The following is a 56,637-nucleotide window of genomic DNA, read 5'->3' as shown; positions in this document are numbered from 1 at the left end:
CAGGGCCCGGGCCAACAGCACACGCTGCATTTCACCACCGGAAATGCTCTGCACCGGGCTGTCGATGACCTGTTCGGCGCCCACTTCATTGAGTGCCGCCAAGGCCCGCCCGCGATCCACGCCGGGCACCAGGCGCAGGAAGCGCAACACCGACAGCGGCAAGGTCGGGTCGACATGCAGCTTCTGCGGCATATAGCCGACCCGCAGCTTGGGCTTGCGCCAGACACTGCCGCTGTCCGGCTTGAGCAACCCCAGCACGGCGCGCACCAGGGTGGTCTTGCCGGCGCCGTTGGGGCCGATCAGGGTGACGATCTGTCCTGGTTCGACGCTCAGATGGATATTGTCCAGCACGCTCTGCCCGGCGAACGTCACGGCCACCTGCTCGAGGCGGATCAACGCGTTGCTCATCAGGCCTCCCGGCAACCGGAGCAGAGGCCGACCACTTCGACGGTCTGGCCATCGACCTGGAAGCCGACTTCCTCGGCGCTGGCCACGATGGCATCGCTGATGGACTTCTGCTCCAGCTCGATGGCGGTGTGACATTCGCGGCAGATCAGGAACTGGCCTTGGTGGGCGTGCTCCGGATGGTTGCAACCGATAAAGGCATTCAAGGAGGAGATGCGATGCACCAGGCCGTTTTCCAAGAGGAAATCCAGGGCTCGGTAAACCGTGGGTGGCGCGGCGCGACGGCCGTCCTGCTCGCTGAGTACCGCCAGGATGTCATAGGCACCCAGCGGCTTGTGGCTTTGCCAGACCAGTTCCAGCACGCGCCGACGCAAGGCGGTCAGGCGCAACCCTTGGCGTGCGCAGATGGCGTCGGCCTCGGACAGCGCGCTGTGCACGCAATGAGAGTGATCGTGGGGGCGACTGGCGAGGGGTGTAATAGGCATGGGCAGCGACGAGTTTAGTGAGAGACGTTATTATGTTACCCGTTCTCGCCTCATTGAGTGGTCATCGTGTCCCGACTTTTTTCGATCTTTGTCGCTTTTGTCGCAAGTTTTCTGCTGATCGGTCCAGCCCAGGCCGAAGTGAAAGTCCTTGCCAGCATCAAGCCGCTGCAGCTGATTGCCGCCGCGGTGCAGGACGGCGTGGCCGTCCCGGAGGTGCTGCTGCCGCCCGGTGCATCGCCCCACCACTACGCCTTGCGCCCATCCGACGTACGGAAAGTGCAATCAGTAGACCTGCTCTACTGGATCGGCCCGGACATGGAAGGTTTCCTGCCCCGTGTGCTGAACGGTCGCACGCTGCCCTCCGTGGCGGTGCAGGAACTGCCGGGCCTCAAGCTTCGGCACTTCGGCGAAGACAGCCATTCCCACGCCGAAGGCGATCATGACGACGAGCACGACCACGACCATCGCCCCGGCACGATCGATGCTCACTTGTGGCTTTCGCCGACCAATGCGCGGGTGATCGCCGCCAGGATGGCGGCGGACCTGAGCAGTGCCGATCCTGCCAATGCCGCCCGCTACCAGAGCAATCTCAAGGGATTCAACCAGCGTCTCGACGCCTTGGACGCCCGCCTGAAGTCGCGTCTGGCCGGTATCGCGGACAAGCCATATTTCGTCTTCCACGAAGCGTTCGACTATTTCGAGGACACTTACGGCCTCAAGCACGCCGGAGTCTTCGCCGTGGCCGCCGAGGTGCAGCCGGGGGCCCAGCATGTGGCGGCGATGCGCACGCGATTGCAGGCCGTGGGCAAGACCTGCGTGTTCAGCGAACCGCCTTTGCGCCCGCGCCTGGCTGAAACCCTGGTGGCAGGCTTGCCGGTGAAGTTGGCAGAACTGGACGCACTTGGCGGTTATACCCCGGCGACGGCACAGGGATACGAGCAACTGCTGGAGAAATTGGGGAATGATCTGGCGGGGTGCCTGGAGTCGCTATAACGTCTTCGATGCACAAACCTGTGACGAGGGGGGTTTATCCCCGTTGGGCTGCGAAGCAGCCCATGCTTTCGATCTGAGGGACCGTGGCGGAAGATATTTCTTGGGGGCCGCTGCGCGCCCCAACGTGGATAAATCCCCTCGCCACAAGAGAAACCAGTTCGGCCTGCCTGCTGCTACAGGGCGAAGGGCAGCAACGTGCTGACCTTCTGCCGCTGCGCCAGGCGCTGCTGGAATTCCATCGGGTCGTGAATCAACACATCCTGCCCGGCAAACGATTCGGCGGCGATCAGTCGCGACAGCCAGAACCGCACGCACGCCACGCGCAGCATGGTCGGCCATAGCTGCGCCTCGGCGGCGGTGAAGGGCCGCAGAGCCGCGTAGGCCCCCAGTAGCGCACGCGCCCGAGGGCCATCGAGCACGCCGTCGTCATCCGAGCACCAGTCATTCAAGGCAATGGCAACGTCATACAACATCGGCCCGGAGCAGGCGTTGTAGAAGTCGATCAGGCCAGTCAGGTGGGTGCCTTCGAACATTGCGTTGTCGCGGAACAGGTCCGCGTGGATGTTGGCCCTCGGCAATGCCAGGATGCCTGTTTTCTGCGCTGAAATTTCCGCCAGTGCTGCCTCAAGCAACCGACGCGGCTGCGCATCGAGATGTGACAGCAGTTTCGTGCCCTCTTCCTGCATCCAGTCCAGGCCACGATCGGTCTTGCGCTTGATCATGTTGTCCTTCGTGGCCACGTGCAGGTGCGCCAGCAGCTCGCCGACCTGGGCACAGTGCTGTGCGTTGGCCTGCTTGATGTGCTTGCCTGCCAGGCGGGGCTGCAGCAGCGCCGGCTTGCCGGCCAGCTCGCGCAGGGCGATGCCGTCGCTGGTGCGCAAGGCGTAGGGCACGGGCAGGTCGGCTTCGTGCAAAACGTCCAGCAGTTCGATGAAGAACGGCATCTCCTGCACCGGACCGCGCTCGACCAGGGTCAGGACGAATTCGCCCTGCTCCAGGCTGATGAAGAAATTGGTGTTTTCGCTGCCGGCGGCGATCCCCTGGAAATCAAGCAGGCGGCCGAGCCCATAAGGGGCGAGAAAGGTTTCCAGCTCGGGCCGAGCCAGGGGCGTGAACACAGACATGGTTAAAAACTGCCAGTACGGGCGCCCTTCAGTGGGCGCCGGTTGTTGAAGTCGGGAGCGGCATCACCACTCGAAGATTTTCCACGACGGAATCAGCATATCCGGCTGATCCGAGCGGATGAAGTTTGCATCACTGCCATCGGCACGCACCAGGAAATAAGGCTTGCCGTTCTTGGGCGTGACCTTGATCGCGTACAGAAAGCCGTTTTGCCGATACTCCTGGATCGTCTTGTCGCCTTCCGTGCGAATGGTCACGTCCGGGTCCGCCGAAGGTGCTTCGTCCGCCGCCATGATGGCCAGCGGTGTCATTGCAAACAAGCCAGCCAGTAACAGGCGATTTAGTGTACGCATGATAACCTTGTCCCTTTGTCGTCAACGGTCCCGCTATTCTAGCCCCGGACCCGCCGAAAAGGTTGATCCTGCTCATGAGCCAAGCCCCCCTCGTCCTGGTGGACGGTTCTTCTTATCTGTACCGCGCCTTTCATGCGCTGCCACCGCTGACCACGTCCAAAGGCCTGCCGACTGGTGCGGTCAAGGGCGTGTTGAACATGCTCAAGAGCCTGCGCAAGCAGTATCCGGACAGCCCGTTCGCCGTGGTGTTCGACGCCAAGGGTGGGACTTTTCGCGATGCGCTGTACGCCGAATACAAGGCTAACCGCCCGAGCATGCCCGACGACATGCGCGTGCAGATCGAGCCGCTGCATGCCAGCGTCAAGGCCCTGGGTTTCCCGCTGCTGTGCGTGGACAACGTCGAGGCCGATGACGTAATCGGTACCCTGGCCCGCAGCAGCGCCGCGGCCGATCGCCCGGTGGTGATCTCCACTGGCGACAAGGACATGGCGCAGTTGGTCGACGGGCACATTACCTTGGTCAATACCATGACCGGTAGCTCGCTGGACGTGGCTGGCGTGAAGGAGAAATTTGGTGTCGCTCCGGAGCAGATCATCGATTACCTGGCGTTGATGGGCGATTCCTCCGACAACATCCCCGGCGTGCCGGGTATCGGTCCGAAGACCGCGGCCGGCTTGCTGGTGGGCGTCAACGGCGGCCTCACCGAGCTGTATGCGCAACTGGATATCGTGCCCACGCTGCCGATACGAGGCGCCAAGACCCTGCCGGCCAAGCTCGAAGAGCACAAGGAAATGGCGTTTCTTTCCTACGAACTGGCCACCATCAAGACCGATGTCCCGCTGGATATCGGCCTCGACGACCTGCAGATGGGCGCACCGGATCACGAGAAGCTGGCTGAGCTGTATACGCTGCTGGAGTTCAAGAGCTGGTTCGAGGAAAACCAGCGTGACGCCAAGCGCGCCGGCCAGGAGATCGTCGAAATCGCTGACGAACAGCCCGCTGGCGCCGAAGCGAAGTACGAGGTCATTCTCGACCAGGCGCGTTTCGATGCCTGGCTGGCCAAGCTCGAACAGGCGCCGCTGTTCGCTTTCGTCACGCAAACCAATGGCGGCGACGCCCAGCAGGCGCAACTGGTGGGGCTGTCGTTTTCCGTCGCAGCCTTCGAAGCCGCCTACATCCCGCTGACCCACTCCTACATGGGCGTGCCCGAGCAACTGGACCGCGACACAGTGCTCAAGGCTCTCAAGCCGCTGTTGGAAAACCCGGACAAACCCAAGGTCGGCCAGCACGCCAAGTTCGAGACCAACATCCTGGCCAACTGTGCAATCGGTGGAGATCAGGGCAACGGCATCATGGTGCAGGGCATCGCGTTCGACACCATGCTCGAATCCTATGTGCTGGATTCCACGGCGACCCGTCACGATATGGACAGCCTGGCGCTCAAGTACCTGGGGCAGAGCAAGACCGATCTCCAGGACATTGCCGGCAAAGGGGTCAAGCAGCTGAGCTTCGACCAGATCGCCCTGGAACTGGCCGGTCCCTACGCGGCCGAAGACGCGGACGTGACGTTCCGCCTGCATCAGGCCTTGCAGGAAAGACTGGTGGCGATCCCGAGCCTGAACAAGGTGCTCACTGAAATTGAAATGCCGCTGATGCCGGTCCTGGCGCGTATCGAACGTCAGGGGGCGCTGGTCGACGCCAACCTGCTGGGGGTGCAAAGCGTCGAACTGGGCGAGAAGCTGGTGGCCCTTGAGCGTGAGGCCTTTGCCATCGCTGGCGAGGAATTCAACCTGGGCTCGCCCAAGCAACTGGGCGTGATCCTGTACGAAAAACTCGGCTTGCCGGTGCTCAGCAAGACCGCCAAGGGCCAGGCGTCCACCGCCGAAGCGGTGCTGGCCGAGCTGGCGGAGCAGGATTATCCACTGCCCAAGGTGCTGATGCAGTACCGCTCCCTCAGCAAGCTAAAGAGCACCTACACCGATCGCCTGCCGGAGCAGATCAACAGTCGCACAGGCCGGGTCCATACCAATTATCAGCAGGCCGTCGCCGCGACCGGTCGTCTGTCGTCCATCGATCCGAACCTGCAGAACATCCCGATTCGCACGGCCGAAGGCCGACGCATCCGCCAGGCGTTCGTCGCGCCGAAAGGCTACAAGCTGCTGGCGGCGGACTATTCGCAAATCGAACTGCGGATCATGGCGCACCTGGCCAAGGACGAAGGGTTGCTTCACGCGTTTCGTAATGATCTGGACGTGCACCGGGCCACGGCCGCCGAGGTGTTCGGCGTCGACTTGGACGCGGTTACCCATGACCAGCGCCGTAGCGCCAAGGCGATCAACTTCGGCTTGATCTACGGCATGAGCGCGTTTGGCCTGGCCAAGCAGATCGGCGTCGATCGCAAGCAATCCCAGGCCTACATCGATCGTTATTTCGCCCGCTACCCAGGCGTACTGGCCTACATGGAGCGCACCCGCACCCAGGCCGCCGAGCAAGGCTTCGTCGAAACCATCTTCGGCCGCCGGCTGTACCTGCCGGACATCAACGCGAAGAACCCCGCGCTGCGCAAGGGCGCCGAGCGCACGGCGATCAACGCGCCGATGCAAGGCACGGCGGCCGATATCATCAAGAAAGCGATGGTGGCCGTGGATCGCTGGCTGACTGCCTCGGGGCTGGATGCCAAGGTCATCCTGCAGGTTCACGACGAACTGGTACTGGAGGTGCGCGAGGATCTGGTGGATCAAGTGCGCGAGGACATCCGCCGGCACATGAGTGCCGCCGCCACACTGGACGTACCGCTGCTGGTGGAAGTGGGCGTGGGGAACAACTGGGACGAGGCGCACTGAGCCCGGCAATCAACCCCGTGGCGAGGAGATTGATCTCCATTGGGCGCAGCGGCCCAAAATCAGTGTTCCGCCACCGCCGGGCATGTCCCGCAGGCACCTGGGCTGCTCTGCAGCCCAACGGGATAAATCCCCTCGCCACGGGAGAATCCGGGTTAGTTCGGAAAATTCCTAAGGTTATTTCCAAAAATAATCTGAACTAAACCCGTGAATTGCTACTCAGAGATTCTGAATGGCTGGTGAAGCCCTTCAATGCTCCTATGTTGTGTTAAGTGTTGGCAGATATCTGGACCCCGCCCTAGCGGTCCGGAACTTGGACCCCGAACTTCCCCCTCCCCATACGAAGTCCGGGGTTTTTTTTGCCTGCGATTCGGCTATTCGGCCGTTTCGCTGCCCTTGTCCGCCAGTTCCATCCAGTTGGCCAGAACGCCGTAGGCTTCTTCCAGGCCCATGCGCTTGGGCGCCGAGAACAATTGGATCGTGATCGCCTCGCCCCAGCCCTTGCGGATCTGCGACTGCACCTTGAGCAAGGTGTTCTTTGCCGCGCCGTAGGTGAGTTTGTCGGCCTTGGTCAGCAGGATGTGCATCGGCATGCCGCTGGCAACAGCCCAATCGAGCATCAGGGTATCGAAGTCAGTCATCGGATGGCGGATATCCATCATCAGAATCAGGCCTTTGAGGCTCTCGCGGCTGCCCAGGTAGGCTTCCAGGTGGCGCTGCCAATGCTGCTTGAGGGGAATCGGTACTTTGGCATAGCCGTAGCCAGGCAGGTCGACCAAACGGCGTTCATCGTCTAGCTTGAAGAAGTTCAATAGCTGCGTGCGACCCGGCGTCTTGGAGGTTCGCGCCAGGCTGGCATGGGTCAGGGTGTTCAGCGCGCTGGATTTGCCAGCGTTGGAACGCCCGGCAAAAGCCACCTCGTAGCCTTCGTCGTCAGGGCATTGATCGACTTTGGCGGCGCTGAGCATGAAGGTGGACTGTTGGCACAGGCCAAGGATGGGGTTCTTCAGTTGCATGGGATTTCCGATGTGAGCGGCGTCGGGAATGGACGCGGCAAGCTGTGTCGTTTCCGTTTCAGTGACGCCAGTATATAATGCCGCAGATTTTGTGTGCGCTTTGTCCCAGCGTAGGATGAGGCTCACGAGAGCGATAGACCGAAGTTGCGCATCAGAACGCAGCTCGCTCTCAACCCTGAAAAGGTCGTTTTATGACGAAATGGCTGCTAGCTGCCGGTGTCCTGATACCGCTTTACAGCGCTCAGGCTACACAGGATCCGGAAGCTGTGTACAACCGTGTTTGTGGTGCCTGTCATTCCGGCCAACTCCCCATGGCACCCCGCAAGGGTGATCAGGAAGCTTGGACGCCGAGGTTGGCGAAAGGTATGGAGACGCTGGTGCAACACGTGACCCAGGGTTTCAAGGCGATGCCGCCGCGTGGTTTGTGCATGGACTGCAGTGCCGAGGATTACCGAGCCATCATCCAGTGGATGAGCGAGTGAACCCGGTCCATAACTCTTCAACCCTTAGCCGTAGTTGGATTAGCTGATGAACAAACTGATCGTGAGTCTGCTGTTGACCTTGGGGATATCCGGTATAGCCCATGCCGCTGGCGATGCCGCCGCCGGCCAGGCGAAAGCCGCCGTATGCGGAGCCTGCCATGGCCCGGATGGCAACAGCATGGCGCCTAACTTTCCGAAACTGGCGGGCCAGGGCGAGCGTTACCTGACCAAGCAGTTGAAGGACATCAAGGACGGCAAGCGTGTCGTGCTGGAAATGACCGGCCTGCTGAACAACCTGAGCGATCAGGACCTGGCGGACATCGCGGCTTATTTCGCCAGCCAGAAAGGTAGCGTGGGTGCTGCCGATCCAAAGCTCGTGGCACGGGGTGAAGCGCTGTTCCGTGGTGGCAACCTGAGCAAAGGTCTGCCAGCCTGCACTGGCTGCCACTCCCCTGACGGCAAGGGCAACGCCGCTGCTGGCTTCCCGCACCTGGGCGGCCAGCATGCCCAGTACGTGACCAAGCAATTGACCGATTTCCGAAAGGAAGAAGGCGGCCGCGCCAACGACGGCGATGCGATGACCATGCGCACCATCGCCCGCAAACTGAGCGACGAAGACATCGCGGCAGTAGCCAGCTACATCCAGGGCCTGCACTGAGTGCATTGTCCTGCGTTGCGAGGGCGCCTGGCCCTTGCAACGTTAACGCTCGATTAATCTGTCGATGCAAACATCAAAAGGGTGGCTTTGGCCGCCCTTTTTTGTGGCCGCTGCCGTTACACTACGAACTTGAACCCGCCACGGCCTGTCTGAAAAACACGCCTCGCGAGGCCACTTATTGTCCAGGAGTAAAGCATGCGTAATCTGATCATCAGCGCCGCGCTCGTCGTCGCCAGCCTGTTCGGCATGACTGCCCAAGCGGCTGAAAAGCCAGCCGCACCTTATGTCGAACTGGCCAACCCCGTTCCGGTGGCGGCGCCTGGCAAGATCGAAGTGGTGGAGCTGTTCTGGTATGGCTGCCCGCATTGCTACGCTTTCGAACCGGTGATCAACCCATGGGTCGAGAAACTGCCGTCTGACGTCAACTTCGTGCGTATCCCTGCCATGTTCGGCGGCCCCTGGGATGCCCACGGCCAGATGTTCCTGACCCTGGAATCCATGGGCGTCGAGCACAAGGTTCACGCCGCAGTGTTCAATGCGATCCAGAATGAAAAAAAGCGCCTGACCAATCCTGAGGAAATGGCCGAGTTCCTTGCCACACAAGGCGTCGACAAGGACAAGTTCCTGGCGACCTTCAATTCATTCGCCATCAAGGGTCAGATCGTCAAGGCCAAGGATCTGGCGAAGAAGTACGAGATCACCGGCGTACCGACCATGATCGTCAACGGCAAGTACCGCTTTGATATCGGCTCCGCTGGCGGTGCCGAACAAGCACTGCAACTGGCCGACCAACTGATCGCCAAAGAGCGAGCGGCCACCAAGGCTGCCGCCAACTAAGCGCGGCCCCACCCCCATGGCCCGCTGGAGCACCGAACGCATCGTTGGCCTGCATGAGCCGCGGGTCAACGAGCATCACATCGCGTCTACGGGCCTGCCCGCTGACAATCGTCTGCGGCTGCTCAGCTTCAATATCCAGGTGGGCATCAGCACCGAGCGCTACCGGCACTACCTGACCCGGGGCTGGCAGCATTTGCTGCCTCACACCGGACGGGCCGACAACCTGCAGAAGATCGGTGAGCTGCTCAAGGATTTCGACCTGGTGGCCCTGCAGGAGGCCGACGGCGGTAGCCTGCGCTCCGGCTACGTCAATCAGGTCGAACACCTCGCTCAACTGGGCGCTTTTCCTTATTGGTACCAGCAACTCAATCGCAATCTCGGTCGTCTCGGCCAACACAGCAACGGTGTGTTGAGTCGCCTGCGGCCCTGGGCCATCGAAGATCATCCGCTACCGGGGCCCAAGGGGCGCGGGGCGATCCTGGCGCGTTTCGGTGAAGGTCCGGAGGCGCTGGTGGTGGTGATGATGCACCTGGCCCTCGGGGCTCGGACCCGAACGATGCAATTGGCCTACATTCGTGAGTTGATCAGTGGCTACAAGCATCAGGTACTGATGGGCGACATGAATACCCATGCCAATGACCTGCTGCAGACCTCCCCCCTGCGCGACCTTGGCCTCCTCGCCCCGCAACTGGAAGCCACGTTCCCCAGTTGGCGCCCTCAGCGCTGCCTGGACCATATCCTGCTGAGCCCCACGTTGGCCCTCGAACGGTTCGAAGTGTTGGCTCAACCCATTTCCGATCACCTGCCGGTCGCGGTTGAAATTCGTCTGCCGGGTTCGCTCACGGCCGATGCCTTCCCTGCGCTGAGTCCTGCCCCTTGCGGATCCGATGAATGAGCGACGACGCCGAACGCTGGAGAGAGAAGTACCTCAGGAGCATCGAACAGCAGGAGAAGCTCGAACGACGCTGGAATGCCCGGCTCGACCTCTTGCGTCGTGGCCTGGTGCGCAGCACCCTGGCCGCTGAGGGCACGGACAGGGCTGTCGATCAATGCATGAAAGAAATGCGCGAAGTGGTACGCACCGATGAGATGGATGCTGCCCTTGCCGCTCTGTTGCCGCGCCTGGAAAAGGCTGTGCTGGAATCCGAGCAGCGCCGCGAGACCCGGATCGAACAGATGAGCACGGCCCTGACGGCCCTGGTCGCTCAGCTGCAGAGCCTGCCGTTGCCGAAGGAAGTCAGTCGGCCGCTGAAGAAGTTTTCCAAACACCTGGAGGCACGAGTCGGCCAGGCTCGGGAGATTCCGCTGCTGCTCAGTGAACTGAGTGGTTTGCAGGGCAAGGCCTTGAGCGTGCTGGAGACTCCCGCTGAAGCTCATCGTCCTGGGCTGTTGCAGCGGTTGTTTGGTGGCCACGGCCAGGAAGACGCCCCACCCCAGGTCCATGAGCCTGCCACGAGCGCCGCCGAACCCGCCTCCGAGGCTGCGCCAGCGACGCTGGTGTCGCCGCCCGTGGAGCCCGTGCCCGTCCCTCTGGCGGCGCAGCCGGTACGGCCCGTCGACGAAACCGTGGAACCGGCCGCTTTCATCCCGCCGATGCCTGAGTCCACTCCGGTCCCTGTAGCCGACGTTTCGCATCCGATGACCGAGCTGGTCGCGCCGGCTCCGGTCCAGACGCAAGATCCGGTGCCCGCCCGGGCGTCGTCGAACCCCTATGAGCTGGTCTGCGAGGTGCCTCTGGAAGCCGGGCAGCAGCCATCAGCCGCGGGACCCGATGAGCCGGAAATCGTCGAGTCGTTGCCCGTCGATCCGGAAGATTCCCACTATGCCTTGCCCGATTCGCCGGAGCCTTCCTACAGCTCAGTGGCCAAGCATATCGAAGACACACTGTTGGGCCTGCTGGGTGACCTGACCCTGCCCGAACGTCATCGCCCGCAGGCCGAGGCGATGGGAGAGCGGCTGCGAAATGGCCTGAACTGGTATGAGTTGCTACCGATCCTCGATGATTTCGCCACGCTCATGCTGGCCATCACCGACAGCGGGCAGCATGAATTCGAAGCCTATCTGCAGCGCCTCAATGATCGATTGGAATCATTCCAGAGCAGCCTGCGAGCCGCCAGTGAAGGCCATGCCGACAATCTTTGCGCTTCCAGGGAAATGGACACCCAGATTCGCGAGCAGGTCGATGGCTTGCAAAGCAGCATGCAGGAAGCCGATGACCTGGAGGGCCTCAAGCAAGTGCTGGAGAACCATCTCGAAGGCTTGCTCGGTACGATGGACCAGCACCGCATGCAACGGGACCAGCGCGAGCAGGAGGTTTCCGAGCGCCTCAAGAGCCTGGCCGAGCGGGTCGCGATCATGGAGCAGGAAGCCCAGGTCGTCCGCGAGAATCTTGAAGAGCAGCGGCAAAAGGCCCTGATCGACCCCCTCACCGGGCTGCCCAATCGCGCCGCGTGGAGCGAACGTCTCGAGCATGAAGTCGCCAAATGGCAACGGCAAGGCAACAGCCTGCTGCTGGCCATGCTCGATCTCGATCACTTCAAGCGCATCAATGACAACTATGGCCATCTGGCGGGCGACAGGGTGTTGAAAATCATCGCTACGGTGTTGCGTAAACGCCTGCGTGGCAGCGACTTCATTGCCCGTTTCGGCGGCGAAGAGTTCGTCCTGATGGTGCCGGACACACCGTTGGCGGCTGGCGCGAAGCTGGCCGAGAAACTGCGGGCCGCCATCGAAGCCTGCCCGTTCCATTTCAAGGGCGAGCCGGTCACGATTACGGTCTCCATGGGCCTGACCGCATTCAGGACGGGAGAAAGCAGTGATCAGGTGCTCAAAAGAGCCGATCAGGCGCTTTACCGAGCAAAAACTGCCGGGCGTAACCGGGTGGAGCTGGGCTGAGTCAATTGTTCCAATTTGTTTAATATCCGGAGGCGGATCGGATCATCACCAGGCGATACGTTACACTGTTGCATTATTTTCCACCCGTAAACGCCCCGTGCCATGAAATTCTTCCCTCTTATTGCTTTTCTGCTGGCCCTGGTCGGTTGCACCAGCGGCCCGAGGCTGGATACCAGCCATCCTTCGGCCAATCAGGACAACCGGGTGCAGTTCGTGGTGGTCCACTACACCTCGGCTTCCCTGGAGCGCTCCCTGGCTCTGTTGACCCATGGCGAGGTCAGTGCCCATTACCTGATCGGCGACGACAGGAACGCGACCATCTACAAACTGGTGGATGAAAGCCGGCGCGCCTGGCATGCCGGGGAAAGCGAATGGCAGGGGCGGACCTGGCTCAATTCCAGCTCAATCGGCATCGAGATCGTCAATCCGGGTTTCGTCGACACACCCACTGGCCGCCTCTGGTACCCCTACAGCGAAGCCCAGGTGCAATCCTTGATCGTTCTGCTGAAGGACATCACCCGACGCAACGCGATCAACCCGAGCAACATCATCGGCCACAGTGACATCGCCCCCCTGCGCAAGCTCGATCCCGGGCCGCTGTTTCCCTGGAAGCGCCTGGCCCAGGCAGGCTTGGGAGTATGGCCGGATGAACGGGCCGTGGCGCGCCAGCAGGTGCTTTTCGCGGCCCAGCTGCCCAGTGCCAGTTGGTTCCAGGCCGAGCTGGCTCGGCTCGGCTACCCAACGCCCCAGACCGGTGAATGGGACGTGGCCACCCGCCATGTATTGGCGGCGTTCCAGATGCGGTATCGACCAGTCCGGTTCGACGGCACGCCGGATGCGCAAAGCGCGGCGATTTTGCAGGTGCTCAACCAGACAAAATAATGACGCTGGTCTGCCGATAACACCCAAAGTCAAATCAGAAGCTATAACTCATTGGTAACTTTCGGATTACCCATGATGACGGCTACCCGCGAAGCCCTGCAGAGCTGGCTCCATCGCCCTCTTTTTCTGGCGATGGTGGCGGCTGCCCTGAGTACGGCCCTGCTATTGGCCGCAAGCCTGTTTGTGGTGGTACAGCAGGTCAAGCAGCGTGAAAGTGACCAGATGAATGCTCAAGGTGAGCGCTTCCTGCAGCGACTGGAACAGCTGTTCGGCCAGTTGCGCGAAGGCCTCGACGATCTGCAGACGCAGCCCTTGCGTGGTTGCGATGATGACATGATCGCGACGCTGCAGCAGGTCAGCTTCAACTACCGCTTCGTCTATGAGGCGGCTTATATCGACAGTCGCGGCGTCTGCTCCAATCGCCCGCGTCAAACCGGCCTGTCCGTGACTCGCCCGCCTGATATCTGGGGACCCACCTACAGTTACTGGCTCAACACCACCACCGAACCCGACGAGAACCGCGCTGCGTTGATGCTTGGTCGTGGCAACTTCCGGGTCGCCACCTCTCGCGGACATCTGACCGATGTGGTCGACCTGCCGTCCGGCAGTAGCCTGTTGGTGGTCCTGGACAATGGCAAGCGAGCCATTCCCGTATTGGGCTCCGAACAATACTGGCCACCGACGGAGCCCTGGCCCGCGAAAAGTCGCAATGCCTTGCAAGTGACGGCCACCCGGCTGATCTATCGAATGCAGACCGACAACCCTGAATACCAATTGGTCCTGATCGCCCCACGCGACGGTTTCCAGATACCGGCCAATGCCTGGTGGATGCTGCCCATCAGCCTGGTACTGGGTCTGGGGATCGGTTTCCAGGTCCTTCTCCTGGCTCGTCATCGCCAATCCATGGACGCCGAGCTGCACGGTGCCATCCGGCGTGGTGAATTGCAGGTGCTGTACCAGCCGATTTTCGATCTGCGCAGTCGCAACTGTGTCGGCGCCGAGGCATTGCTGCGTTGGCGCCGACCCGACGGTACCTTGACCAGCCCGGACCTGTTTATTCCGATGGCGGAAGATACCGGGCAGATCCGGCAAATCACCGATTTTGTGCTGCAAAGACTGTTCGATCAGTTGGGTCAACTGTTACGGGCCAACCCGCACCTCTATATATCCGTGAACCTGGCGGCCTGTGACGTGATGGTGCCGCGCATCGGTGAAGTGATCGCACGCCTGTTGGAGCGGCATCGGGTGTCGGCGCATCAGATTGCCTTCGAGGTGACCGAGCGCGGGCTGATCGATGTGCTGGTAGCCCGGGATAACCTGCAATCGCTGCGTGATCTGGGCCATCAGGTATTGATCGATGATTTCGGCACCGGTTATTCCAGCCTGGCCTACCTGCAGACCCTGCCGGTGGACTGCCTGAAAATCGACAAGGCGTTCATCGATGCACTCGGTCACGACGCCGCCAGCAGTGGTGTCGCACCGCATATCATCCGTATGGCCCATGCGTTGGAGCTCAAGGTGATTGCCGAAGGCATCGAGCATGAGGCCCAGGTTTCCTACCTGAGCAGCGAAGGGGTCACGTTCGGCCAGGGTTGGCTGTTTGCCCATGCCCTCAGTGCGGTGCAGCTCATCGAGCTGATCACACGGGGACGACGACGGTTGGGGCGGCGCCTGGACGATGAGGCCTAGGCCCCGTCTGAAACTTGTCGGCGCGCAAGAGCCCAGGCTTCATACCGTCAGCGCCATATAGAACTGCGTGCCCTGCCCGGGTCTTGAATAAACCCCCATGCGTCCGCCATGGAGCTGAACGATCTCCTTGCACAGTGCCAGGCCGAGGCCGGCGCCGCCTTTCTTGCGGCCGACCTGGACGAAAGGTTCGAAGATCCGGCCTTGCTGGCCGTAGGCGATGCCTTCACCGTTGTCTTCGACACTGATGATCACCCGCTCGCCGTGGCGCCGTGCTTGGAGGCGGATCTGGCCATGGTCGCCGGTATGGCGCATGGCATTGTCGATCAGGTTATCCAGCACCCGGTCCAGTTGCGCGGCATCGGCGTGCAGGCGCGGTAGCGGACCCTGGATCGCCACGAGCAATTCGATGCCCTTGGCCTGGGCCTGGACGGCAAACCGCAGCCTCGCCGCTTCCAGCAGGTCTTCGATGGAACAAGGCGCCAATGTCAGTTTCTGCAGGCCGTTCTGGTAGCGGGAGAAATTCAGCAAGTCATTGATGAGTTGCATCAACCGCTGCATTTCTTCGTTGACGGTGTTGAGCAAGTCCGCTTCGCGGGAGTCCTCCGGGAAATGCACGCGCTCCTGTAACAAGCCAAACGCCATGTGCATGCCTGTCACCGGTGTGCGCAGTTCGTGGGAGGCCCGCAGCACGAATTCGCTGCGTACCCGTTCGAAGGCGCGCTGTTCGGTGACGTCGTGCAGCACCATGACGGCGCCAAGGATATGCCCCTGGGTATGGCTGACGGGGGTAAGGCTGTAAGTCAGCAGCCGGGACTCGCCATCCACTTCGATACTCAGGTCTTCCGGCGCCCTTTCCAGGGTTCCGCCCCGCAGGACCAACTGCAGTTCTTCGTCCAGCTCCTGACGCCCAAGGGCTTCGCCCAGACCCAGGCCCAGACGTTCCTCATCCCAGCCCAGTTGACGTTGGGCCACCGGATTGAGGTGCTCCAACTGGCCTTGGCGATCGATCATCAGCAAACCGTCATCGATACTGTCCAGTACCGCTTGCAAGCGCTGCTGGCCGGCGAGCAACTCGTCGACGTTCATCGCCTGGTGCTCGCGCAGTGCCTGGGCCATGATCCCGAAGCGTCGCGTCAGCAGGTTCAACTCGACCGCGGAGGAAACCGGCAGTGTTACCTCGAAGTTGCCCTGGCCGATGTCATCCGCCGCTGCCGCGAGTGCTTCGATCGGCGCGCCGAAACGTCGGGCGAGGCCATGGGCAGTAACGAAGCCGATGATCAGGACCGCCAGCCCTACCAGCCCCAGCAGGCCGGCAATGAGCAGTGCCCGATCCTGGGCTTCGGCCTGGGCTTTGCCGATATTGTTCAGCGCGCGTCGATAATCCTCGATGAGGCCGTTGCGTAGCACATTGAACTTGTCCGTGAGATCCTGGATACCTACAAGTGGGGCCGATTGTTGGCGAAAAGCGGCGAATGAGTCGAGAAAACGCTGATAATCGGTCTTGGCCTGGCTGAAGCTGCCCGCCGGATCGTCCAGGCTCTGTTCGTGGGCGATACCCTCTTCAAGCAGCTCGAAGTAATGTCGCTTGGAATCTTCCAGCGCTGCCAGATCAGGCTTTTCGTCCAGCATGATCATGAACTGGTCACCGAGGGTCTGGCGCAACTTGAGGCCCAGGTCCAGCAGAACGAAGTTGTCGCGAACCGCTCGCTCCTGGGTACTGGCCATTTGCATCACGCTCACCAGGCCAAGCAACAGCCCCAGCAATGCCACGGTGATCAGGGCCGAGATACTGAGAAACAGTCGGGTGCGCAGCTTCATCGCCAGTTTCATAAGCTACCGTTCAAAGGTTGTACTGCTTGCGTTTTCGATACAGCGTTGACGCGTCGATGCCCAGGGTCTTGGCCGCTTGGTCGAGGGTATCGGCCGTGGCCAGTACCGCCCCTATGTGGGCTTTTTCCAGCTCATCGAGGCTCAGCGCGGCGCCAATGCGCGGCGCGTTGTTGACGGGCTGTTCGGCCATGCCCAGATGACTGATTTCCACCTTTTCCTGGGCGCAAATGATGCTGGCGCGCTCCACCACGTTGCGCAGCTCGCGGATATTGCCAGGCCAGCGATAGCCTAGCAGCGCTTCGCGGGCCTCGTCGCTGAACGCACGGGCCGGGCGGGCATACTCCTTGACGAAGCGCGCCAGGAAACGATCGGCCAGGGTGAGGATATCTTCGGCGCGCTCGCGCAGCGGCGGCAGATGCAGCGTGATGACGTTCAGGCGATACAGCAGGTCTTCGCGAAAACGGCCGTCGCGCACCATGTCTTCGAGGTTGAGGTTGGTGGCCGCGAGAATCCGGACATCGGCCCGGCGGGTCACCGGATCGCCGACCCGTTCGTATTCCTTGTCCTGGATGAAACGCAGCAGCTTGGGCTGCAATGTCAGGGGAAAATCGCCGATCTCGTCGAGAAACAGCGTGCCTCCATCCGCCTGGTTGACCCTTCCCAGGGTGCTCTCGCTGGCCCCGGTGAACGCCCCCCGGCTGTGGCCGAACAGTTCGCTCTCCATCAGCTCTGCCGTCAGCGAAGGGCAGTTGATGGTGACGCAGGACTTCTTCGCACGTTTGCTCCAGCCGTGGATGGCCCGGGCCAACTCGCCCTTACCAGTGCCCGACTCACCCAGGATCAGGATGTTGGCGTCGGTGCTGGCGACCTGGCGGGCGGTTTCCAGGACAACCTTCATCGCTGGGCTATGGGAGTCCAGGCCGTCATTGGGCTTGCGCATCTCGCCTTCCAGGGCTTCCAGCCTGGCTGACAATTGACGTACTTCCAGCTGTTTGGCAGTCGCCAGGCGCAACTGATCCGGGCTGCAGGGCTTGACGAGATAATCGGCGGCGCCTGCCTGGATCGCATCGACCGCCGTATCGACCGCCGAGTGGGCGGTGACGATCACCACACGCATCCAGGGGGCCTGGATGCGCATCTGGGCCAGTACATCCAGTCCATTGTCCTCCCCCAGGCGAAGATCGAGAAAGCACAGGTCGAATACCTGGCGTTGCAACAAGGCGTCGGCCTGGGCGGCGCTGCTGGCGGTGGCGACGGTATAGCCTTCGTCTTCCAGGCAATAGCGGAAGGTACGCAGGATGGCAGACTCATCGTCTACCAGCAGAATGCGGCCTTGATGCTCAGTGGCGGATTCCATTTTTCCTACGCTCCTTTAATGAATGATGTTGGTTAGTGTCAGAAAAATCGGGCAAGTTGCATGGTCGATTCTGAGCGAATACTACCTATCGGCAGCCTCGCTGTGGATGGCGGGATTATAAAAGCCTGATTTATCTCCTTTCTTGCCCTGTGCCTGTGTCGAATGGTCTGGCACGCCATTCCGACATCGATTGGCGAGCGGCAATTCAAAAAGAATCCGGATCGACACTTTCCTTGCATACGAAGGCCTGCATATCAGAGGCAGGGGCGCGGGCATTCGTGCAATACGCACGACCGCAGATTGGAGCATCGTGCAGGATGCGTTCTCCAGTCTTTTTGCGACTAATATAACTCTATGATTTAAAATAGTTTTTTCTATAAAAAAATCTGGCATGCCGCCTGCAATGGTCTGATCAACGTAGCGTGCAAACGCCCAACCAGATCACCACCCGGGGTGGGGAGGAATTCCAGGATGAATCGTCAACGTGCCGCCCGATTTTCAATCACTTCCCTGCGCGTACAGCAGGGGTTGTGGGCTGTTCTGGCTTTGCTTGTGACCCTCGTGGTGGGTCAGCAATTGCTTCTCTGGCATTACAGCCAGCAGCCCGAAGCCCCTCTGGTGTCGGTTCAAAGAGCTCCCCAAACCCATTTCAGCCCCGTGGGCAACGTCGCCCAGGCTTCCGCTTCGATGCGCATGATGGACGTCGATCAGGCACAGCCTGTGGCCGACATGCCGCGCCAGGAACGCTGGGTGTTTTAACTCGATGATCCCTGCGTCCTTGGCGCATGGAACCATCTCCGCCAGACCCAAACTAAATAGAAAAGCGTAAGGAGAATCACCATGTTGAGCTGGGCTATTACATTCCTGATCATTGCCATCATCGCCGCCGTCCTGGGCTTCGGTGGTATCGCAGGCACCGCCACGGGCATCGCCAAGATTCTCTTTGTCGTATTCCTGGTGATGTTCATCGCTTCCTTCTTCTTTGGCCGTCGCGGTCGAGGCTGACCATGAGCGTTTCGTTGAAAGGATGGGTAGCCGCCCTGCTGCTGGGCGGCAGCACCCTGGCAATGGCTGCCAATGACGGACAGATGCGGGTCAACCAGTTGCTCGAGTCAGACCCGCAATACCGCGAGACCTGGCAGCAGGTCGTCAAGAAAGAAGAACGCTTGCCGGAATGGGTCATGAACCTGTCCGGCGATTCGGAACAGATGAACGCTGTCGAAGAAGACGGCGACAAGTATCTGGTCGGTCCGCTGTGCGAGACCCAGGCCACCTGTCGCAGCAAGCGCCTGTTCGTGGCCTTCAGTTTCGATAAGGACGAGGCCTACGCCTTGCTGGTCGAGGTACCCGCCGGACTGCCTGCCGACAAATCGCCGACCCGCCACGCCGACTATCGTTTCCTGGGTAACCCGGACGAAGGTATGCAGGAAATGTTAATGGAGCAACTCAAGAAGGATCCTAACTGGTACTGAGTTTCGACAACGGGAACAGCAGCCTTGCTTTTCCCTCTGCACAGCCTGAAGAGGGCTGTTGCATGACCAGGGGGCTGGGACGTTCTGACCATTGAGGGTCGGAGTGACCTACGGGCACAAGGGGTGCCTGCGAAAGGGCCGGGTCAGGTAAAAGCTGCGACGCAGGTTCGCAAAGTCCCTGGGGCTGGGCGAACCTGCGGAGAGCTTTTCAACGCAAGAGGCTTGAGCCAGAGCGCCTGGTCATTTTTATCCCAGCCGTGCCCCATCCCCTGCGGTTTTTTGCCCTTCCAGCGCTCTTTCCCTTCCGGACCTGACCGTTAATCGGAGAAGGTTCACGCTATTTCATTAAATGACGTTGCGACAATTTGTCTGAGCCCTGGCGGTTTTCCTGGCGCTGAAAAAGGCGCAGGCTACGCTGAAATGGCCGGTTCACGGCGCTTTTGCCTGCCTAATTGGCACATTCGAACCGGTTGGGACGCGCGTTTTGTTTGGAAAAACTCATGCCGATTCGGCATGGGGTAGGCGGTTACGGCATTAGACGATCCCCCCTCGCCTCGCAATAGTTGCGCCTTTTTTCGCCCGCCAGTCAGCCGCCAGCGCGTGCTCGGGGTGACCTTATACGGGGGCAAAAGCGCGGATTCGTGTCGCCATGAGCGGTCCCTTCCATGCTTTTGTCCGTGTCCAATCGAAGTAAGGGTAATGATATGAAGAAGGCAAAACTAAGCCTCGCCTGGCAGATTCTCATCGGCCTGGTGCTCGGGATTGCACTCGGCGCGCTGCTCAACCATTTCAGTGGCGAAAAGGCCTGGTGGATCAGCAACGTGTTGCAACCGGCAGGCGATATCTTCATTCGCCTGATCAAGATGATCGTGATCCCGATCGTGATTTCCTCCCTGATCGTCGGCATTGCCGGGGTCGGTGACGCCAAGAAACTCGGGCGTATCGGCTTCAAGACCATCGTCTATTTCGAAGTCGTCACCACCATCGCTATTGTTGTCGGCCTGCTGCTGGCCAACTTCTTCCATCCAGGCAGCGGCATCGACATGAGCACCCTGGGTACCGTGGACATTTCCAAGTACCAGGCCACGGCCGCCGAAGTCCAGCATGAACATGCCTTTATCCAGACCATCCTCAACCTGATCCCGTCAAACATCTTCGCAGCGGCCGCTCGCGGCGAGATGCTGCCGATCATTTTCTTCTCCGTTCTGTTCGGCCTCGGTCTTTCCAGCCTGCAGCCGGACCTGCGCGACCCGCTGGTGAAAATGTTCCAGGGCGTGTCGGAAAGCATGTTCAAGGTCACCCACATGATCATGAACTACGCGCCGATCGGCGTTTTCGCACTGATCGCGGTGACCGTCGCCAACTTCGGCTTCGCTTCCCTGCTGCCATTGGCAAAACTGGTGATCCTGGTTTACGTCGCCATCGCCTTCTTCGCCTTCGTGGTACTGGGCCTGGTTGCGCGCCTGTTCGGCTTCTCGGTGCTCAAGCTGATGCGCATTTTCAAGGACGAACTGGTGCTGGCCTACTCCACCGCCAGCTCCGAAACGGTATTGCCGCGGGTGATCGAGAAGATGGAAGCCTACGGCGCACCGAAAGCCATCTGCAGCTTCGTGGTGCCCACCGGTTATTCGTTCAACCTCGATGGTTCGACCCTCTATCAGAGCATCGCGGCGATCTTCATCGCCCAGCTGTATGGCATCGACCTGTCCATCAGCCAGCAACTGCTATTGGTTCTGACCCTGATGGTCACTTCCAAGGGCATCGCCGGCGTGCCGGGCGTATCCTTCGTGGTGCTGCTCGCCACCCTCGGCAGTGTCGGTATTCCCTTGGAAGGCCTGGCCTTCATCGCCGGTGTCGACCGCATCATGGATATGGCCCGTACCGCGCTGAACGTGATCGGCAACGCCCTGGCGGTGCTGGTGATCGCTCGTTGGGAAGGCATGTACGACGATGCCAAGGGCCAGCGCTACTGGAACTCCCTGCCACACTGGCGCAGCAAGGAGCCGCTGCCGGCGGGGGAGCCTTCCAGCCATTGATGCCTGTCTTGAGGCCAGGATTGTGACGAGGGGATTTATCCCCCGCTGGGCCGCCAAGCGGCCCCACCATTGCCGATGTCATTGACCAGACCTAGCGCGTCGTCCGGTTTCAGGCCTGCTCCGCAGCCCAGCGGGTTGTGTGCCAGTTGACTGATCGGCATCAGGCTTCAAGGCCCGCGATGGCGACGGCACATTCAACATCCAGGCAAACCCCGGGAAAATCCGGGGTTTGTCGTTTCTGCCAGCCCCGCTATCATTCGCCGCATCTTCCGGGGGATTTAACCGATGCTCAATGGCCTGTGGCTTGGCTTCTTTATCGTGGCGGCCGTATCGGCGCTGGTGCAGTGGCTGGTCGGCGGCAACGCCGGGATCTTCGCGGCCATGGTGGAAAGCATCTTTGCCATGGCCAAGCTGTCGGTGGAGGTCATGGTCCTGCTGTTCGGCACCCTGACCCTCTGGCTGGGGTTCCTGCGCATCGCCGAAAAGGCCGGCATCGTCGACTGGCTGGCCAAGGCCCTCGGCCCGCTGTTCCTGCGCCTGATGCCGGAAGTGCCGCCGGGCCATCCGGCGATCGGCCTGATCACCCTCAACTTCGCCGCCAACGGGCTGGGACTGGATAACGCCGCCACCCCCATCGGCCTCAAGGCCATGCGTGCCCTGCAGGACCTCAATCCCAGCCCGACCATCGCCAGCAATGCCCAGATCCTGTTCCTGGTGCTCAACGCGTCGTCGCTGACGCTGCTGCCGGTGACGATTTTCATGTACCGCGCCCAGCAAGGTGCGCCGGACCCGACCCTGGTGTTCCTGCCGATCCTGCTCGCCACCAGTTGCTCGACCCTGGTGGGGCTGCTGTCGGTGGCGTTCATGCAGCGTCTTCGTCTGTGGGACCCGGTAGTGCTGGCGTACCTGGTGCCCGGTGCGTTGGTGCTGGGCGGTTTCATGGCCATGCTGACGACGCTCTCGGCCACGGCCTTGGCGGGGTTGTCATCGATCCTGGGCAACCTGACGTTGTTCGGCCTGATCATCCTGTTCCTGGTGATCGGCGCGCTGCGCAAGGTCAAGGTCTACGAAGCGTTCGTCGAAGGTGCCAAGGAAGGGTTCGACGTTGCCAAGGGCCTGCTGCCCTACCTGGTGGCCATGCTCTGCGCCGTGGGCGTGCTGCGGGCTTCGGGCGCGCTGGATTTCGGCCTGGATGGCATCCGGCACCTGGTGCAGTGGGCGGGTTGGGACACGCGTTTCGTCGACGCCTTGCCCACGGCCATGGTCAAGCCCTTCTCCGGCAGCGCCGCCCGGGCGATGCTGATCGAAACCATGAAGACTTCCGGGGTGGACAGCTTCCCGGCCCTGGTGGCAGCCACCATCCAGGGCAGCACGGAAACCACCTTCTATGTGCTGGCGGTGTACTTCGGCGCCGTGGGCATCCAGCGGGCGCGGCATGCGGTGGGGTGCGCGCTGCTGGCGGAGCTGGCCGGCGTGCTGGGGGCGATCGGCGTGTGCTACTGGTTCTTTGGCTGAGGTTCAGGGCGCCGGGGTCGCGAAGCGCTGACCCTGCTCCAGCGTCCAGTTCACCACCTCGGCGGTCAGCCGGTCACTGGCCCGGCCAAAGCCATCCACCACCGCCGGTACCTTCACATCGCTCAAGGGCTGGCGCACTTCGAAGCGGCGGCTGGCCAGGATGCGCTGGTCGAAACCACGCACCAGCAATGCATCCAGGCGAACCACCACGCTGGCGGCCGAGCCCTGGTATTCGGTCTGGAACGCCTGCAATTGCCCGCCCAGTTCCAGGTCTGCCTGCAGGTTGCTGTCGGCGACACTCAGCAGCCTGACCCGTCCGTCCTGGGCAAAGCCGTCGAGCAAGCGATTGCGCAGCAACACCGGGGCGGGATCGCTCCAGCGCGAGGCGGCGTAGCTGCTGAACAGGTTGCCCTGGGGAATGACCGCGATTTTCGGGCTGTTGAGCACTTCGCTGGCCTGCGGGCTGGCTAGGCGCAACGACCAGCTCACCGGCGTGCCGGCCGAGGCCGACGCCTGGCTGGCGGGCAGCCGATAGATGTCCGACGGCTCGGCCTTGGGCAGGATCGAACACCCGGTCAGCAGGATAAACGCTGTCAGCACCAGCGCCGGACAGACGAATCGATTGAACGGCTTCATGGCGTGAACTCCTTATCCTTGTCATTGCCCAGCAGATAGCCGCTGGGGTTGGCGTCCAGGCGCCGGGATATACCGCGCAGGGCACTCAGGGTTTCCCGCAGCTCGCGCACGGCCGGCGCCAGGGCGTTGAGGCCTTGCATGCCGTTGTTCAGCGCGTCGCGGTTGTCGTCCAGCAGTCTGTCGAGGGTCGCCGTGCTGCGAGCCAGGGACTCCATGGCCTGGCCGGCATTGCCGAACGCCTGTTTGCCCTGGTCGTTGAGCAGCCCATTGGCGTTGCGCATCAGCGCGGTGGTCTGCTCCAGCGTGGCGCTGGCCTGTTTGCCGATGGACGCCAGTTGCTGCATGGCCTGGCGAATGTCGCCACGCTGATCGGCAATGACCCCGGTGGTTTGTTCCAGATGATCCAGGGTATTGCTCAGGCGCTGGACGTTGTCGGAGGAAAACACCTCGTTGGCGTTGTGCAGCAGCAGGTTGATGTTGGTCATCACGTCGTCGCTGTTATTGAGCAGGCGGGCGATGGGTGAGGGCGCGGCGACGATCACCGGCGGTTCGCCGTCGTGCCCGGTCAATGGCGGGCTCTGGGGCGTGCCGCCACTGAGCTGGATGATCGAGGTGCCGGTGATGCCCGTCAGTGCCAGCTTGGCCTGGGTGTCCTGCTTGATCGGCGTTTCACCGCTCAAGCGCACTCGCGCCAGCACCCGGCGCGGATCGTTCGGATCCAGGCGCAGGTTCACCACGTCCCCGACCTTGATGCCGCTGTATTCCACCGAGCTGCCTCGGGACAAGCCGCTGACAGCCTCGTTGAACACCACTTCGTAATCCTTGAACTCGCTGTCCACGCTGGACTTGGCCAGCCAGAGGCCGAACAGCAGGGCGCTGACCACCACAATGACGGTGAACAGGCCGATCAGTACATGATGGGCTCGGGTTTCCATGTCAAACCTCGTTGGACTGTGTAGCGGCCGACAGCGCCGCGCGGCCGCGAGGGCCATGAAAGTATTCATGAATCCAGGCATCGTCGGTTTCCGACACCTTGTCGATGACATCAGCCACCAGGACTTTTTTCTGGGCCAGCACCGCTACTCGATCCGTGATGGTGTAGAGGGTGTCCAGGTCGTGGGTGACCAGGAACACGCTCAGGCCCAGGGCGTCGCGCAGCGTCAGGATCAACTGGTCGAAGGCCGCCGCGCCAATGGGGTCGAGTCCGGCAGTGGGTTCGTCGAGAAACAGGATGTCCGGGTCCAGGGCCAGCGCACGGGCCAGGGCGGCCCGCTTGATCATGCCGCCGGACAGCGACGCGGGGTACTTGTCCGCGGCCGAGAGCGGCAGTCCGGCCAGGGCGAGTTTCACCGCCGCCAGGTGTTCGGCGTCGGCCCGGCTGAGGCCGGCATGTTCGATCAGCGGCAGGGCGACGTTCTCTGTCACCGTCAGGGACGAAAACAGCGCGCCCTTCTGGAACAGCACGCCAAAGCGTCGTTCCACCCGTGAGCGTTGTGCCGGGGGCAGGCTTGGCAAGTCCTGGCCGAACACCCGCACCGAACCCTCGCTGGGCTGGTTCAGGCCGACGATGCTGCGCAGCAGCACCGACTTGCCACTGCCGGAGCCGCCCACCACGGCGAGGATCTCGCCTTTGTAGACGTCCAGGTCGAGGTTTTCATGCACGCTCTGGCGGCCAAAGCGATTGCACAGGCCGCGCACCTGGATCACCGCGTCGGCGGGTGTAGCACGAGGTCGACTCACCAGCTCATCTCCATGAAAAACAGCGCGGCCACGGCATCCAGCACGATCACCACGAAAATCGACTGCACTACGCTGGAGGTGGTGTGGGCCCCGACCGATTCGGCACTGCCGCTGACCTTGAAGCCTTCCAGGCAGCCGATGGCAGCGATCAGAAACGCGAAGATCGGCGCCTTGACCATGCCCACCACGAAGTGCTGCACGCCGATGTCCGATTGCAGCAGCGACAGGAACATGGCCGGAGAGATGCCCAGGGACAGGGCGCACACCACGCCGCCGCCAATGATGCCCGCGAGCATGGCCACGAATGTCAGCATGGGCAGCGCCACCAGGAGGGCCAGCACCCTGGGCAGCACCAGCAACTCGACAGGATCGAGGCCGAGGGTCCTGATGGCGTCGATTTCCTCGTTGGCCTTCATCGAGCCGATCTGCGCGGTGAATGCGCTGGCGGTACGACCGGCCATGAGGATCGCCGTCAGCAACACGCCGAATTCACGCAGAAACGAGAACGCCACCAAGTCCACGGTGAAGATACTGGCGCCGAAATCCGCCAGCACCGTCGCCCCGAGGAAGGCCACCACCGCTCCCACCAGGAACGTCAGCAAGGCCACGATGGGTGCCGCGTCCAGGCCGGTCTGCTCGATGTGAACCACCATTGGGGTAATCCGCCAGCGCCGTGGGTGGAACAGGCCGCGGGCCAGGGTTTCCAGGATCAGGCCGACAAAGCCGAGCAACTGCAGGGTGTCCTGCCAGACCTTCTCCACGGCCCGTCCGATGCGTGTCAGCAATTGGGTCACGACGCTGACTTTCGGCTCTTTGTCCGGTACGCAGAAATCCGTCAGCGAGCAATACACGGTCTGCAGCAGGGCGCGCTCGGCTGCCGGCAGGCTGCAGTCCGGGTGTTCGGCGGTCTTGCCCAGCCTTTCCGAACCCAGCAGCTCCACCAATAGCGAGGCTCCGGCGGTGTCGAGGGCGCCGAGGCCGTTGAGATCGATCCGGGCGTTTTCGTCGTACTGGCCGCGCAGCGATTCGCTCAAGCGCTTGAGCTGGGCGTAATGGGCCAGGGTCCAGTCGCCACTGATCCACAGTTGCGCCGGCGAGCCGGACGTGTCGAGTCGGGCACTGCCCATAGAGGGGCTGGGGGTCATAAGCTCCATGCTCGTTCGGTTTGAACAGCGCTACCTAATAGCATGACTGTCATTATTTTGCTGCGGGCGCAGCGGCGCTCACATTGAAACGCAGCACACCGATCACCTGGCCATTTTCCGTGAGCACCCGCACCTGCCATTTGCCTGCCGGGTCATCCGGGAAGTTCTGCTTGTGGGTCCAGGCGCGATAGCCTTCCTTGCGCCCACCGTGGATGTCCAGGGCGATGCGATCGACTTCCTTGCCGTTGAATTGCCAGACGTGATAGATCCGCTCGTCGAGCCCGCGTGGTGCGTTGATCGCCGTGTAGGCGTACAGGCCGTTGCCACGGATCTGGGCGGCGCTGACTTCCTTGAGGCTGGCGCCGGGTGTGCGGTCTTCCAGCTGAGTGCTGATCGCCACTTCGGTCATCCACAATGTCGCGGGCGGTACCCAGGAACGCAGCACCCAGCCGGCAGCGCCAATGCCCAGGGTGATGCACAGGATCGCCAGGGCGTTGCGCACGGTGCGGATCGGGAAGATCGAAGCGAGGCTGGGAAACGACAGCAGCATGGCCGTGCCCAGGGCCAGCTTGAAGCTCTGGTCGGTGGTCAGGTGCAAGATGACCGGCAATGCGGTGAGCAGGGCGGCGAACAGCGTCAGGGTGTGCAACGCCAGGAAGGCCCAGCGCCGGGGCGCCAGCCATTTGTAGTACAGCGGGTCGATGATGGAAATCAGTGCCGCCGCGGTGAGCAGGCCGGTGAAAAGCAGTTGGCTGCTGTTCCAGGTGGTGGTGACGAAGAAAAACGGCAGGACGAAGAACAGGCTTTCCTGGTGGATCATCTGCGTGGCGTAACGCAACAGCGGCTGGGGAATTTCCCGTTTGAAAACCCGCGTGAACAGGCGGGTCAGGCTGTTTTCCAGCATCAGCCAGAGCCAACTCACCAACATCACGATGGCGATCCAGCTCGCCAGGCCCTGCTGGCGGTCCACCAGCATGAAACTGCCGATCCCGGACACGAAACCGCCCAGCGCGATGACCCCCGGGTAGCGCTTCATCAGTTCAAGAAGGCGCTGGATATAGTGAGTCAGGTTTTGCATTCGGCGGTTTCACATCAAGACGTAGGAAATATCCCCGATAGAGTATCGTCCGGGCATCGGCATGGCGAGGCTCGTGATCACTTGTGACGCGGGAAGTGTTCCGCCCGGCAGCCGATCGGGATAAACCCGTTCGCTACCCATGATACCGGCCGGGCGGGTCAGGCCCTGCGTCGGCGCAGGCGCCACGCCACCCAGGCCAGCAGCAGCCCCACCAAGGCGACCAGGGTCCATACCAGTTCATCGTCGCTGAGCAGCGGCTTTTCGATGCGCAGGTAACCCGGATCCTTGAGCAGTTCGTCCAGGGCCTGGTTGGCCTGTTCCAGGCTCACCGCCTGCAGGCGCACGGCGGGGTTGGCGAAGCGACCGTCCTCGTAGTCGCCCAGGGCGCCCCAGTAGTAATCGGCCAGTGCGCTGTTGCCTTGTACCGCCCAGGACTGATGGGCGATGGCCGCGCGCTTGATGCGCATGAACGTGTCGGGATCCAGTCCGTCCTTGAGCAACGTATTGCGCAGCGCCTCGAGCGCCGCCTCGGCTTCTGGCAGGTCCTCGCGGGCCAGGTCTGCGTTCAGGCTGAAGAAGCCGACGCCACCAAACACTTCCCGCTCCACCCAGGGGCCGTAGGACAGGCCACTGGCCAGGCGCAGTTGGCGATAGAGCGCCCAGTCCAGGTAGTCCTTGAGCAGATCGAAGGTTTCGTCGTGCTGCTGGTCCAGCACCGGCTCCGGGAACAGCCAGTGCAGCTTGGCGCCATCCCCTGACAGGCCGCGGATCAGGTTGCGCTTGGTGACCGCGCTGTAGCGAATCTGCGGCAGCGGTTTGTGGGCGCTGGGCTCGACCGGTTCGAGCGCGCCAAAGGTGCGTTCCAGATAGGCCGGCAGCACCCGGTCGAGATCGCCGACGACAATCAGCGTCATGTTGTTCGGTGCGTACCAGCTTTTGCGAACCTGTTCGAGGCGGGCGAGGGAGTGTTGCCCCACCTCGGCCCGCTCCGCGCAGCGCAGGCCCAGTTCCACTGCCAGCTGATTGCTGGCCCTGTGGCCCAGGTCCTGACGGTCGAGCCAGCGTTGCAGGTGGGTGTAGTGGCCGCCATCCTCGCGTTCGACCACCCGCTTGGCCGCTTCCAGGGCCTTGTCGTCGATGCGAGTGCGGGTCAGCACCGCCAGCAGCAGGTCCAGCACCTTGCGCTGGTTGCTCGCCGGCGCTTCGATGACAAAAGTGGTGTCGGCGTTACTGGTGAAGGCGTTCCACTCGCCGCCCAATGCCTGCATGCGCTCTTCCAGCGCGCCCTCGCCACCCTCGTCGATCCCGCTGAACAGCGCATGCTCGAGCAGGTGCGGCAGCTCCTTGTCGGCGCAACTGAAATCGTCCAGGCCCACGCCAATCACCAGCCGGATCGCGACATGCCCGCGTTCGCTGCCGGGCTTGAGCAATAGCTGCATGCCGTTGGGCAGCGTATACCCTTCGACCTGGAACCGATCCAGGGCCGCCACGGGCAACGAGCCTAGCAAGAGGAGGGCGAGTAACAGACCACGCATAAAATGAGCATCCTGGCGACTGACAGTCCAACCTTGTTGACTGGACAACGCGCCAGATGTTCAAGGCGAATGGGTGATGTCCGAGATTTCATCGGCCGCCAGGGCGCCGATCTCGGCACTTTCCAGCACCACATAGGCACTGCCGCAGAACAGCGAGTTGAGACGCCTCATGTCGGCAATCAGATCCAGGTGCAGGGAACTGGTCTCCAGGCTTTGTATGACCTTGCGCTGCAAACGACTGACGTGAGCATGGGCCATGCGCCTTTCCTGGGCGCGAAAACGCCGTTTCTCACGCAGCAATTGACGGGCGCTTTCCCGGTCGCCACTGAGAAACACCGACAGCCCCAGGCGCAGGTTGGCGATCAGATGGCTGTGCAGCCCCGCCAACTCCTCCAGGCCCACCTCGGAAAAGGACCGCCGCTGCGAGGTCTTCTGCTGCTGGACCTTGCGCAGCATGCGTTCGATAAGGTCGCTGGCCAGCTTCAGGTTGATGGCCAGCTCGATGATCTCCGCCCAGCGACGGCTGTCCTGTTCACTGAGGTCCTCGCGGGGCATCTGGGCCATGTACAGCTTGATGGCGCTGCACAAGGCTTCGACGTCGTCGCTGACACGCCGGACCTCCTGGGTGACGGCCGTCTGCTGGCCGCGCAGCACGTCGAGCATGGCTTCGAGCATGTTTTCGATCTGGTCGCCGATGCGCAAGGTTTCCCGGGCCGCGTTCGCCAGGGCCAGGCTTGGGGTGGCGAGGGCGGCCGGGTCCAGGTGGCGTGGCTTGGCCGTGCCATTGGTGTCTGGACGGTCTGGCAGCAGCCAGGCGCAGAGTTTCGCCATGGGGGCGACGCTGGGCAGCAGGACCAGGCAACGAACGGCGTTGTAGAGCAGATGGAAGCCGATGACCGTTTCCTGGGGGCTGAAGTCCAGGCTGTCGAGCCAGCCTACCAGCGGATCGAGCACCGGAATGATCAGCAACAGCCCGATCAGCTTGTACAGCAAGCTGCCCAGTGCCACCTGGCGGCCGGCGGCGTTCTGCATGCTGGTACCCAGGAAGGCCAGCACACCGCTGCCGATGTTGGCGCCGATCACCAGACCAATGGCGACCGGCAGGCTGATCACCGCCGCGCCGGCCAGGGTGGCGGTCAACAGCACGGCGGCCAGGCTGGAGTAGGACACCATGGCAAAGACCGCACCGACCAGGGCGTCGAGGAGGATGTCACCGGTCAACGAAGCGAAGATCACTTTCACGCCCTGGGCGTGGGTGATGGGCGCGGCGGCCTCGACGATCAATTGCAGCGCCAGGATGATCAGGCCCAGGCCGATGCCCACCCGCCCCATCTGCCCGACGCGCGTCTGCTTGCGCGACAGGAAGAAAATCACCCCGAGGAAAATCAGCAAGGGCGACAGCCAGGACAGGTCCAGGGTCAGCACCCGGGCCATCAGTGCCGTGCCGACGTCGGCGCCCAGCATGGTCGCCAGGGCAGGAGTCAATGCCATCAGGCCCTGGCCGACGAAGGAGGTGACCAGCATGGCGGTGGCATTGCTGCTCTGGACCATGGCCGTGACCATGATACCGGCGATGAAAGCCAGCCAGCGCCTGGACATGTTCTGGCTGATGACGTGCCGCAGGTTCGAGCCGTAGACCCGCAGGATGCCGGTACGGACAATGTGCGTGCCCCAGATCAGCAGGGCCACCGCGGAGAGCAAGTTGAGCAGGGTCAGCATGAGAAGCCCCCTGTTAGCGTCCCAAAGGGACAAATTGACGGTGCCACATTCTTCGTTCTTGTATTTAAGCTGTAGTTGGCGAACGGTTCGGACGCCAGCATTGCACAGCTAAAGAATCGTTTGAAACAAAACTGTCATAAAAATAACCCCCTCAGCTCCAGTGAGAGCGAGCGTGCTCGCGATGGGGCCCCGACATTCAACCTCTTCATTGCCCACAGACCGCTATCGCGAGCAAGCTCGCTCCCACAGGGGCCTTTCTCCGGGCATGAAAAAGGGGCTCCAGAGAGCCCCTTCGTTCATTGCCCCGTATCGTTACTGACCGGGAACATCCTTGCGCAGTTTCACTGGATCCTGCTGCTTGCGCTTGCGGGCCATCGCGGTGCGCATCTTGATGTTGATGGCTTCCACCGCCAGGGAGAACGCCATGGCGAAGTAGACGTAGCCCTTAGGTACATGCACATCGAGGGACTCGGCGATCAGCACGGTACCGACCACCAGCAGGAACGACAGCGCCAGCATTTTCAGCGACGGGTGCTTGTCGATGAACTGGCTGATGGTGCCCGAGGCCAGCATCATCACCAGGACCGCCACGATGATCGCCGCCACCATGACCGGTACATGGGAGACCATGCCCACGGCGGTGATGACCGAGTCCAGGGAGAACACGATGTCGATGATCGCGATCTGGATGATGGTGTAGATGAAGCTGCCGCCCTTGCCCGCAGGCGCCTCGTTGCTTTCGTCTTCACCTTCCAGGGCGTGGTACATCTCCTGGGAGCTTTTCCACAGCAGGAACAGGCCACCGAAGAACAGGATCAGGTCACGACCGGAGATACCCTTGCCGAACACTTCGAACAAATCGGTGGTCAGGCGCATGACCCAGGTGATGGACAACAGCAGCAGGATCCGCGTGATCATGGCCAGGGCCAGACCGAAAATCCGGGTGCGCGCCTGCATGTGCTTGGGCATGCGGCTGACCAGGATCGAAATCATGATGATGTTATCGATGCCCAGGACAATTTCCAGGGCCGTCAGGGTAAAGAAGGCAACCCAGATTTCCGGGTTGGTCAGCCATTCCATGTGAGTTCCTTTGAGCGTTTGTTAGGCCGCGTCGCTTCGGTTCGTAGGAGAGCGACGCAGCGTCATGTGTTGCTTTTATAGAGTGCTGAACAGCGGAAAAATCCCCATCAGCAAGGCGGCGAACATTATGCACAGGCAAACCAGTACTGCCCACTTCAGCGTGAAGCGCTGGTGGTCGCCGAACTCGATCCCGGCCAAGGCTACCAGCAGGTAGGTGGACGGAACCAGCGGGCTCAGCAGGTGCACGGGCTGGCCAACGATGGAGGCACGTGCCATTTCAACCGGCGAGATACCGTAATGACTGGCTGCTTCGGCCAGCACCGGTAACACCCCGTAATAAAATGCGTCGTTGGACATGAAGAAAGTGAACGGCATGCTGGCCAGCGCGGTAATCACGGCCAGGTACGGGCCGAGGAAATCCGGGATCACGGCCAACAGGCTCTTGGACATGGCGTCGACCATACCGGTACCGGACAGGATGCCGGTGAAGATACCCGCCGCGAAAATCAGCCCGACCACCGCCAGTACGCTACCGGCATGCGCCGCAACGCGGTCTTTCTGCTGCTGCAGGCAAGGGTAGTTGACGATCATCGCGATGCTGAAGGCCACCATGAACAGCACCGGCAGCGGCAGCAGGCCAGCGATCAGGGTACACATCAGGCCCAGGGTCAGCGCGCCGTTGAACCAGATCAGCTTCGGACGGCGGGCGTCCGGGAACTGGGAAACGCTGATCTCGCTGTGATCCATTTCCTCGCCCACCAGGTGCAGTTCACCCAGGCGCGCACGCTCGCGCTTGCCGTACATATAGGCAATCACCAGGATCGCCACGACACCGAAGGCCATCGCCGGGATCATCGGAACGAAGATGTCGGACGGGTCGACATGCAACGCACTGGCCGCACGCGCCGTCGGGCCGCCCCAAGGGGTCATGTTCATCACGCCGCCGGCGAGGATGATCAGGCCGGCCATGATCCGTGGGCTCATGCCGATGCGGCTGTAGAGCGGCAGCATCGCGGCCACGCAGATCATATAAGTGGTCGCGCCGTCGCCATCGAGGGAGACGACGAGCGCCAGAACGGCGGTACCGACCGAAACTTTCAGCGGGTCGCCCTTGACCAGCTTGAGAATCTTGCGCACGGCCGGGTCGAACAGGCCGGAATCGATCATCAGCGCAAAATACAGAATCGCGAACATCAGCATCACCCCGGTCGGGGCGAGCTTGGTGATGCCTTCGAGCATCATCGGGCCGATTTTCGGCGCAAAACCACCGAACAGGGCGAACAGGATCGGAATGATGATCAGGGCGATCAGCGCGGACAGGCGCTTGGTCATGATCAGGAACATGAAGGTGATGACCATGGCGAAGCCAAGGAAAGTCAGCATGGGGAATACTCCAGGCGTGGCGTGGCGGGTAAAGGCGAACCGCAGAGGTCAGCGCAGAACGAGAGGCACGGAACGGACGGATGGAGTGGGTACGACGGGATGAATAGCAGAGGACATCAGGGTCACCATTGTTGTTGTTAAAAAGGCCAGACGCGCATTCGAGCTGCGTCTCGGGCCGCCGGTCTTTTGCCGGGAGTGGGGGCGATCCTAATCGCGCTAGCTTTCATCAAGCTTTCGCAGGGTAAATGGGGACGAGCCGCAGATGATGACCTTGTTAGGCAGCACTGCTGTGGCGAGGGGATTTATCCCCGCTGGGGCGCGAAGCGGCCCTGAAACCTGTCATCGTGTAATACCCGGAGAATGCACTCTGCCCTTTTGGGCCTGCTGCGCAGTCCAGCGGGGATAAATCCCCTCGCCACAGGAGCAATCAAGTTCTTGCGGCAAACACCGAAAGATTCAACGGCCGCATCGCGCCCATCCAGATCGCATGGTCGGTGTGGTCCTTCAGGTCATCGCCGGTGTCCGGGTGCAGGAAGATCACCAGGCCATTGCGATTGAGCGCGAGCCACGGCAGGACTACGCCGATGTACTGCGGGTCGAACGCCAGCTGGCAACTCCAGTCCGGATGAGGGCCGACCGGACGCTGGTGGACCCGGCCCATCTTCAGCGCAAACAGCTGCGCCGCTTCCTCACACAGTGCCCGGGCCTGGTCCAGGGTGCTGGCATCGAAATAGACGTGGGCATGATAGCCCTTGATCCGTTGCATCTTTCACTCCTTGTCCTGCAAGGCCGAACCCTCCGGGTTTTCCACGGGTCAGAGGCTTACATGCGGTAAAAAAGGAAAACAGCCATGAAGAACGCCGAAACCCCGGTCATCAAAGTGGTGCTCTATGGTGCCATGAGCAGCCTCGGCAGTGCGTTGATGGCTGAGATGCTGCGGCGCCAGCATGAAGTCATTGCCATTCTCGATGATCTCACGGCGCTGGCGCCGCGTCCGGGCCTGCGGGCCAAGACGGGGGATCTCTATGATCCCGAACGGGTCAAGCAGAGCGTCGCCGGTACCGACGCGGTGGTGTGTCTGCTGAACGCTCCGGGTTTGCCGATGAACAGCGAACAGGTGGAGCGCACGCTCATTCCGGGCCCGGTGGAACAGGTGCTGGCGGTGGATGCCTTGATTGCCGGGATGCAGGCGGTCAAGGTTTCCCGGTTGTTCCTGGTGGGGGATTTCGCTGTGCTGGACGAGGAACAGGTCGAAGATGACCTGCAGCGTCATGCCGCCGAGGAGATCCTCGATGCCCTGCGACACAGCTCGCTGCAATGGACCCTCGTCAACTCACCCTATGCCGCCGCCGGGTTGAGTATCGAGCATTTCAGCCAGGTCAGCACCAGCCTGGAACCCGGCGTGGCCGAGTCCCTCGAAAGGCTCAACCGTGTGGCGGTCGGCATTGCCGATGAGCTGCGCCTGAACCTGCATGTGGGCGAACATGTGAATTTCGTGGCTGCCACCTGATCCCCAGCCCCGACGAGCGAGCGCCCTGGCCACTCAGACGGCAATCGACGGTAATGGCAAGCCGGTAAGCGACTCGCCACTGTTGGCCTGTTCTTCCATCAGCCAGTCCACGAACTGCTTGATCAGGACGCCGCGTCTTTTGCGCTGGGGCAAGACGACGTAGTACCCCAGCCGCGACAGCACCGTCTCGGTAATCGGACGACAGAGCAGGCCTTGGGCCAATAAGTTATCCACAAGGTGCCGCCAGCCAATGGCGACGCCCTGGCCGCCAATCGCCGCCTGGATCAGCAGGGTGTAGTTGTCGAAACGCAGTTGCCCGGGGGCCGGTGGCGAGGTGATGCCCAGTTCCCGGAACACGCCGCTCCAGTCGAACCAGTTGCTGCTGTTACTGCCTCGCAAATGCAGCAAGGGCAGCTCGGACAACGCCTGGGCGGACAAGGGCAGGGGACGTTCCTTGAGCAGCAGCGGGCTGCACACCGGAAATACTTCTTCGCTGAACAACCAGCGACTTTCGCCTTGTTTGAAGCGACCGTCGCCAAACAGCACAGCAACGTCGATATCGGTACGCAGCATGTTGTGGTTACGCTCGCTGGTCACCAGGCTGACATCCACCTGTGGGTTGGCCGCATGGAAACGGTGCAGGCGCGGCATCAGCCAATAGGCCGCGAAAGCGAAGTCCGTGGCCACCTGCAACACTTCGTGCTGGCGTTGAGCGGTGATGGCGTTGAGTCCCTCGTCGATGTTCTGCAGCCCCGCCTGCACTTGTTCGAACAGGATCGTGCCGGCCTCGGTCAGCTCGATCCCGCGATAGATCCGGTCGAACAGGCGCGTGCCCAGTTGTTCTTCAAGGCGCTTGATCTGCTGGCTGATGGCCGGCTGCGTGGTCCCCAGCTCGACGGCCGCCGCCGTGAAGCTGCGTTGGCGAGCCGCGGCTTCAAAGGCACGGAACAGGTCCAGGGACAGGTCACCCAAGGCGTCATACATAAGCTGTGCTTATCCTAGTCATTGTTCTGCATGGGCTTTACCGTAACAGACACGGGGCACATGCTCGATCGCAGCAATTTCCCATAACCGCTCACTATGGAATGCCGCGAACACATGAAGCGCAAGAACATTCTTTTCATCATGGCCGATCAGATGGCCGCGCCAATGTTGCCGATCTATGGCTCTTCGCCGATCAAGCTGCCAAACCTGTCACGCCTGGCCGACCAGGGCGTGGTATTCGACGCCGCGTATTGCAACAGCCCGCTGTGTGCACCGTCGCGCTTTACCCTGGTGAGCGGCCAGTTACCCAGCAAGATCGGCGCCTACGACAACGCGGCGGATTTTCCCGCTGATGTCCCGACTTATGCCCATTACCTGCGACGCCTGGGCTATCGCACGGCGCTGTCCGGCAAGATGCACTTTTGCGGACCCGACCAGTTGCACGGCTACGAAGAACGCCTGACCAGTGATATCTACCCCGCCGACTACGGCTGGGCCGTGAACTGGGACGAACCGGACGTGCGGCCGAGCTGGTACCACAACATGTCTTCGGTGTTGCAGGCCGGGCCTTGCGTACGAACCAATCAGCTGGACTTCGATGAAGAGGTGGTCTTCAAGGCCCAGCAGTATCTGTTCGACCACATCCGCGAGGACGGCGACCAGCCGTTCTGCCTGACCGTGTCGATGACCCACCCCCATGACCCGTACACGATTCCCAAGGCCTTCTGGGACCTGTATGAAGACAAGGACATCCCGCTGCCCCACACGCCGGCGCAAAGCGAGCTCGACCCGCATTCCCAGCGCCTGTTGAAAGTCTATGATCTGTGGGACAAGCCCCTGCCTGTGGATAAGATTCGCGATGCCCGTCGTGCCTACTTCGGTGCGTGCAGCTACATCGACAGCAACATCGGCAAGCTGCTGCAGACCCTGGAGGATACCGGCCTGATGGACGACACCATCATCATCTTCTCCGGCGATCACGGGGACATGCTCGGTGAGAAAGGCCTCTGGTACAAAATGCACTGGTTCGAGATGGCCGCTCGTGTGCCGCTGCTGATCAGTGCGCCTGGCCAATTCGCCAGCGGTCGCGTCGGCGCGGCGGTGTCCACTGCCGATCTGCTGCCGACCCTGGTGGAACTGGCCGGCGGCACCCTGGAGCCGGGCCTGCCCCTGGATGGCCGGTCGCTGGTGCCGCACCTGCAAGGGCAGGGCGGGCACGATGAAGTGTTCGGTGAATACATGGCCGAAGGCACCATCAGTCCCTTGATGATGATCCGTCGTGGTCCGTGGAAATTCATCTACAGCGAAGACGACCCGTGCCTGCTGTTCAATGTTCGAAACGATCCCAGGGAACTGGAGGATCTCAGCCAATCGCCGGATCACCAGCAGCTATTCGCCGATTTTCTCGCCGAAGCGCGAGCCAAGTGGGACATCCCAGGCATTCATCGACAGGTGCTCGCCAGTCAGCGGCGCCGTCGTTTCGTCGCCCAGGCGCTGACCCTGGGCAAACTCAAGAGCTGGGATCACCAGCCGCTGGTGGACGCCAGCCAGCAGTACATGCGCAATCACATCGACCTCGACGATCTGGAGCGCAAGGCCCGTTATCCACAACCCTGCCAAAACCAATAACGTAAGGGGAAGCACATGCAAAAGTTATCCACAGTACTGACCGCCGGGCTGTTGGCGTTGAGCAGTGCTTCGGCGTGGGCCGAGCAGAGCTGCGAAACGGTGAAGATGGCCGACCCGGGCTGGAGCGATATTGCGGCGACCAACGCCATTACCGGTTTACTGCTGGACGGCATGGGATACAAGCCCAGAGTGGATACCCTGGCGGTGCCGATCACCTTCGGCGGCCTCAAGGACGGTCAGGTCGACGTCTTCCTGGGTAACTGGATGCCGGCGCAGCAGGGCTTCTATGACAAGTTCGTGGCCACGGGCGATGTCACGCAGTTGGCCAAGAACCTGGACGGCACCGAGTTCACCCTGGCGGTTCCGGATTACGTGTGGGATGCAGGTGTGCATAACTTTGCCGACCTGAACAAATTTGCCGACAAGTTCGACAAAAAAATCTACGGCATCGGTTCTGGCGCCCCGGCCAACCTGTCCTTGAAGGAAATCATCAAGACCAATGATTTCGGCATGGGCGAGTGGAAACTGGTGGAGTCCAGCGAACAGGCGATGCTGGCGGAAGTGTCCCGGGCCGTGAAGAAACAGAAATTCGTGACTTTCCTCGGCTGGACGCCGCACCCCATGAACGTGCAGCTCAAGATGCATTACCTCAAGGGTGGCGAGAAATATTTCGGCGAGACAGGCAGTGTCTATACCCTGACCCGCAAGGGTTATGCACAGGCCTGCCCGAACGTTGGCAAGCTGTTGACCAACCTGAGTTTCACCCAGGAAATGGAAAACAGCATCATGGCCGACGTGGTGAACAACAAGGTCAGCAACGCCGAAGCGGCCAAGGCCTGGATCAAGGCCAACCCGGCGGTGCTGGACAAATGGCTGGACGGCGTGAAGACCCTGGATGGCAAGGATGCGCTGGCGGCGGTGAAAGCCAAGCTGTAAGGCCGGCCTGTGGCGGGGGTTTATCACCGTTGGACTGCGAAGCAGCCCTGAAGCCCCCCAGCGTGCCAGGGATGGCGCCAACCGATCGGGGAGGTTTCGCAACCCAGCGGGTTAAATCCTCTCGCCACAGATATGACCTTCACAGAGAGAGCGGCGCGCTGTCCTGTTACTCTTTCGCCAAACCCCATCCCTGAGGCCCCATGGCAATCCCCACGCGCCATTCACTCTTTCCCTTCCTGAGCTGGCTGCCCCGGCAGACCCGCCAGAGTGTCGGCCGCGACCTGATCGTCGGCCTGAGCGGTGCGATTCTCGCGTTGCCGCAATCCATCGCCTACGCCCTGATTGCCGGCTTGCCCCCGGAGTACGGTTTGTACGCGGCCATCGTGCCGGTGCTGATCGCCTGCCTGTGGGGATCGTCGTGGCACCTGATCTGCGGGCCTACGGCGGCGATCTCCATCGTCTTGTACGCCAGCGTCAGCCCTCTGGCCGTGCCGGCTTCCCAGGACTACATCACCCTGATCCTGCTGCTGACGGTACTGGCGGGCATTTTCCAATGGTTGCTGGGGCTGTTGCGTTTCGGCGCCCTGGTGAATTTCGTTTCGCACTCGGTGGTGCTGGGTTTCACCCTGGGCGCGGCGGTGGTCATCGCCCTTGGGCAATTGCCCAACCTGCTGGGCCTGGACCTGCCGAACGAAGCCACGGCGCTGAAGGGCCTGTTGATGTTGCTCAGCCATATCCAGGCTGTGGATAAACCTTCCTTGCTGCTGGGTTTGGCAACACTGGTGCTGGGTGTGGTGCTCAAGCGGCTGCTGCCGCGCTGGCCGAGCCTGTTGATAACCCTGGTCATCAGCAGTCTGGTGGTCTGGCTGTGGCCGACGACGTTCGGGCATGTGGCGCTGGTCAGTGCCTTTGTCGGGCGCCTGCCGCCCTTCACGCCGCTGCCGCTGGACCTGGAGCTGATACTGCGTCTGCTACCCGGGGCCGTTGCGGTGGGCATGCTGGGGTTGGTGACCAGTTTGTCCATTGCCCGTTCGCTGTCGGTACGCTCCGGGCAATTGCTCGATGCGAACCAGGAAGTCAGGGCCCAGGGCCTTTCCAATATCGTGGGAGGTTTCTTTTCCGGCTCGTTGTCGGCCGGTTCCTTCACTCGCTCCGGCCTGAGTTATGAAGCGGGGGCCTGTTCGCCCCTGGCCGGGGTGTTCTCGGCATTGTGGGTGGCCTTGTTCGCGGTGGCCGGTGCGAAGCTGATCTCGCACATCCCTATTCCGGCCATGGCCGGCAGCATTCTGCTGATTGCCTGGGGATTGGTGGACCATCGTGGCATCCGGGCGTTGTACCGGGTAAGCCGCTCCGAATTCATGGTGATGGGCCTGACGTGCCTGGCCACCTTGCTGCTGGAGCTGCAGACCGCCATCTATGCCGGTGTGTTGGCCTCGCTGTTTTTTTACCTCAAGCGCACCTCGCAGCCCCGAGTGCAGCACTCCCGCGAAGGGGACGCCGATATCCTGCGGGTCGGTGGTTCGATCTTTTTCGGGGCCAGCCATTACCTGCAGGTACGCCTGCAACGTTTGCAGGCGCAACAGGTGGTGATCGATGCCCAGCAGATCAACTTCATCGATTATTCCGGGGTGGAAATGCTCCATCAGGAAGCCCGCCGGCTGCGCACCCAGGGACGCCGCCTGACCTTGCGCAAGGCCAGGCCCCATGTGGTGGAGGAGTTGATGAAGCTGGAGGGGCCGCAGCACTGCCCGATTCTCTTCGAAGACTGAAGGCGTGCAGAGAGCAAGGCCCATACGCCTGTGGAAGGGGATTTAGCGGAACGTCGCATTGCTCCGTTTTTTTGGGACTGCTTCGCAGTCCAACGGGGATAAATCCCCTCGCCACAAAAGCCAAAAGCCTACAGGGCCAACTGGCGGCGCAGCTCCGCCAGTACCGGCGCCGTGTCCGGGCGTATCCCGCGCCACAGATAAAACGCTTCGCCGGCCTGTTCGGCCAGCATCCCCAGGCCATCCATCGCCACCGCTGCGCCTTGCTCACGGGCCCAACGGCAGAACGAAGTCGGCTCCTTGCCATACATCATGTCGTAACAGAAGGTCTTGCCGGGTTCGATCAGGCTTGCGGCAATCGGCGGTACGTCTCCGGACAGGCTTGCAGACGTCGCATTGATGATCAGGTCCACCGGCTCTCGCAGCCAATCGAAGCCACTGGCCGAGACGGGACCCAGGCCGGCGAACAGCTCCGCCAGCAATTCGGCTTTTTCCACCGTGCGGTTGGCGATGATCACCGAGGCCGGCGCTTCGGCCAGCAGCGGTTCCAGGGCACCACGCACGGCCCCGCCCGCGCCCAGCAACAGGATGCGCTTGCCCTTGAGGCTGAAGCCGGCGTTGACGGTGAGGTCCCGCACCAGCCCGGCACCGTCGGTGTTGTCGCCCAGCAGGCGGCCGTCGTCCAGCTTGCTCAGGGTGTTGACCGCCCCGGCCCGCTGCGCCCGCTCGGTCAGGCTGTCGGCCAGTCGGAAGGCGTCTTCCTTGAACGGTACCGTGACATTCGCCCCGCGACCTTCGCGGAAAAATTCCCGTGCGCAACCGGCAAAATCGTCCAGGGGGGCCAGAAGGGTGCTGTAGTCCAGCGTCTGTCCGGTCTGCTCGGCAAACAGGCGATGGATCAACGGCGACTTGCTGTGGCCGATCGGGTTACCCATTACAACGTAGCGGTCCATGGTCGTTCCCCGTTCAGGCTGTCGCCAGCCAATCACGATCCTGCAGGAAGTACTCGGTCAGCCGCGCCTCTTCGCTGCCCGGTTCGGCTTTCCAGTCGTAGCCCCAGCGCACCTGTGGTGGCAGGGACATCAGGATCGATTCGGTCCGGCCGCCCGATTGCAGCCCGAACAGGGTGCCGCGGTCGTAGACCAGGTTGAATTCCACGTAGCGTCCACGGCGGAACTCCTGAAATTCGCGCTGCTTGGCAGTGAAGGGATCATGTTTGCGGCGGCGCACGATGGGCAGGTAGGCATCGATGTAGGCGTCGCCGATGGCGCGGATGAACGCGAAGCAGGTGTCGAAATCCCACTCGTTGAGGTCGTCGAAGAACAGGCCGCCGATGCCCCGGGGTTCGTTCCGGTGCTTGAGGTGGAAATAGCTATCGCACCAGGCCTTGTAGCGCGGATAGACCTCCGGGCCGAACGGGGCGCAGGCTTGCTCGGCCACACGGTGCCAATGCACGCAGTCTTCTTCCACACCGTAGTAAGGCGTCAGGTCGAAGCCGCCGCCGAACCACCAGACCGGCTCTTCGCCTTCCTTTTCGGCGATGAAGAAACGCACGTTGGCGTGGGAGGTCGGTACATGGGGGTTGTGGGGGTGGATGACCAGCGACACCCCCAGTGCCTCGAAACCGCGCCCGGCCAGTTCCGGCCGGTGGGCGCTGGCCGACGGTGGGAGGCCGCTGCCAAAGACGTGGGAAAAGTTGACGCCGCCCTTTTCGATCACCGTACCGTTTTCAATCACCCGCGTACGACCGCCACCACCGGCAGGCCGGGCCCAGGCGTCTTCGACGAAACGAGTGCCGCCGTCCTCGGTCTCCAGGGCGGCACAGATACGGTCTTGCAGGTCGAGCAGATAGGCTTTCACGGCCTCGGTGCGAGTGGTCATGACATCACCTTGATCAGGGCTGGGCTACGCGGCGTACGACGGGCCGGGTGGCAAATGGGCGCACAGGATAACATCGCGTTCGGCAACGCCACAGTTGACGAAGGCCAGGCTTAGGAGTCCGATAGCAGGCTTGGTAAAAAGCCCGCGACAAGGAGAAAGTGAAGATGGCCAAACGTATCCAGTTCAGTTCCCACGGCGGTCCCGAGGTACTCGAGTACGTGGACTACCAGCCTGCCGAGCCGGGGCCGCAGCAGGTGCGCGTCAGCAATCGGGCGATCGGCCTGAATTTCATCGACACCTACTACCGCAGCGGCCTCTACCCACCACCGGCGTTGCCTTCGGGGTTGGGTTCCGAAGGGGCGGGTGTGGTGGAAGCGGTCGGCAGTGCTGTCACGCGATTCAAGGTGGGCGACCGGGTGGCCTATGGCAGCGGTCCGCTGGGCGCCTACAGCGATGTGCATGTATTGCCCGAAGCCAACCTGGTGCATCTGCCCGAATCCATCGGTTTCGAACAGGCCGCCGGCGTGATGCTCAAGGGCCTGACCGTGCAGTACCTGCTGCGCCAGACCTATGAAATCAAGGCGGGCGAAACCATCCTGTTCCATGCCGCCGCCGGGGGCGTGGGTTCCCTGGCCTGCCAATGGGCCAAGGCCCTGGGCGTGAAGTTGATCGGTACCGTCAGCTCGCCGGAAAAAGCCGCTGTCGCCAAGGCCCATGGCGCCTGGGAAACCATCGACTACAGCAAGGAAAACGTCGTACAGCGTGTGCTGGAATTGACTGACGGCAAGAAAGTCCCGGTGGTGTACGACGGGGTGGGCAAGGACACCTGGCTGACCTCCCTGGACTGCGTCGCTCCCCGTGGCCTGGTGGTGAGCTTCGGCAACGCTTCGGGTGCGGTGGACGGTGTGAACCTGGGGATCCTCTCGGCCAAAGGCTCGCTGTATGTCACCCGCCCGACCCTGGCAACCTACGCCAACAACGCCGAAAACCTGCAGCGCATGGCCGACGAACTGTTCGGGATGATCAGCAGCGGCAAGCTCACGGTGGATATCAACCAGCGGTATCCGCTGGCGGAAGCGGCCAAGGCCCAGACCGAACTGTCGGCGCGGCGGACGACGGGGTCGACCATCCTCCTGCCTTGAGCTACACGGACGAAGGTGTCCTGCAGAACCGGTGGGAGCGAGCCTGCTCGCGATGGCGGTGTGTCAGTCGACATCAATGCTGGCTGGCCTGACGCTATTGCGAGCAAGCTCGCTCCCACAGGGGTTCTGTGCAGGATGCAGAATTTGTATCCCGCCTCAGTCCGGGCGCACGACCTTCCCTGTCGCCAGGTCGCGAATCACGCTGGGGTTCTTGCGCCCGCCCAGGTTGCCGCCGAGTACCAGGTCGATCTGCCCACGGAAGTACTGCTCGACACGAATCCGCGTGCGCGCCGCCGGGCGACCCTGAGGGTTGGCCGAGGTGGACACCAGCGGCCCGACCAGCGAGCACAGGTCTCGTACGGTGGGGTGATCGCTGACCCGCAGGGCAACCGTGTCGTGCACGCCGGTAATCCATTCCGGCAGCAGGTTCTGGTGAGGTACTAGCCACGTATTGGGCCCCGGCCAGGTGCTGGCCATGCGGTCCATCCAGGTTTCGGGGAAGTCTTCGAACAGGAAATCGAACTGGTGGATGTTATCGGCCACCAGGATCAGGCCCTTGTCGGGCAGCCGCGACTTGATCGCCAGCAGGCGCTCCACCGCCTCCTCGTTCCACGGATCGCAGCCCAGGCCCCAGACCGCTTCGGTTGGATAGGCAATCACCGCCCCGGCGCGAATTTCTCGCGCGGCTTGTTGCACACGCCAACTGTTGACCATGAAAGTTCTCCGCAACACACAATTAAGGCTGCGTGCAGTTTACCGATCTTCCCCATAAAACCCAGCAGGTAAACCTAACCGGCCCGCGCAAGCCAGCGTCCGTTGTCACACACGGCCAGCCCTTGCATCTCCAGTTCGGTCAGTGCCGCCAGCACTTTGGGCAATGCCCAGCCGCTGGCATCGGCCAGGGCCTCGCTGGTAAGCGGCGCGGCGTGGAGCAGGCGCAACAGCGGGTGCGCCGAGGCGACCGGCTCCCAGGTCGACGGGAGACGCTGCCAGCCCCGCAAGGCTTCGAGGATATGCTCGACGGTTTCCACCAGCGCCGCTCCGTCGCGGATCAATTGGTGACAGCCCCGCGCGCCCGGGTGGTGGATCGACCCCGGAATGGCGTAGACCTCGCGGCCCTGTTCCGCGGCGAGCCGTGCAGTGATCAGTGAACCGCTGGCGACACTGGCCTCCACCACCAGCACGCCGAGGGACAGGCCGCTGATGATCCGGTTGCGACGTGGAAAGTTGCCGGCATGGGGTGGAGCGTCCAGTGGGAATTCCGAAAGCACTGCGCTGCCTTGGGCAATCATGGCGTCGGCCAGCCGACGATTGCGCTGTGGATAAAAATTTTCCAGCCCGGTGCCCAGCACGCCGACGGTCTGCCCTCCGACGTCCAGCGCCGCTTGATGGGCCGCCGCGTCGATACCCAGGGCCAGCCCGCTGGTAATGACGAAGCCGGCGCTGGCCAGGCTCCGGGAAAAGGCCGCCGCGGTATCCATGCCCGGCCGCGAGGCGCGACGACTGCCGACCATGGCCAGTTGTGGTTTTTCCAGGATCCCGGGGTCGCCGGCGGCGAAGAGCAGCGGTGGCGCATCGCTGATCTGCGCCAGCAATGCCGGGTACTCAGGCTGGTCCCACATCAATAAATGCTGGCCCGCGCGCTCCAGCCAGGCCAATGCATGGGCGGCGCCATCGCGTACATCCGGGTTGCGGCGCGCCTCGGCACAGGCCATGGGCAACCCCAGCGCACGCCACGCGCTGGCCGGCGCGCTGACGGCGCTGGAGGCCGAACCGAAGGCCTCCATCAGGGTCATGAAACGTCTGGGCCCAAGCTCCGGCAAGCGGTGCAGGCGTAGGCGAGCTTCCAGTTCCGCCGGGGAAACCGAAGCGAATTCAGGCAATGACATCGGATCATCCTTGATCGTTATTAGCCCCGAACAAACGGGAACAAGCTGTGGATAACTCTGTTGGTAACTTGTGAGACCCGTTATGGATTGCGCACCTTGTCGAGGATCGCCAGCGACCGCGAGGCATACAGCACCAGGCCATAGCTGAGCTTGTCGTAGGTGCGGAAAACCATCAGCAGGCCGGCCCTTTCGTCGGGGATCTTCACCGGTTCGCCGGTGATGCGGTCGCGTACGGTTTCCCCGGTCTTCATCACCGCCAGGACGTTGCCTTCGGCCAGGCCGTCGCGGCGACCCTTGTTCAGGGTCACCACATCCAGGGCGCCGATCTGGGTCACGCCCCGGGGCACGTCGAGGATCAGTCCGTCGATCTGCGACTTCGGTGCGCTGGGCATGAAGGTGGAGTTGATGGCCCGTTCTTCGCCGCTGAACAGACGATCGCCGAGACGAACTTCCTGGGTGGTGCGTTGCAGGGCCAGGGTGGTGACGTCGCCTTCGGTGGCGACCACTTCACCGCCGCCGATGTCGTCGGCATTGATGCCCAGGAATTCCTTGGTTTCGGGATCGGTGTAGACCTTGCCCTGACGGAAGATGCCGTACGCCGATTGGTTCGCATCGAACGTGCCGCGGGCGAAGATCCGGTCGCCCATGCCGCTGAGGACCCGTTCGGCGTCGCCCGCGACCACGTAGGGGGCCTTGTCGAAGTCCTCGGCGCTGTCGACGATGCGGTTGCTCAGCAGGAAGCTGTTGATGGCTTGCAGCGGTATGCTGGGGATGGCATCGGCCACCGGCGAGCTGCGCACGCGCGGCGACAGCTTGATGGTGCCCCGCGAGGCGCCGCGGCTGAGGGTCAATCGGGGCTGGCCGTTGACGTAGACCAGCGACAGGGTGTCGCCGGGGTAGATCAGGTTCGGGTTTTCGACCTGCGGGTTGGCCTGCCAGAGCTCGGGCCATTTCCAGGGCTCGCGCAGGTATTTGCCGGAAATGTCCCACAGCGTGTCCCCCGGCACCACTGTGTATTGCTGCGGAAAACCTTCCCTAAGTTGCACTTGCCCGTGCGCGATGCCGGCCGAGGCCAGAAGGAGCAGGGCGAGTAGTGATTTCCTCATGCGGTGAATCCCTTTATCATGTGCGTTCGCGTAAAACGCCAGAGCCCCCATGGCTCGCTCCGTGGGCTGCTGCGTTTCAGGGCAGCTCCAAGAGCGACGTTTTACAACGGTAGCCTGCATCCCAAGACACGCCAGGCCAGCCACCCGACTTTACCTCACACGTGCATTTATCAAGCTTATGGCCATTTTGAACATTCTCGAGTTTCCCGATCCGCGCCTGCGCACTATCGCCAAACCGGTGGCCGTAGTGGACGACGAAGTGCGCCAGTTGGTCGATGACATGTTTGAAACAATGTATGAAGCGCCAGGCATCGGCCTCGCCGCGACCCAGGTCAACGTACACAAGCGTATCGTGGTGATGGACCTCTCCGAAGACCGCAGCGAGCCGCGGGTGTTCATCAATCCGGAGTTCGAAACCCTCACCGACGAGATGGAGCAGTACCAGGAAGGTTGCCTCTCGGTCCCAGGCTTCTACGAAAACGTCGACCGCCCGCAGAAGGTCAGGATCAAGGCCCTGGACCGTGACGGCAAGCCGTACGAACTGATCGCCGAAGGCTTGCTGGCGGTGTGCATCCAGCACGAATGCGACCATCTCAACGGCAAGCTGTTCGTGGATTATCTGTCTACGCTCAAGCGTGACCGGATCAAGAAAAAACTGGAAAAGATCCATCGCCAGAATGCTTGATGCCCCCCTTCAAAGGCTTGCCGCGGCAAGCCTTTTTCTTTATGCGACCGCTTTGTAATCGAGAGCTTCCCATGACTGAGCCACTGCGCATCGTCTTTGCCGGCACGCCCGAGTTCGCCGCCGAACACCTCAAGGCCCTGCTGGCCAGCCCCCATGACATCGTTGCGGTCTACACCCAGCCGGATCGGCCCGCCGGTCGCGGGCAGAAACTGATGCCCAGCCCGGTCAAGCAACTGGCCCTGGAAAATGGCCTGCCCGTCTTGCAGCCGCCGACCCTGCGTGACCCACAGGCCCAGGCTGAACTGGCCGCGCTGAAGCCGGACCTGATGGTGGTGGTCGCCTATGGCCTGATCCTGCCTCAGGTGGTGCTGGACATTCCGCGCCTGGGTTGCATCAACAGCCACGCTTCACTGTTGCCGCGCTGGCGCGGTGCGGCGCCGATCCAGCGCGCCGTGGAAGCGGGCGATGCCGAGAGTGGCGTGACCGTGATGCGCATGGAAGCCGGCCTGGACACCGGGCCGATGCTGCTCAAGGTGACGACCCCCATCGGCGCCGACGATACCGGCGGCAGCCTGCATGACCGTCTCGCGCTCATCGGCCCGCCGGCCGTGGTCCAGGCCATCGCCGGCCTGGCTGCCGGTACGCTGGCCGGCGAAGTGCAGGATGACAGCCTTGCCACCTACGCCCACAAGTTGAACAAGGATGAGGCCCGCATCGACTGGAGCCGTCCGGCCATCGAGCTGGAGCGATTGGTGCGCGCCTTCAATCCCTGGCCGATCTGCCACAGCACGCTGGGCGGCGAGACGCTGAAGGTGCTGGCCGCCCGCCTCGCCGAAGGTGCGGGCTCCCCGGGGCAGATCCTCGATGCCAGCAAGGACGGTCTGGTTGTCGCGTGCGGCGAGCAGGCCTTGTGTCTGACGCGTCTGCAATTGCCCGGCGGCAAGGCGCTGAATTTCAGCGATTTGTACAACAGTCGCCGTGAGAAATTTGCCGTCGGCACCGTGCTGGGCCACGTGGCGGACGCCTCATGAACCCGCGTCTGGCCGCCGCCAGGGCGCTTGCCGCGGTCCTCAGTGGCAAAGCCTCGCTCAACAGTTCCCTGCCGACCCAGCTGGACAAGGTCGAAGACCGCGACCGCGGTTTCACCCAGGACCTGGCCTTCGGCACCGCCCGCTGGCAGCCGAGGTTGTCAGCGCTGGCCGCCAGGCTCTTGCAGAAACCGTTCAAGGCTGCCGATGCCGACGTCGAAGCCCTGCTGCTGGTGGGGCTCTATCAGTTGCTCTACACCCGCGTTCCGGCCCACGCCGCCATCGGCGAGACCGTAGGCTGCGCCGACAAGTTGAAGAAGCCGTGGGCCAAGGCCCTGCTCAATGCCGTGCTGCGCCGCGCCCAGCGCGAAAGCGAAAGCCTGCTGGCCGAGCTGGAACATGACCCGGTGGTGCGCACCGCCCATCCGCGGTGGCTGCAGAAGTCCCTTAAGGCCTTCTGGCCCGAGCAATGGGAGGCCATCTGCGCCGCCAACAATGCCCATCCGCCGATGATCCTGCGGGTCAACCGCCGCCATCACACCCGCGATGCCTACCTGGCTTTGCTGGGCGAGGCGGGCATCCCGGCCAGGCCCTGCGTCTATAGCCGCGACGGCATCCTCCTGGAAACTCCGGGGGACGTACGCACGCTGCCGGGGTTCGCCGAGGGCTGGATCAGCGTCCAGGACGAAGCCGCGCAACTGGCCGCCGACCTGCTGGACCTGGCGCCAGGCCAACGGGTGCTGGACGCCTGCTGCGCCCCGGGGGGCAAGACCTGCCACATCCTCGAAGCCGAGCCCAGGTTGGCCGGTGTGGTGGCCGTGGACCTGGAAGCCAAGCGTCTGGTGCGGGTGAAGGAGAACCTCGAACGCCTGGGCCTGGCAGCCGAGCTGATCGCTGCCGATGGCCGCGACACCGCTTCTTGGTGGGACGGCAAGCCGTTCCAGCGGATCCTGTTGGATGCACCGTGTTCGGCCACCGGCGTGATCCGTCGCCACCCTGACATCAAGCTCACCCGCCAGCCGAACGACATCGCCGCGTTGGCGGTTCTGCAGGGCGAATTGCTCGATGCCCTGTGGTTGACCCTTGAGGTAGGCGGCATCCTGCTCTATGCCACCTGTTCGACGTTGCCGACCGAGAACACCGAGGTGATCGACACCTTCCTCGCCCGGACTCCGGGCGCCCGGGAGCTGGACATCGCCAGCCAGGCCGGCCTGAAGCAGCCACACGGCCGCCAGTTGCTGGCCCAGGAGGGCGGCCATGATGGGTTTTATTACGCCAAGCTGATCAAGATCGCCGCCACACGCGGTTAAGACCGATTCGATAGGAGTGACCGGATGAAAATCATCATCCTCGGTGCAGGGCAGGTGGGGGGTTCGCTGGCTGAGCATCTGGCCAGCGAGGCCAACGACATCACCGTGGTCGACACGAACGGCGAGCGCCTGCGGGACCTGGGCGATCGTCTCGATATCCGTACCGTGCAAGGACGCGGTTCCCTGCCGACAGTACTGCGCCAGGCCGGCGCCGACGATGCCGACATGCTGGTGGCCGTGACCAACAGCGATGAAACCAACATGGTGGCCTGCCAGGTGGCCCACACCCTGTTCCACACCCCGACCAAGATCGCCCGGGTGCGGGAAGCGGCCTACCTGACCCGCGCCGACCTGTTCGACAACGAAGCGATTCCGGTGGATGTGTTGATCAGCCCCGAGCAGGTGGTGACCAACTACATCAAGCGCCTGATCGAGCACCCCGGCGCCTTGCAGGTAATCGACTTTGCCGAAGGCAAGGCGCAACTGGTGGCGGTCAAGGCCTACTACGGCGGCCCGTTGGTAGGGCAGCAGTTGCGCCAGCTGCGCCAGCACATGCCCAATGTGGAAACGCGGGTCGCGGCGATTTTCCGACGTGACCGGCCGATCCTGCCCCAGGGCGACACGGTGATCGAAGCCGACGACGAAGTGTTCTTCATCGCCGCCAAGGCCAATATCCGTGCGGTAATGAGTGAGATGCGTCGCCTCGACGAGAAAAACAAGCGCATCGTGATCGCCGGTGGCGGGCAAATCGGCGAGCGTCTGGCCGAAGCCATCGAAAGCCGTTACCAGGTGAAGATCATCGAGATGAACCCGGCGCGCTGCCGTTATCTCTCGGACACCCTCGACAGCACCGTGGTATTGCAAGGCAGCGCCTCGGACCGTGACCTGCTGCTGGAAGAAAACATCGCCGACGCCGACATCTTCCTGGCCCTGACCAACGACGACGAAGCCAACATCATGTCGTCGCTGCTGGCCAAGCGCCTGGGGGCGCGGAAGGTGATGACCATCATCAACAACCCGGCCTATGTCGACCTGATCCAGGGCGGCGAGATCGACATCGCCATCAGCCCGCAGCTGGCAACCATCGGCACCCTGCTGGCCCACGTGCGGCGTGGCGACATTGTCAGTGTGCACTCCCTGCGTCGTGGCGCGGCCGAGGCCATCGAGGCGATCGCCCACGGCGACGCCAAGTCCAGCAAGGTCATCGGCAAGGCCATCCGCGACATCGGCCTGCCACCGGGTACCACCATCGGCGCGATCATCCGCGATGAAGAAGTGCTGATCGCCCATGACGACACCATGATCCAGGCCGGCGACCATGTGATCCTGTTCCTGGTGGACAAGAAGCACATTCGCGACGTCGAGAAGCTGTTCCACGTGGGGTTGAGTTTCTTCTGATCCGGGATGCGCAGTGACGCAAAGGGCCTCATCGCGAGCAGGCTCGCTCCCACAGAGGATCTTCATTGCTCACAAATGTTGTGAACAACGCCGACCCCTGTGGGAGCCAGACTGCTTGCGATAGCTATCTAGCAGCCAACGGATCAACCCCTGACACAACCAATAAGGACGCCGCCATGCTCGACTCCCTGGAAAAAATGCTCGCCAAGGGCGTGGATAACGCACTGCTGCGCTTCGGCCTGGGCAAGGGGTACCTGGACCTCGGCGAATTCACCCGCGCCGCCGAACACCTGCAGCGCTGCGTCGAATTCGATCCCAAATATTCAGCCGCATGGAAACTGCTGGGCAAGGCTCATCAAGGGCAAGGCGACCTGGCGGCAGCACGCCGTGCCTGGGAACAAGGCCTTGAGGCCGCCCGCGCCCATGGCGACAAACAGGCGGAAAAAGAGATGGCGGTGTTCCTCAGGAAACTGGATCGCCATCCCTGAGCTCCCACCTCAGCCCCCTTGATTGTTGCAACCGGCTGCCTGCTTGAGGTATGTCAGGGCTCGCTGTTCGCCCATGGAGTCGAGGTAGGTGATGTGCGCATTCACCAACCCGCAGGTCTGGCCACCGTCTTCGGTCAGCGAAACCACTTTCGCAATGTCCAGGTGGGTGCCGTAGGAGTAGGTTTCGCTTGCTGCGTTGGCTTGGGCCATGGCGGGTAATGCGCCGGCGCTCAGGGCGGTCATCAGGCAAGCAGTGGCAATGGTTTTCAGGTTCATGGTCGTTTTCCTTCAATGAGTTCGATGGCGTCATCGAGGCGATTCATGTTGTCTCGATGGAGCTCATTAAAGGCCTGGGAGGTATCTCGGCTGTGTCGAGAAATACCTCGGTTGGATGGGTTACGTATCTGAGGTGGGTTGCGATACAGAGCGATACAATCGCCACTGTTTTTGCTTGGCCTCGGTCTGGACAGGCTGAACTGCGGTGCCCTGCCATCCGGCAGCAAAGCATCGCCATATTGCGCAACTGATGCGCGCATTTCGGAGAGCAGGGCATGGAACATGTCGATCACGTATTGATCGTGGATGATGATCGGGAAATCAGGGAGCTGGTCGGCAACTACCTGAAGAAAAACGGTCTGCGCACCACCGTGGTTGCCGATGGGCGCCAGATGCGGGCCTTTCTCGAAACCAACCAGGTGGATCTGATCGTGCTCGACATCATGATGCCGGGGGATGACGGGCTGCTGCTGTGTCGCGAACTGCGCGCCGGAAAACACAAGGCGACCCCCGTGCTGATGCTGACGGCTCGCACCGACGAGACCGACCGCATCATTGGCCTGGAGATGGGGGCCGACGACTACCTGGCCAAACCCTTCGCTGCCCGGGAGCTGCTGGCGCGGATCAATGCCGTGCTTCGGCGTACCCGCATGCTGCCGCCCAACTTCGTCGTCACCGAAAGCGGCCGCCTGCTCAAGTTCGGCCGGTGGCGCCTGGACACCACCGCCCGCCATCTGCTCGATGAAGACGACACGCTCGTCTCCCTGAGCGGCGCCGAGTACAGGCTGCTGCGGGTATTTCTCGATCATCCCCAGCGGGTACTGAGTCGCGACCAACTGCTCAACCTGACCCAGGGCCGTGACGCGGACATCTTCGATCGCTCCATTGACCTGCTGGTCAGCCGCGTGCGGCAGCGTTTGATGGATGACGCGCGCGAACCCCTCTACCTCAAGACTGTGCGCAACGAAGGCTACGTCTTTACCTTTGCGGTGGAAGTGCTTGGGGAACAGGCATGAAGCTCGCCTTGCAATGGCCCCGCACGCTGGCCTCGCGGCTGTGGCTGGTGTTCCTTGTCGGTCTGATCCTCGCCCAATCCCTGACGTTCGCAGCCCAGTACTACGAACGCTACCAGAGCACCAAGACGGCGATGCTGGGCAACTTCGAACACGACACAGCGACGTCCATCGCCATTCTCGACCGTCTGCCGGCCGCCGAGCGCCTGGAGTGGACCAAACGCCTGCAGCGTCGCAACTATGACTATCTGCTGCGCGAGCACGACCCTGGCATTGCACTTGCCTCGAACGATCTCGCTGCGACTGCGGCGCAGTCACTGCAGGCCTCCCTGGGCCGCAACTATGACCTGACGTTCGTCGAGATCCCCGGCCCTCGCCAGCATTTCCAGGCCCAGGTGCGGCTGGCTGACGGCAGCCCGGTCACCATCGATGTGCGCCCTTCGGTCAGGCCGTTGTCGCCCTGGTTGCCCTTTGTCCTGTTCGGTCAGTTGGTGTTGATGATCGGCTGCACCTGGCTTGCCGTGCGGATCGCGATCCGCCCCCTCAGCCGCCTCGCCGAGGCGGTCGAAAACCTCGACCCGAACGCACACCCGGTGCAGTTGGATGAAAACGGCCCCCGGGAAGTGGCGTATGCCGCCCGGGCCTTCAACAGCATGCAGGCGCGTATCGCCGCGTACCTGAAAGAACGCATGCAATTGCTCGCGGCCATTTCCCATGACCTGCAGACGCCCATTACGCGCATGAAGCTGCGCGCCGAGTTCATGGATGACTCGGTCGAGAAAGACAAACTGGGCAACGACCTGGACGAAATCGAGCACCTGGTGCGTGAAGGTGTCGCTTATGCGCGCAGCGTCCATGGCGCGACTGAAACCAGTTGCCGTATCAGCCTGGACTCCTTTCTCGACAGCCTGGTGTGCGACTACCAGGACACCGGTCGAGAGGTCAGCCTGATCGGCAAGAACGGCGCGGTCATCGAGACAAGACCCCATGCCCTGCGTCGTATCCTGGTGAACCTGGTGGATAACGCGCTGAAGTACGCCGGCACCGCCGAAGTGGAAATCTGCGGCAACGCCAGCACAGGCGTTTCCATCAAGGTGCTTGACCGAGGGCCGGGGATTCCCGAGGAGATCCTGGCCGAGGTGGTCAAGCCGTTCTACCGGGTTGAAACCTCACGCAACCGCAGCACTGGCGGCACCGGCCTGGGCCTTGCCATCGCTCAGCAGTTGGCCAACGCGATTGGCGGCTCGCTGAGCCTGCGCAACCGCGACGGCGGTGGTCTTTGCGTGACCCTCGACTTCAGCGTCGATCGGTAGGCCGTGCTGGCTGCACCTTGTGTGCAGCCTCTACCGGCCGGATCCAGGGGCCATTTGTAAGCCACTGTATCCAGCCCATTCACATACTCATAAGAACGTATAACCGCCGGTTGTCGAACATAGCCGGTATACATGCCGCTGCAAGAATTCTCCCCATCGACTCGCCACCGGATCCCCGAATGGCGAGCCCTCACGACAGGAGAACTTGCGATGAATACCCAATCCTACCGCCCCCAGGGCTGGCAACTGTTCGGCCTGATCGCCGCCCTGGTGGTGGCGATGAGCATCGCGGCCGTGGCGGTGCAACCTGACCTGGTGGAGGGACTGCGCAGCGCCATCCGCGCCACCGCCCGTTCTTCCTTCGTACTGTTCCTGATCGCGTTCACCGCATCGGCCTTCGCCGTACTGGTGCCTTCACCACTTTCCAAGGCACTGGTTCGTGAGAGGCGCTTCATCGGCCTCGCCTTTGCCTTCTCCCACCTGATACATGCCGTACTGATCTACGGGTATGGGCAGCTCAACACCGAGTTCTGGCCGGCCCGCACCGTTGCCAACAACATCCCGGGCGGCACCGCCTACGCCTTCATCCTGCTGATGGCACTGACGTCATTCAAAGGGCCAGCCCGACTGCTGGGACCCAAGGCATGGAAGACATTGCACGTCACCGGCATGTGGATCATCGCCGCTGTGTTTGCCTTCTCCAACTTCAAACGCATCCCGATGAGCGACTGGTACGTGCTGCCCTTCGGCATCACCTGCGCCGCCGTGGCGATCCGCCTGGTGGGCAAGCTGGCCATGGCCAACAAACGCAGCCAAGCCAGGCAGGCGTCGATGCGCCGAGGGGCGGTCGCCTCCTGATAGACCTGCGATCCACAGCAAACGAAGCCGCCTTCTCAGACACGACATATCGCTTCGATAGATTTCTCGGAAGCAGTCATTCCGACTGCCTAAAAACAAGGAAACAAAAATGAGCACTCGCACCCAGACTCCTCAGGCCCAGGCCGGCAGCTATATCACCACTCAGGACGGCGTACAGCTCTACTACAAAGACTGGGGCCCGAAAGATGGGCCAGTCGTCACCTTCAGCCACGGCTGGCCGCTGAATTCCGACAGCTGGGAATCCCAGATGCTGTTCCTGGCTGACAAAGGCTATCGGGTGATCGCCCACGACCGTCGCGGCCATGGCCGCTCCAGCCAGCCGTGGGAAGGTAACGACATGGATCACTACGCCGATGACCTGGCCACCGTGATCGACACCCTGGACCTCAACGACATCACCCTGGTGGGGTTCTCCACCGGTGGCGGCGAAATCACCCGCTACATCGGCCGCCACGGTACCGACCGGGTGAAGAAGGCCGCACTGATCAGCGCCGTTCCGCCGATGATGCTCAAGACCGAAGACTACCCAGGCGGCCTGCCGATCGAAGTGTTCGACGGCCTGCGCCAGGCCTCGCTGGACAACCGCTCGCAGCTGTATCGCGACATCGCCTCGGGTCCGTTCTTCGGCTTCAACCGCGACGGGGCGAAAGTCTCCCAGGGGCTGATCGATTCGTTCTGGGTGCAGGGCATGCAAGCGGGCCACAAAAACACCTATGACTGCATCGCGGCGTTCTCGGCGACGGACTTTCGCGCCGACCTGGCCACGTTCGACGTCCCGACACTGATCGTGCACGGCGACGATGATCAGATCGTCCCGATCGACGCCTCCGCCCATGCCGCCGCCAGGCTGGTGCGCAACGCCGAGTTGATCGTCTATCCGGGCGCGCCGCACGGTCTGACCGACACCCACAAGGACCGCCTCAACCAGGATCTGCTGGACTTCCTGGGCAAGTAAGCCCATCGCATCCGCTCATGTGCCGCCCGGGACATGAGCACAACAATAGCCATAACAGAAAAGGAATGATCATGTTCAAGCTCAAATCGCTCTTGGCCGTCACCGTCACCGCCGCATTGGCTCTGACATCGCTCCACAGCGCCGCCGCGCAACCCGATGCCACCAAGCCTACCGTCGTGCTGGTGCATGGCGCGTTCGCCGAGTCGTCCAGCTGGAATGGCGTCGCCGCCCGGTTGCTGAACCAGGGTTACCCGGTGGTGGCCGCCGCCAACCCGCTGCGTGGTGTGAAGCAGGACGCCGACTACGTCGCCGACATCGTCGAGCAGACCCCTGGCCCGGTGATCCTGGTGGGTCACTCCTACGGTGGCGCCGTGATCACCAACGCGGTGCACGGCAACCCACGGGTCAAGGCGCTTGTCTATGTCGCGGCTTTCGCGCCGGACAAAGGCGAAACCGCCATCGAGCTGTCCGGCCGCTACCCTGGCGGTACCCTCGGACCGACCCTGGCCGCTCCGGTGCAGTTGGACGACGGCAACAAGGATCTCTACATCCAGCAGGACAAATTCGGCCAACAGTTTGCCGCCGACGTGCCGGTGGCCGAGTCCGCATTGATGGCCGCCACCCAACGGCCCATCAGCGAGGCGGCCTTGAAGGAAGCGTCTGGCGAACCGGCCTGGAAAAAAACGCCGTCCTGGTTCATCTACGGTTCGGCGGATAAAAACATCCCCGAAGCGGCCCTTAAGTTCATGGCCGACCGTGCGGGCTCGAAAAAGACCGTCACCGTCCCAGGCGCCTCCCACGTGGTGATGACGTCCAACCCGGATAAAGTCGCGGAGCTGATCATCGAAGCGGCCCAAGCCAGTTCCAAGGGCTGACTCCACTGAACCGGGTCTTGGGCGCCAAAGGCCCGGTTCGCTTATCCGTCTGTTGTTTCGAGAAGCACCCAAAACCCGGCTCGGTAGGCCGGGTTTAATGAGATGGTCAGCCTGACCGAGAAGCCCTGCAGGTTTACGCTTGCAGGGCTTTTCTCGTTTTCGGCGGAGGATCTCTCATGAACACGATGACGCTTCTCGGCATCGACATTGGTAAACACAGTTTCCATCTGCACGGCCAGGACGCCAAAGGTCATCAGGTTTTGCGCAAGAAAACCAGCCGCAGCCAATTGCTCGGCACATTGGCCCAACTGCCGGCCTGCACAGTGGTGATGGAGTCGTGTGGCGGTGCCCACTGGCTGGCTCGACAGGTTGAGGCATTGGGCCACGAGGT

Annotated in this window: 53 protein-coding genes and 1 pseudogene (1 of these 54 only partly in view); 30 read left to right on the top strand and 24 right to left on the bottom strand. The window is 62.2% G+C overall.

Annotated elements, in window-relative coordinates:
• Window positions 1–408 carry the 5' portion of a zinc ABC transporter ATP-binding protein ZnuC gene (gene znuC, locus BT179_RS04200; protein WP_072398297.1) on the bottom strand. It extends 375 nt beyond the left edge of the window, so only the first 408 of its 783 coding nucleotides appear in the window; its start codon is at window positions 406–408; the stop codon falls past the left edge of the window.
• Complete coding sequence (gene zur, locus BT179_RS04195) at window positions 408–890, bottom strand: zinc uptake transcriptional repressor Zur (RefSeq protein WP_072398296.1); 483 nt, start codon at window positions 888–890, stop codon at window positions 408–410. The genes znuC and zur overlap by 1 nt, the downstream gene beginning before the upstream one ends.
• A 66-nt stretch (window positions 891–956) precedes the next feature.
• Between zur and BT179_RS04190 the strand changes: the two genes are divergently transcribed.
• The gene (locus BT179_RS04190; RefSeq protein ID WP_072398295.1) at window positions 957–1,883 is read left to right on the top strand and encodes a zinc ABC transporter substrate-binding protein ZnuA; all 927 of its coding nucleotides are present in this window, start codon (window positions 957–959) and stop codon (window positions 1,881–1,883) included.
• Between the two features lie 173 nt (window positions 1,884–2,056).
• On the opposite strand, the gene BT179_RS04185 is transcribed toward BT179_RS04190, so the two are convergent.
• Together BT179_RS04185 and BT179_RS04180 are read right to left on the bottom strand one after the other, a co-directional pair.
• On the bottom strand, window positions 2,057–3,007 hold the full coding sequence (locus BT179_RS04185) for a homoserine kinase (RefSeq protein WP_072398294.1): 951 nt from the start codon (window positions 3,005–3,007) through the stop codon (window positions 2,057–2,059).
• Between the two features lie 63 nt (window positions 3,008–3,070).
• Window positions 3,071–3,358, bottom strand: a complete 288-nt coding sequence (locus BT179_RS04180) for a DUF2782 domain-containing protein (protein ID WP_072398293.1) — start codon at window positions 3,356–3,358, stop codon at window positions 3,071–3,073.
• A gap of 74 nt (window positions 3,359–3,432) precedes the next feature.
• Here BT179_RS04180 and polA point away from each other — a divergent pair, with 74 nt between their 5' ends.
• Entirely contained in the window at window positions 3,433–6,201 is a 2,769-nt protein-coding gene (polA, locus tag BT179_RS04175; protein ID WP_072398292.1) for a DNA polymerase I, read from the top strand.
• A 371-nt stretch (window positions 6,202–6,572) separates the two neighbouring features.
• Here polA and yihA read toward each other — a convergent pair whose 3' ends face one another.
• Window positions 6,573–7,214, bottom strand: coding sequence for a ribosome biogenesis GTP-binding protein YihA/YsxC (yihA, locus tag BT179_RS04170; protein ID WP_072398291.1), 642 nt, complete (start codon window positions 7,212–7,214; stop codon window positions 6,573–6,575).
• Between the two features lie 191 nt (window positions 7,215–7,405).
• On the opposite strand from yihA, the gene BT179_RS04165 reads away from it, so the two are divergent.
• The 7 genes from BT179_RS04165 to BT179_RS04130 all read left to right on the top strand — a co-directional run bounded on the left by BT179_RS04165 (window position 7,406) and on the right by BT179_RS04130 (window position 14,657).
• Window positions 7,406–7,696 carry a c-type cytochrome gene (locus BT179_RS04165; RefSeq protein ID WP_072398290.1) on the top strand — a complete coding sequence of 97 codons (291 nt, stop codon included), beginning with the start codon at window positions 7,406–7,408 and terminating at the stop codon, window positions 7,694–7,696.
• A gap of 46 nt (window positions 7,697–7,742) precedes the next feature.
• Entirely contained in the window at window positions 7,743–8,354 is a 612-nt protein-coding gene (locus BT179_RS04160; protein ID WP_072398289.1) for a c-type cytochrome, read from the top strand.
• Window positions 8,355–8,549: 195 nt separating this feature from the next.
• The gene (locus tag BT179_RS04150; RefSeq protein WP_072398287.1) at window positions 8,550–9,191 is read left to right on the top strand and encodes a thiol:disulfide interchange protein DsbA/DsbL; all 642 of its coding nucleotides are present in this window, start codon (window positions 8,550–8,552) and stop codon (window positions 9,189–9,191) included.
• A 16-nt stretch (window positions 9,192–9,207) separates the two neighbouring features.
• Complete coding sequence (locus BT179_RS04145) at window positions 9,208–10,086, top strand: endonuclease/exonuclease/phosphatase family protein (RefSeq protein ID WP_072398286.1); 879 nt, start codon at window positions 9,208–9,210, stop codon at window positions 10,084–10,086.
• Window positions 10,083–12,086: a diguanylate cyclase gene (locus tag BT179_RS04140; protein ID WP_072431303.1), complete on the top strand. Its 2,004-nt coding sequence runs from the start codon at window positions 10,083–10,085 to the stop codon at window positions 12,084–12,086. Before BT179_RS04145 ends, BT179_RS04140 begins: the two co-directional genes overlap by 4 nt.
• A 102-nt stretch (window positions 12,087–12,188) precedes the next feature.
• Window positions 12,189–12,968, top strand: coding sequence for an N-acetylmuramoyl-L-alanine amidase (locus BT179_RS04135; RefSeq protein ID WP_072431302.1), 780 nt, complete (start codon window positions 12,189–12,191; stop codon window positions 12,966–12,968).
• Between the two features lie 75 nt (window positions 12,969–13,043).
• On the top strand, window positions 13,044–14,657 hold the full coding sequence (locus BT179_RS04130) for an EAL domain-containing protein (RefSeq protein ID WP_072431374.1): 1,614 nt from the start codon (window positions 13,044–13,046) through the stop codon (window positions 14,655–14,657).
• A 39-nt stretch (window positions 14,658–14,696) separates the two neighbouring features.
• On the opposite strand, the gene BT179_RS04125 is transcribed toward BT179_RS04130, so the two are convergent.
• Both BT179_RS04125 and algB read right to left on the bottom strand, forming a co-directional pair.
• Window positions 14,697–16,487 carry an ATP-binding protein gene (locus tag BT179_RS04125; RefSeq protein WP_072431301.1) on the bottom strand — a complete coding sequence of 597 codons (1,791 nt, stop codon included), beginning with the start codon at window positions 16,485–16,487 and terminating at the stop codon, window positions 14,697–14,699.
• A 10-nt stretch (window positions 16,488–16,497) separates the two neighbouring features.
• Window positions 16,498–17,844 carry a sigma-54-dependent response regulator transcription factor AlgB gene (algB, locus tag BT179_RS04120; protein WP_072398276.1) on the bottom strand — a complete coding sequence of 449 codons (1,347 nt, stop codon included), beginning with the start codon at window positions 17,842–17,844 and terminating at the stop codon, window positions 16,498–16,500.
• Window positions 17,845–18,315: 471 nt separating this feature from the next.
• Between algB and BT179_RS04115 the strand changes: the two genes are divergently transcribed.
• From BT179_RS04115 to BT179_RS04095, 5 genes are all read left to right on the top strand, one after another.
• The gene (locus tag BT179_RS04115) at window positions 18,316–18,603 is read left to right on the top strand and encodes a hypothetical protein (protein WP_072398274.1); all 288 of its coding nucleotides are present in this window, start codon (window positions 18,316–18,318) and stop codon (window positions 18,601–18,603) included.
• A gap of 81 nt (window positions 18,604–18,684) precedes the next feature.
• A complete protein-coding gene (locus BT179_RS04110) occupies window positions 18,685–18,849 on the top strand; it encodes a DUF1328 domain-containing protein (RefSeq protein ID WP_003177151.1) in 165 nt (54 codons plus the stop codon).
• Window positions 18,850–18,851: 2 nt separating this feature from the next.
• Window positions 18,852–19,316 (top strand): inhibitor of vertebrate lysozyme family protein, encoded by a 465-nt coding sequence (locus tag BT179_RS04105; protein WP_072398273.1) that lies wholly within the window; start codon window positions 18,852–18,854, stop codon window positions 19,314–19,316.
• Between the two features lie 704 nt (window positions 19,317–20,020).
• Window positions 20,021–21,352: a glutamate/aspartate:proton symporter GltP gene (gene gltP, locus BT179_RS04100; RefSeq protein ID WP_072398271.1), complete on the top strand. Its 1,332-nt coding sequence runs from the start codon at window positions 20,021–20,023 to the stop codon at window positions 21,350–21,352.
• Between the two features lie 285 nt (window positions 21,353–21,637).
• Window positions 21,638–22,867 (top strand): nucleoside recognition domain-containing protein, encoded by a 1,230-nt coding sequence (locus BT179_RS04095; RefSeq protein ID WP_072398269.1) that lies wholly within the window; start codon window positions 21,638–21,640, stop codon window positions 22,865–22,867.
• 3 nt (window positions 22,868–22,870) lie between these two features.
• On the opposite strand, the gene BT179_RS04090 is transcribed toward BT179_RS04095, so the two are convergent.
• From BT179_RS04090 to BT179_RS04045, 10 genes are all read right to left on the bottom strand, one after another.
• Window positions 22,871–23,503, bottom strand: coding sequence for an ABC-type transport auxiliary lipoprotein family protein (locus BT179_RS04090; protein ID WP_072431300.1), 633 nt, complete (start codon window positions 23,501–23,503; stop codon window positions 22,871–22,873).
• Window positions 23,500–24,438, bottom strand: coding sequence for an MlaD family protein (locus BT179_RS04085; RefSeq protein ID WP_072398266.1), 939 nt, complete (start codon window positions 24,436–24,438; stop codon window positions 23,500–23,502). The genes BT179_RS04090 and BT179_RS04085 overlap by 4 nt, the downstream gene beginning before the upstream one ends.
• Window position 24,439: 1 nt before the next feature.
• Window positions 24,440–25,243 (bottom strand): ABC transporter ATP-binding protein, encoded by an 804-nt coding sequence (locus BT179_RS04080; RefSeq protein ID WP_072398264.1) that lies wholly within the window; start codon window positions 25,241–25,243, stop codon window positions 24,440–24,442.
• Window positions 25,240–26,388 carry an ABC transporter permease gene (locus BT179_RS04075; protein ID WP_072431299.1) on the bottom strand — a complete coding sequence of 383 codons (1,149 nt, stop codon included), beginning with the start codon at window positions 26,386–26,388 and terminating at the stop codon, window positions 25,240–25,242. Before BT179_RS04075 ends, BT179_RS04080 begins: the two co-directional genes overlap by 4 nt.
• A gap of 52 nt (window positions 26,389–26,440) precedes the next feature.
• Window positions 26,441–27,466, bottom strand: coding sequence for a DUF5924 family protein (locus tag BT179_RS04070; protein ID WP_072398260.1), 1,026 nt, complete (start codon window positions 27,464–27,466; stop codon window positions 26,441–26,443).
• A 158-nt stretch (window positions 27,467–27,624) separates the two neighbouring features.
• Entirely contained in the window at window positions 27,625–29,001 is a 1,377-nt protein-coding gene (locus BT179_RS04065; protein ID WP_072398257.1) for a M16 family metallopeptidase, read from the bottom strand.
• Window positions 29,002–29,061: 60 nt separating this feature from the next.
• Entirely contained in the window at window positions 29,062–30,720 is a 1,659-nt protein-coding gene (locus BT179_RS04060) for a Na/Pi cotransporter family protein (RefSeq protein ID WP_072398240.1), read from the bottom strand.
• A 312-nt stretch (window positions 30,721–31,032) separates the two neighbouring features.
• Entirely contained in the window at window positions 31,033–31,800 is a 768-nt protein-coding gene (locus BT179_RS04055) for a TerC family protein (protein ID WP_072398238.1), read from the bottom strand.
• Between the two features lie 75 nt (window positions 31,801–31,875).
• A complete protein-coding gene (locus BT179_RS04050) occupies window positions 31,876–33,183 on the bottom strand; it encodes a CitMHS family transporter (protein ID WP_072398236.1) in 1,308 nt (435 codons plus the stop codon).
• A gap of 427 nt (window positions 33,184–33,610) precedes the next feature.
• The gene (locus tag BT179_RS04045) at window positions 33,611–33,949 is read right to left on the bottom strand and encodes a DOPA 4,5-dioxygenase family protein (protein WP_072398234.1); all 339 of its coding nucleotides are present in this window, start codon (window positions 33,947–33,949) and stop codon (window positions 33,611–33,613) included.
• Between the two features lie 84 nt (window positions 33,950–34,033).
• Between BT179_RS04045 and BT179_RS04040 the strand changes: the two genes are divergently transcribed.
• Window positions 34,034–34,693 (top strand): NAD(P)-dependent oxidoreductase, encoded by a 660-nt coding sequence (locus tag BT179_RS04040; RefSeq protein WP_072398232.1) that lies wholly within the window; start codon window positions 34,034–34,036, stop codon window positions 34,691–34,693.
• Between the two features lie 33 nt (window positions 34,694–34,726).
• On the opposite strand, the gene BT179_RS04035 is transcribed toward BT179_RS04040, so the two are convergent.
• The gene (locus BT179_RS04035; protein WP_072431298.1) at window positions 34,727–35,677 is read right to left on the bottom strand and encodes a choline sulfate utilization transcriptional regulator; all 951 of its coding nucleotides are present in this window, start codon (window positions 35,675–35,677) and stop codon (window positions 34,727–34,729) included.
• 114 nt (window positions 35,678–35,791) lie between these two features.
• On the opposite strand from BT179_RS04035, the gene betC reads away from it, so the two are divergent.
• The 3 genes from betC (at window position 35,792) to BT179_RS04020 (ending at window position 40,011) form a co-directional block, all read left to right on the top strand.
• Window positions 35,792–37,306 carry a choline-sulfatase gene (gene betC, locus BT179_RS04030; RefSeq protein WP_072431297.1) on the top strand — a complete coding sequence of 505 codons (1,515 nt, stop codon included), beginning with the start codon at window positions 35,792–35,794 and terminating at the stop codon, window positions 37,304–37,306.
• 15 nt (window positions 37,307–37,321) lie between these two features.
• Window positions 37,322–38,242, top strand: a complete 921-nt coding sequence (gene choX, locus BT179_RS04025; protein ID WP_072398204.1) for a choline ABC transporter substrate-binding protein — start codon at window positions 37,322–37,324, stop codon at window positions 38,240–38,242.
• A 200-nt stretch (window positions 38,243–38,442) separates the two neighbouring features.
• Window positions 38,443–40,011, top strand: a complete 1,569-nt coding sequence (locus BT179_RS04020) for a SulP family inorganic anion transporter (protein WP_072431296.1) — start codon at window positions 38,443–38,445, stop codon at window positions 40,009–40,011.
• A 128-nt stretch (window positions 40,012–40,139) separates the two neighbouring features.
• Here BT179_RS04020 and aroE read toward each other — a convergent pair whose 3' ends face one another.
• Both aroE and hemF read right to left on the bottom strand, forming a co-directional pair.
• A complete protein-coding gene (gene aroE / locus BT179_RS04015; protein ID WP_072431295.1) occupies window positions 40,140–40,961 on the bottom strand; it encodes a shikimate dehydrogenase in 822 nt (273 codons plus the stop codon).
• A gap of 13 nt (window positions 40,962–40,974) precedes the next feature.
• Entirely contained in the window at window positions 40,975–41,889 is a 915-nt protein-coding gene (hemF, locus tag BT179_RS04010) for an oxygen-dependent coproporphyrinogen oxidase (RefSeq protein ID WP_072398198.1), read from the bottom strand.
• A 164-nt stretch (window positions 41,890–42,053) separates the two neighbouring features.
• Between hemF and BT179_RS04005 the strand changes: the two genes are divergently transcribed.
• Window positions 42,054–43,031: an NADPH:quinone reductase gene (locus BT179_RS04005; RefSeq protein ID WP_072398196.1), complete on the top strand. Its 978-nt coding sequence runs from the start codon at window positions 42,054–42,056 to the stop codon at window positions 43,029–43,031.
• A 156-nt stretch (window positions 43,032–43,187) separates the two neighbouring features.
• Here the strand turns inward: BT179_RS04005 and BT179_RS04000 are convergent, their stop codons facing one another.
• From BT179_RS04000 to BT179_RS03990, 3 genes are all read right to left on the bottom strand, one after another.
• Window positions 43,188–43,745, bottom strand: coding sequence for an L-threonylcarbamoyladenylate synthase type 1 TsaC (locus BT179_RS04000; protein ID WP_014335849.1), 558 nt, complete (start codon window positions 43,743–43,745; stop codon window positions 43,188–43,190).
• Between the two features lie 74 nt (window positions 43,746–43,819).
• Window positions 43,820–44,920: a DNA-processing protein DprA gene (gene dprA / locus BT179_RS03995; protein ID WP_072398194.1), complete on the bottom strand. Its 1,101-nt coding sequence runs from the start codon at window positions 44,918–44,920 to the stop codon at window positions 43,820–43,822.
• A gap of 80 nt (window positions 44,921–45,000) precedes the next feature.
• Complete coding sequence (locus BT179_RS03990) at window positions 45,001–46,026, bottom strand: LysM peptidoglycan-binding domain-containing protein (protein ID WP_072398192.1); 1,026 nt, start codon at window positions 46,024–46,026, stop codon at window positions 45,001–45,003.
• A gap of 178 nt (window positions 46,027–46,204) precedes the next feature.
• Between BT179_RS03990 and def the strand changes: the two genes are divergently transcribed.
• The 5 genes from def to BT179_RS03965 all read left to right on the top strand — a co-directional run bounded on the left by def (window position 46,205) and on the right by BT179_RS03965 (window position 50,935).
• Window positions 46,205–46,711, top strand: a complete 507-nt coding sequence (gene def, locus BT179_RS03985) for a peptide deformylase (RefSeq protein WP_072398190.1) — start codon at window positions 46,205–46,207, stop codon at window positions 46,709–46,711.
• A 71-nt stretch (window positions 46,712–46,782) separates the two neighbouring features.
• On the top strand, window positions 46,783–47,742 hold the full coding sequence (fmt, locus tag BT179_RS03980) for a methionyl-tRNA formyltransferase (RefSeq protein ID WP_072431294.1): 960 nt from the start codon (window positions 46,783–46,785) through the stop codon (window positions 47,740–47,742).
• On the top strand, window positions 47,739–49,049 hold the full coding sequence (gene rsmB / locus BT179_RS03975) for a 16S rRNA (cytosine(967)-C(5))-methyltransferase RsmB (RefSeq protein ID WP_072431293.1): 1,311 nt from the start codon (window positions 47,739–47,741) through the stop codon (window positions 49,047–49,049). The genes fmt and rsmB overlap by 4 nt, the downstream gene beginning before the upstream one ends.
• A gap of 24 nt (window positions 49,050–49,073) precedes the next feature.
• A complete protein-coding gene (gene trkA, locus BT179_RS03970; RefSeq protein WP_072398176.1) occupies window positions 49,074–50,447 on the top strand; it encodes a Trk system potassium transporter TrkA in 1,374 nt (457 codons plus the stop codon).
• A 176-nt stretch (window positions 50,448–50,623) separates the two neighbouring features.
• Complete coding sequence (locus BT179_RS03965) at window positions 50,624–50,935, top strand: tetratricopeptide repeat protein (RefSeq protein ID WP_072398157.1); 312 nt, start codon at window positions 50,624–50,626, stop codon at window positions 50,933–50,935.
• Window positions 50,936–50,944: 9 nt separating this feature from the next.
• Here BT179_RS03965 and BT179_RS03960 read toward each other — a convergent pair whose 3' ends face one another.
• Window positions 50,945–51,211: a DUF2790 domain-containing protein gene (locus BT179_RS03960; protein ID WP_072431292.1), complete on the bottom strand. Its 267-nt coding sequence runs from the start codon at window positions 51,209–51,211 to the stop codon at window positions 50,945–50,947.
• A 275-nt stretch (window positions 51,212–51,486) separates the two neighbouring features.
• On the opposite strand from BT179_RS03960, the gene BT179_RS03955 reads away from it, so the two are divergent.
• From BT179_RS03955 to BT179_RS03930, 6 genes and pseudogenes are all read left to right on the top strand, one after another.
• Complete coding sequence (locus tag BT179_RS03955) at window positions 51,487–52,227, top strand: response regulator (RefSeq protein ID WP_072398154.1); 741 nt, start codon at window positions 51,487–51,489, stop codon at window positions 52,225–52,227.
• Window positions 52,224–53,537, top strand: coding sequence for an ATP-binding protein (locus tag BT179_RS03950; RefSeq protein ID WP_072431291.1), 1,314 nt, complete (start codon window positions 52,224–52,226; stop codon window positions 53,535–53,537). Before BT179_RS03955 ends, BT179_RS03950 begins: the two co-directional genes overlap by 4 nt.
• A 210-nt stretch (window positions 53,538–53,747) precedes the next feature.
• On the top strand, window positions 53,748–54,395 hold the full coding sequence (locus BT179_RS03945) for a ferric reductase-like transmembrane domain-containing protein (protein ID WP_072431290.1): 648 nt from the start codon (window positions 53,748–53,750) through the stop codon (window positions 54,393–54,395).
• Window positions 54,396–54,504: 109 nt separating this feature from the next.
• A complete protein-coding gene (locus BT179_RS03940; protein WP_072398150.1) occupies window positions 54,505–55,371 on the top strand; it encodes an alpha/beta fold hydrolase in 867 nt (288 codons plus the stop codon).
• A 65-nt stretch (window positions 55,372–55,436) separates the two neighbouring features.
• Window positions 55,437–56,246, top strand: coding sequence for an alpha/beta fold hydrolase (locus BT179_RS03935; protein WP_072431289.1), 810 nt, complete (start codon window positions 55,437–55,439; stop codon window positions 56,244–56,246).
• 176 nt (window positions 56,247–56,422) lie between these two features.
• Window positions 56,423–56,637: pseudogene (locus BT179_RS03930) on the top strand (IS110 family transposase); the annotation flags it as partial.

Origin of the sequence: Pseudomonas sp. NFACC43 (genome assembly GCF_900119645.1) — a bacterium.
Taxonomy (GTDB): Bacteria; Pseudomonadota; Gammaproteobacteria; order Pseudomonadales; family Pseudomonadaceae; genus Aquipseudomonas.
The sequence above is the reverse complement of the archived record's forward strand: the minus strand, read 5'-3'. Positions and strand labels throughout refer to the sequence as shown.

Coding starts and splice junctions, on each gene's coding strand:
- zur (WP_072398296.1), bottom strand. CDS start 890: ATGCCTATTACACCCCTCGCCAGTCGCCCCCACGATCACTCTCATTGC.
- BT179_RS04185 (WP_072398294.1), bottom strand. CDS start 3,007: ATGTCTGTGTTCACGCCCCTGGCTCGGCCCGAGCTGGAAACCTTTCTC.
- BT179_RS04180 (WP_072398293.1), bottom strand. CDS start 3,358: ATGCGTACACTAAATCGCCTGTTACTGGCTGGCTTGTTTGCAATGACA.
- polA (WP_072398292.1), top strand. CDS start 3,433: ATGAGCCAAGCCCCCCTCGTCCTGGTGGACGGTTCTTCTTATCTGTAC.
- yihA (WP_072398291.1), bottom strand. CDS start 7,214: ATGCAACTGAAGAACCCCATCCTTGGCCTGTGCCAACAGTCCACCTTC.
- BT179_RS04165 (WP_072398290.1), top strand. CDS start 7,406: ATGACGAAATGGCTGCTAGCTGCCGGTGTCCTGATACCGCTTTACAGC.
- BT179_RS04160 (WP_072398289.1), top strand. CDS start 7,743: ATGAACAAACTGATCGTGAGTCTGCTGTTGACCTTGGGGATATCCGGT.
- BT179_RS04150 (WP_072398287.1), top strand. CDS start 8,550: ATGCGTAATCTGATCATCAGCGCCGCGCTCGTCGTCGCCAGCCTGTTC.
- BT179_RS04145 (WP_072398286.1), top strand. CDS start 9,208: ATGGCCCGCTGGAGCACCGAACGCATCGTTGGCCTGCATGAGCCGCGG.
- BT179_RS04140 (WP_072431303.1), top strand. CDS start 10,083: ATGAGCGACGACGCCGAACGCTGGAGAGAGAAGTACCTCAGGAGCATC.
- BT179_RS04135 (WP_072431302.1), top strand. CDS start 12,189: ATGAAATTCTTCCCTCTTATTGCTTTTCTGCTGGCCCTGGTCGGTTGC.
- BT179_RS04130 (WP_072431374.1), top strand. CDS start 13,044: ATGACGGCTACCCGCGAAGCCCTGCAGAGCTGGCTCCATCGCCCTCTT.
- BT179_RS04125 (WP_072431301.1), bottom strand. CDS start 16,487: ATGAAACTGGCGATGAAGCTGCGCACCCGACTGTTTCTCAGTATCTCG.
- algB (WP_072398276.1), bottom strand. CDS start 17,844: ATGGAATCCGCCACTGAGCATCAAGGCCGCATTCTGCTGGTAGACGAT.
- BT179_RS04115 (WP_072398274.1), top strand. CDS start 18,316: ATGAATCGTCAACGTGCCGCCCGATTTTCAATCACTTCCCTGCGCGTA.
- BT179_RS04110 (WP_003177151.1), top strand. CDS start 18,685: ATGTTGAGCTGGGCTATTACATTCCTGATCATTGCCATCATCGCCGCC.
- BT179_RS04105 (WP_072398273.1), top strand. CDS start 18,852: ATGAGCGTTTCGTTGAAAGGATGGGTAGCCGCCCTGCTGCTGGGCGGC.
- gltP (WP_072398271.1), top strand. CDS start 20,021: ATGAAGAAGGCAAAACTAAGCCTCGCCTGGCAGATTCTCATCGGCCTG.
- BT179_RS04095 (WP_072398269.1), top strand. CDS start 21,638: ATGCTCAATGGCCTGTGGCTTGGCTTCTTTATCGTGGCGGCCGTATCG.
- BT179_RS04090 (WP_072431300.1), bottom strand. CDS start 23,503: ATGAAGCCGTTCAATCGATTCGTCTGTCCGGCGCTGGTGCTGACAGCG.
- BT179_RS04085 (WP_072398266.1), bottom strand. CDS start 24,438: ATGGAAACCCGAGCCCATCATGTACTGATCGGCCTGTTCACCGTCATT.
- BT179_RS04075 (WP_072431299.1), bottom strand. CDS start 26,388: ATGACCCCCAGCCCCTCTATGGGCAGTGCCCGACTCGACACGTCCGGC.
- BT179_RS04070 (WP_072398260.1), bottom strand. CDS start 27,466: ATGCAAAACCTGACTCACTATATCCAGCGCCTTCTTGAACTGATGAAG.
- BT179_RS04065 (WP_072398257.1), bottom strand. CDS start 29,001: ATGCGTGGTCTGTTACTCGCCCTCCTCTTGCTAGGCTCGTTGCCCGTG.
- BT179_RS04060 (WP_072398240.1), bottom strand. CDS start 30,720: ATGCTGACCCTGCTCAACTTGCTCTCCGCGGTGGCCCTGCTGATCTGG.
- BT179_RS04055 (WP_072398238.1), bottom strand. CDS start 31,800: ATGGAATGGCTGACCAACCCGGAAATCTGGGTTGCCTTCTTTACCCTG.
- BT179_RS04050 (WP_072398236.1), bottom strand. CDS start 33,183: ATGCTGACTTTCCTTGGCTTCGCCATGGTCATCACCTTCATGTTCCTG.
- BT179_RS04045 (WP_072398234.1), bottom strand. CDS start 33,949: ATGCAACGGATCAAGGGCTATCATGCCCACGTCTATTTCGATGCCAGC.
- BT179_RS04040 (WP_072398232.1), top strand. CDS start 34,034: ATGAAGAACGCCGAAACCCCGGTCATCAAAGTGGTGCTCTATGGTGCC.
- BT179_RS04035 (WP_072431298.1), bottom strand. CDS start 35,677: ATGTATGACGCCTTGGGTGACCTGTCCCTGGACCTGTTCCGTGCCTTT.
- betC (WP_072431297.1), top strand. CDS start 35,792: ATGAAGCGCAAGAACATTCTTTTCATCATGGCCGATCAGATGGCCGCG.
- choX (WP_072398204.1), top strand. CDS start 37,322: ATGCAAAAGTTATCCACAGTACTGACCGCCGGGCTGTTGGCGTTGAGC.
- BT179_RS04020 (WP_072431296.1), top strand. CDS start 38,443: ATGGCAATCCCCACGCGCCATTCACTCTTTCCCTTCCTGAGCTGGCTG.
- aroE (WP_072431295.1), bottom strand. CDS start 40,961: ATGGACCGCTACGTTGTAATGGGTAACCCGATCGGCCACAGCAAGTCG.
- hemF (WP_072398198.1), bottom strand. CDS start 41,889: ATGACCACTCGCACCGAGGCCGTGAAAGCCTATCTGCTCGACCTGCAA.
- BT179_RS04005 (WP_072398196.1), top strand. CDS start 42,054: ATGGCCAAACGTATCCAGTTCAGTTCCCACGGCGGTCCCGAGGTACTC.
- BT179_RS04000 (WP_014335849.1), bottom strand. CDS start 43,745: ATGGTCAACAGTTGGCGTGTGCAACAAGCCGCGCGAGAAATTCGCGCC.
- dprA (WP_072398194.1), bottom strand. CDS start 44,920: ATGTCATTGCCTGAATTCGCTTCGGTTTCCCCGGCGGAACTGGAAGCT.
- BT179_RS03990 (WP_072398192.1), bottom strand. CDS start 46,026: ATGAGGAAATCACTACTCGCCCTGCTCCTTCTGGCCTCGGCCGGCATC.
- def (WP_072398190.1), top strand. CDS start 46,205: ATGGCCATTTTGAACATTCTCGAGTTTCCCGATCCGCGCCTGCGCACT.
- fmt (WP_072431294.1), top strand. CDS start 46,783: ATGACTGAGCCACTGCGCATCGTCTTTGCCGGCACGCCCGAGTTCGCC.
- rsmB (WP_072431293.1), top strand. CDS start 47,739: ATGAACCCGCGTCTGGCCGCCGCCAGGGCGCTTGCCGCGGTCCTCAGT.
- trkA (WP_072398176.1), top strand. CDS start 49,074: ATGAAAATCATCATCCTCGGTGCAGGGCAGGTGGGGGGTTCGCTGGCT.
- BT179_RS03965 (WP_072398157.1), top strand. CDS start 50,624: ATGCTCGACTCCCTGGAAAAAATGCTCGCCAAGGGCGTGGATAACGCA.
- BT179_RS03960 (WP_072431292.1), bottom strand. CDS start 51,211: ATGAACCTGAAAACCATTGCCACTGCTTGCCTGATGACCGCCCTGAGC.
- BT179_RS03955 (WP_072398154.1), top strand. CDS start 51,487: ATGGAACATGTCGATCACGTATTGATCGTGGATGATGATCGGGAAATC.
- BT179_RS03950 (WP_072431291.1), top strand. CDS start 52,224: ATGAAGCTCGCCTTGCAATGGCCCCGCACGCTGGCCTCGCGGCTGTGG.
- BT179_RS03945 (WP_072431290.1), top strand. CDS start 53,748: ATGAATACCCAATCCTACCGCCCCCAGGGCTGGCAACTGTTCGGCCTG.
- BT179_RS03940 (WP_072398150.1), top strand. CDS start 54,505: ATGAGCACTCGCACCCAGACTCCTCAGGCCCAGGCCGGCAGCTATATC.
- BT179_RS03935 (WP_072431289.1), top strand. CDS start 55,437: ATGATCATGTTCAAGCTCAAATCGCTCTTGGCCGTCACCGTCACCGCC.